The organism is Streptomyces azureus (assembly GCF_001270025.1).
Taxonomy (GTDB): domain Bacteria; phylum Actinomycetota; class Actinomycetes; order Streptomycetales; family Streptomycetaceae; genus Streptomyces; species Streptomyces azureus.
This window is the reverse complement of the sequence record NZ_DF968485.1, coordinates 1-49,875: the sequence shown is the minus strand read 5'-3', so window position 1 is coordinate 49,875 and position 49,875 is coordinate 1. Positions and strand designations below refer to the sequence as shown.

Annotated in this window: 39 protein-coding genes and 2 tRNA genes; 38 read left to right on the top strand and 3 right to left on the bottom strand. The window is 70.7% G+C overall.

What is annotated here, in order from left to right; translation table 11 throughout:
- From AOQ53_RS37090 to AOQ53_RS37045, 10 genes are all read left to right on the top strand, one after another.
- Positions 1-2,076, top strand: a 2,076-nt coding sequence (locus AOQ53_RS37090) for an ADP-ribosyltransferase (protein ID WP_148640433.1), incomplete at its 5' end; no start/stop codon positions are given.
- Between the two features lie 37 nt (positions 2,077-2,113).
- Entirely contained in the window at positions 2,114-2,518 is a 405-nt protein-coding gene (locus AOQ53_RS37085; protein ID WP_059424177.1) for a hypothetical protein, read from the top strand.
- Complete coding sequence (locus tag AOQ53_RS37080; RefSeq protein WP_059424176.1) at positions 2,511-2,786, top strand: hypothetical protein; 276 nt, start codon at positions 2,511-2,513, stop codon at positions 2,784-2,786. The genes AOQ53_RS37085 and AOQ53_RS37080 overlap by 8 nt, the downstream gene beginning before the upstream one ends.
- Complete coding sequence (locus AOQ53_RS43340) at positions 2,779-4,020, top strand: DUF6508 domain-containing protein (protein ID WP_059424174.1); 1,242 nt, start codon at positions 2,779-2,781, stop codon at positions 4,018-4,020. The genes AOQ53_RS37080 and AOQ53_RS43340 overlap by 8 nt, the downstream gene beginning before the upstream one ends.
- A gap of 84 nt (positions 4,021-4,104) precedes the next feature.
- Complete coding sequence (locus tag AOQ53_RS37070; RefSeq protein WP_059424173.1) at positions 4,105-4,560, top strand: HD domain-containing protein; 456 nt, start codon at positions 4,105-4,107, stop codon at positions 4,558-4,560.
- A gap of 30 nt (positions 4,561-4,590) precedes the next feature.
- Complete coding sequence (locus AOQ53_RS37065) at positions 4,591-4,902, top strand: hypothetical protein (protein WP_059424172.1); 312 nt, start codon at positions 4,591-4,593, stop codon at positions 4,900-4,902.
- Between the two features lie 94 nt (positions 4,903-4,996).
- The gene (eccD, locus tag AOQ53_RS37060; protein ID WP_059424171.1) at positions 4,997-6,334 is read left to right on the top strand and encodes a type VII secretion integral membrane protein EccD; all 1,338 of its coding nucleotides are present in this window, start codon (positions 4,997-4,999) and stop codon (positions 6,332-6,334) included.
- A gap of 76 nt (positions 6,335-6,410) precedes the next feature.
- Positions 6,411-8,036 carry a MinD/ParA family ATP-binding protein gene (locus AOQ53_RS37055; RefSeq protein ID WP_059424168.1) on the top strand — a complete coding sequence of 542 codons (1,626 nt, stop codon included), beginning with the start codon at positions 6,411-6,413 and terminating at the stop codon, positions 8,034-8,036.
- Between the two features lie 51 nt (positions 8,037-8,087).
- The gene (eccCa, locus tag AOQ53_RS37050; protein WP_059424166.1) at positions 8,088-12,062 is read left to right on the top strand and encodes a type VII secretion protein EccCa; all 3,975 of its coding nucleotides are present in this window, start codon (positions 8,088-8,090) and stop codon (positions 12,060-12,062) included.
- A gap of 4 nt (positions 12,063-12,066) precedes the next feature.
- Positions 12,067-13,488, top strand: a complete 1,422-nt coding sequence (locus AOQ53_RS37045; protein ID WP_059424164.1) for a DUF6177 family protein — start codon at positions 12,067-12,069, stop codon at positions 13,486-13,488.
- A 103-nt stretch (positions 13,489-13,591) separates the two neighbouring features.
- Here AOQ53_RS37045 and AOQ53_RS37040 read toward each other — a convergent pair whose 3' ends face one another.
- A complete protein-coding gene (locus AOQ53_RS37040; RefSeq protein ID WP_059424163.1) occupies positions 13,592-14,779 on the bottom strand; it encodes an acyltransferase family protein in 1,188 nt (395 codons plus the stop codon).
- Between the two features lie 623 nt (positions 14,780-15,402).
- Between AOQ53_RS37040 and AOQ53_RS37035 the strand changes: the two genes are divergently transcribed.
- Together AOQ53_RS37035 and AOQ53_RS47590 are read left to right on the top strand one after the other, a co-directional pair.
- Positions 15,403-15,597, top strand: coding sequence for a hypothetical protein (locus AOQ53_RS37035; protein ID WP_059424162.1), 195 nt, complete (start codon positions 15,403-15,405; stop codon positions 15,595-15,597).
- 742 nt (positions 15,598-16,339) lie between these two features.
- Positions 16,340-16,471: a hypothetical protein gene (locus AOQ53_RS47590; RefSeq protein ID WP_269085496.1), complete on the top strand. Its 132-nt coding sequence runs from the start codon at positions 16,340-16,342 to the stop codon at positions 16,469-16,471.
- A 281-nt stretch (positions 16,472-16,752) separates the two neighbouring features.
- On the opposite strand, the gene AOQ53_RS37030 is transcribed toward AOQ53_RS47590, so the two are convergent.
- Positions 16,753-16,823 (bottom strand) — tRNA-Gly (locus AOQ53_RS37030).
- A 162-nt stretch (positions 16,824-16,985) separates the two neighbouring features.
- Between AOQ53_RS37030 and AOQ53_RS37025 the strand changes: the two genes are divergently transcribed.
- From AOQ53_RS37025 to clpX, 5 genes are all read left to right on the top strand, one after another.
- Positions 16,986-17,062: transfer RNA gene (locus AOQ53_RS37025), tRNA-Pro, on the top strand.
- A gap of 194 nt (positions 17,063-17,256) precedes the next feature.
- On the top strand, positions 17,257-18,642 hold the full coding sequence (gene tig, locus AOQ53_RS37020; RefSeq protein WP_059424161.1) for a trigger factor: 1,386 nt from the start codon (positions 17,257-17,259) through the stop codon (positions 18,640-18,642).
- Between the two features lie 255 nt (positions 18,643-18,897).
- The gene (locus AOQ53_RS37015) at positions 18,898-19,503 is read left to right on the top strand and encodes an ATP-dependent Clp protease proteolytic subunit (RefSeq protein ID WP_010041894.1); all 606 of its coding nucleotides are present in this window, start codon (positions 18,898-18,900) and stop codon (positions 19,501-19,503) included.
- Between the two features lie 109 nt (positions 19,504-19,612).
- The gene (locus tag AOQ53_RS37010) at positions 19,613-20,320 is read left to right on the top strand and encodes an ATP-dependent Clp protease proteolytic subunit (protein WP_059424160.1); all 708 of its coding nucleotides are present in this window, start codon (positions 19,613-19,615) and stop codon (positions 20,318-20,320) included.
- A 181-nt stretch (positions 20,321-20,501) separates the two neighbouring features.
- Complete coding sequence (gene clpX / locus AOQ53_RS37005; protein ID WP_010041898.1) at positions 20,502-21,788, top strand: ATP-dependent Clp protease ATP-binding subunit ClpX; 1,287 nt, start codon at positions 20,502-20,504, stop codon at positions 21,786-21,788.
- Between the two features lie 60 nt (positions 21,789-21,848).
- Here clpX and AOQ53_RS37000 read toward each other — a convergent pair whose 3' ends face one another.
- The gene (locus AOQ53_RS37000; RefSeq protein ID WP_059424158.1) at positions 21,849-22,802 is read right to left on the bottom strand and encodes a hypothetical protein; all 954 of its coding nucleotides are present in this window, start codon (positions 22,800-22,802) and stop codon (positions 21,849-21,851) included.
- Between the two features lie 137 nt (positions 22,803-22,939).
- Between AOQ53_RS37000 and AOQ53_RS36995 the strand changes: the two genes are divergently transcribed.
- The 21 genes from AOQ53_RS36995 to AOQ53_RS36895 all read left to right on the top strand — a co-directional run.
- Positions 22,940-25,564: a valine--tRNA ligase gene (locus AOQ53_RS36995; protein ID WP_059424156.1), complete on the top strand. Its 2,625-nt coding sequence runs from the start codon at positions 22,940-22,942 to the stop codon at positions 25,562-25,564.
- Between the two features lie 150 nt (positions 25,565-25,714).
- Positions 25,715-27,238, top strand: a complete 1,524-nt coding sequence (gene folC / locus AOQ53_RS36990) for a bifunctional tetrahydrofolate synthase/dihydrofolate synthase (protein ID WP_059424154.1) — start codon at positions 25,715-25,717, stop codon at positions 27,236-27,238.
- Between the two features lie 6 nt (positions 27,239-27,244).
- On the top strand, positions 27,245-27,601 hold the full coding sequence (locus AOQ53_RS36985) for a DUF4233 domain-containing protein (protein ID WP_059424152.1): 357 nt from the start codon (positions 27,245-27,247) through the stop codon (positions 27,599-27,601).
- Positions 27,602-27,674: 73 nt separating this feature from the next.
- The gene (ndk, locus tag AOQ53_RS36980; RefSeq protein WP_059424150.1) at positions 27,675-28,088 is read left to right on the top strand and encodes a nucleoside-diphosphate kinase; all 414 of its coding nucleotides are present in this window, start codon (positions 27,675-27,677) and stop codon (positions 28,086-28,088) included.
- A gap of 275 nt (positions 28,089-28,363) precedes the next feature.
- Positions 28,364-29,383: a rod shape-determining protein gene (locus AOQ53_RS36975; protein ID WP_006133575.1), complete on the top strand. Its 1,020-nt coding sequence runs from the start codon at positions 28,364-28,366 to the stop codon at positions 29,381-29,383.
- Between the two features lie 144 nt (positions 29,384-29,527).
- A complete protein-coding gene (gene mreC / locus AOQ53_RS36970; RefSeq protein ID WP_059424148.1) occupies positions 29,528-30,475 on the top strand; it encodes a rod shape-determining protein MreC in 948 nt (315 codons plus the stop codon).
- A 13-nt stretch (positions 30,476-30,488) separates the two neighbouring features.
- Positions 30,489-31,160 carry a rod shape-determining protein MreD gene (gene mreD / locus AOQ53_RS36965; RefSeq protein ID WP_059424144.1) on the top strand — a complete coding sequence of 224 codons (672 nt, stop codon included), beginning with the start codon at positions 30,489-30,491 and terminating at the stop codon, positions 31,158-31,160.
- A gap of 148 nt (positions 31,161-31,308) precedes the next feature.
- Positions 31,309-33,555 (top strand): penicillin-binding protein 2, encoded by a 2,247-nt coding sequence (gene mrdA, locus AOQ53_RS36960; protein WP_059424142.1) that lies wholly within the window; start codon positions 31,309-31,311, stop codon positions 33,553-33,555.
- A complete protein-coding gene (rodA, locus tag AOQ53_RS36955) occupies positions 33,552-34,754 on the top strand; it encodes a rod shape-determining protein RodA (protein ID WP_059424140.1) in 1,203 nt (400 codons plus the stop codon). Before mrdA ends, rodA begins: the two co-directional genes overlap by 4 nt.
- Positions 34,755-34,809: 55 nt before the next feature.
- Complete coding sequence (locus tag AOQ53_RS36950; RefSeq protein WP_059424137.1) at positions 34,810-36,315, top strand: CYTH and CHAD domain-containing protein; 1,506 nt, start codon at positions 34,810-34,812, stop codon at positions 36,313-36,315.
- 87 nt (positions 36,316-36,402) lie between these two features.
- On the top strand, positions 36,403-38,367 hold the full coding sequence (locus tag AOQ53_RS36945) for a TIGR03960 family B12-binding radical SAM protein (protein ID WP_059424135.1): 1,965 nt from the start codon (positions 36,403-36,405) through the stop codon (positions 38,365-38,367).
- A 289-nt stretch (positions 38,368-38,656) separates the two neighbouring features.
- On the top strand, positions 38,657-39,154 hold the full coding sequence (locus AOQ53_RS36940) for a DUF2975 domain-containing protein (RefSeq protein ID WP_059424133.1): 498 nt from the start codon (positions 38,657-38,659) through the stop codon (positions 39,152-39,154).
- A complete protein-coding gene (locus AOQ53_RS36935) occupies positions 39,154-39,384 on the top strand; it encodes a helix-turn-helix domain-containing protein (RefSeq protein WP_059424131.1) in 231 nt (76 codons plus the stop codon). The genes AOQ53_RS36940 and AOQ53_RS36935 overlap by 1 nt, the downstream gene beginning before the upstream one ends.
- On the top strand, positions 39,384-39,869 hold the full coding sequence (locus AOQ53_RS36930; protein ID WP_059424129.1) for a GNAT family N-acetyltransferase: 486 nt from the start codon (positions 39,384-39,386) through the stop codon (positions 39,867-39,869). Before AOQ53_RS36935 ends, AOQ53_RS36930 begins: the two co-directional genes overlap by 1 nt.
- Before the next feature lie 98 nt (positions 39,870-39,967).
- Positions 39,968-41,155 carry a hypothetical protein gene (locus tag AOQ53_RS36925; protein WP_174523409.1) on the top strand — a complete coding sequence of 396 codons (1,188 nt, stop codon included), beginning with the start codon at positions 39,968-39,970 and terminating at the stop codon, positions 41,153-41,155.
- Between the two features lie 48 nt (positions 41,156-41,203).
- Positions 41,204-41,986: a TIGR03936 family radical SAM-associated protein gene (locus AOQ53_RS36920; RefSeq protein WP_059424128.1), complete on the top strand. Its 783-nt coding sequence runs from the start codon at positions 41,204-41,206 to the stop codon at positions 41,984-41,986.
- A gap of 259 nt (positions 41,987-42,245) precedes the next feature.
- A complete protein-coding gene (locus tag AOQ53_RS36915; RefSeq protein ID WP_059424126.1) occupies positions 42,246-46,382 on the top strand; it encodes an Rne/Rng family ribonuclease in 4,137 nt (1,378 codons plus the stop codon).
- Between the two features lie 269 nt (positions 46,383-46,651).
- Entirely contained in the window at positions 46,652-46,972 is a 321-nt protein-coding gene (gene rplU, locus AOQ53_RS36910; protein ID WP_004931419.1) for a 50S ribosomal protein L21, read from the top strand.
- A 14-nt stretch (positions 46,973-46,986) separates the two neighbouring features.
- Positions 46,987-47,241 carry a 50S ribosomal protein L27 gene (rpmA, locus tag AOQ53_RS36905; protein WP_059424124.1) on the top strand — a complete coding sequence of 85 codons (255 nt, stop codon included), beginning with the start codon at positions 46,987-46,989 and terminating at the stop codon, positions 47,239-47,241.
- Positions 47,242-47,367: 126 nt separating this feature from the next.
- Positions 47,368-48,804 (top strand): GTPase ObgE, encoded by a 1,437-nt coding sequence (gene obgE / locus AOQ53_RS36900; RefSeq protein WP_059424123.1) that lies wholly within the window; start codon positions 47,368-47,370, stop codon positions 48,802-48,804.
- A gap of 153 nt (positions 48,805-48,957) precedes the next feature.
- A partial coding sequence (locus AOQ53_RS36895; protein ID WP_236711944.1) for an FG-GAP-like repeat-containing protein occupies positions 48,958-49,875 on the top strand: 918 nt, incomplete at its 3' end.

The following is a 49,875-nucleotide window of genomic DNA, read 5'->3' as shown; positions in this document are numbered from 1 at the left end:
GTGAAGTCGTTCGTGTGGGACGGGCTGATCGTCGACGGTGTGTGGGGCACGATCAAGGGCCTGGGCACGCTGGTGGGTTTCGGCGGCTGGGACGCGATGGGCCAGGCGTGGAAGGGCCTGGCGCAGCTCGCGACCGGCCTGGTGATCACGGCCATCCCCGGGGCGAACGCCCAGTTCTGGACCCTGCCGGACGACAAGCTGCCCTCCTGGCTGCGTGATTCGCGCACGGCGATGAAGGAGACCGGCAAGGCCCTGGTGGCGTGGGACGAGTGGGGCAAGAACCCCGCCCGCGCGGCCGGTGCGGTCACCTTCAACGTGCTGACCACGGTCTTCACCGGCGGCGCGGGCGCTGCGGCGGCGGGTGCGGGCAAGGCCGGCGCGGTCGCCAAGGCGTTGTCGGTGGCGGGCAAGGCCGGCCGGGTCATCGACCCCATGACCTACATCGCCAAGGGCGCGGGCGCCGGCCTGTCGAAGATCGGCGACATCGCCAAGGGCCTGAAGGGCGCCGGCAACATCGACATCCCCACGCTCCCCGACGGCTCGGTCCACCTCCCCGACGGCCACCAGCTGGCCCCGAACAACAACCTCGTCGCGCCCAACGGCACGATCGACACGACACCGGTTCCCCACGGCACCAGCCCGACGGTCCCGCACGGCACCACTCCGACGCTTCCGGCCCACTGGACGACACAGGGCGCCCAGACACCGTCGTACGCGGGGGCGGCCCACGGGGGCGTGGACGGAGCCGCGCACACGGTGGACAACGCGGCCAACGCGGGGCACTACAACACGCCCCCCACGGCCCCGACCCACACCCCGGGCGGCGCCTTCGACCCAACACCGGCTCCGTCCACGTACGACCACACGCCGACCGGCTCGCCGTACGGCCAGGCACCGTCCGCGTCTCCGTACGGCCAGGCACCGTCCGCGTCTCCGTACGGCCACGCCCCTTCCGGCTCTCCGTACGGCCACGCGCCGTCGCCGGGCACCTACGATCATGCACCGGCCCCGTCGGCGTACGACCAGGCGCCTCCGCCCTCGTCGTACGACATGGCCCCGACCACCACACCGCACCTGGGCGGTCACCCCGGGGCGGGGACTCCCTGGTACAGCCAGACCACTGGCGCCAACCCGGTGCACGACGTCCCGCCGGCGCCGCACACGGGCGGCCATGACGTCCCCGGCCCCGGCGGCCACGGCTACGACGCCCCTGGCGCCGGTCACGCCGACGACGCCGCGCACAGTGCCGGACATGGGGACGACGCCGTCGGCCACGCGGACGACGCGGTGCACGCCGGTGACCACACGGACGTCGGCCACGGAGTGGCGGACGCCGCCGCACATCACGGCACCGACGCGCCGGTGGCTCCGGGACACCAGGGCACGGACGTACCGGGCCACGGCGGGGCAGGGGAGCCGTTCGAGTACAAGCCGATCATGTCGGCTGACGACTTCGACAACCTGGCCACTGACGCGGAGCGGCACGCGGTGGCCATGGCGGAGCTGGAACGGGGGACCAACCCCTACCCCAGCACCAGCAACAAGGCGGGCAAGGAATACGGGGACGCGTACTGGAACGACTTCCTGGACAACCTCGGCCCCAAGGCCAGGGGGGCGCTGGAGAGGTACAGCAGCTTCTACTACAAGCACATCAACGACCCGCTGCGGGCCGTTGACAAGCCCTTGGAGCCCCGAGTCCAGGACTTGGTCGACAATATGGACCGGGTCATGGGCGCCCGCCCCGTGCCCGAGAACCTCATGGTCGTCCGAGGCACCGACGTGGGCTACCTCAACCTGCGGTCGCCACTGGAAATGCAGGGCAACGTCTACGACGACCTCGGATTCATGTCCACGTCGCTCGGCAAGGACCCGGCGTTCGAGTACAAACCCGTACACCTGCACCTGCGAGTGCCGGAGGGCACCCCTGCTCTCTGGATCGACCACATCTCCTCGAACAAGGGGGAGCGGGAGCTGCTACTCGCCCGTGGTGTGGAATACAAGGTGACGCGCGTCTTCGAGGACGAGGCCGGAAAGTGGCAGGTGTACGGCGAGGTCCTGCCGAGGCCGAAACCGTAGCAGCGCCCAGGACAGACGACTCAAGGAGTATGGACTCATGAGCAGCGAGCAACCGGTGCCGTCGCGCTTCGAAGAAGACCTGCAGTTCAGGGAGAAGCCGGGCGGACCGGCGCGGTACCAGGACTGGACCGAGAACCCTGTGCAGTACTTCACCGTGGTGGACAAGGAGAACGGCTCGGTCCTCGGGTACCTCTGGGCCGGTGACGCGGACGACGCCGCAGCCTATGAACCGCGCAAGGCGGGCGGCCCCCGTGCGGTGAACGCAGGCATGCCCTGGATCATGCGCCTGCGGGAGGGAAAGGCGCGCGGCCTCCGCCCGACTCAGACCCTCGTGGAGCTGTACGGCGACCCCCAGGGGGGCGGCCGAGGCCGCCCCCTGCCCGGTTCCCTCACCGACGCCCCGAACGCCGCCGCCGTCGAGGCCCTGGCTCAGGGTGAGTAACGAAGAGCCGACCAACTCGCGCTTCGGGGAAGAGGACGACGCGGCCGGCTGGATCGTGCCGCCGGGGTTGTCGGCCAACGCCGTCAACGCCGGTGGCAGGTGGGGGCGGGCTCTGTGCGCCGGCAAGGCCCGACAGCTCGCCCCCACCGCCCTCCTCGCCGAACCGGCGCGCGGCGCGAACGACAGCGAGCGGAGCCACGCGGTTCCGGGCTCGCTCACCGAGGCACCGACGCTTGCCGCGCTGAAAGAGCAGCCCCCCGGTGGCTGAGCCCCGGCCGACCCACGAGAACAACAACATGACCGACCCCGTGCACTACATCTCCGTCACCGCCCCCGACGGCGAGGTGGTCGGATACGCCTGGGCCGAGCCCGGCGCCGACGACGTCGAGTGGATCAACCGGCGGGCGAGCAGCAGCAGTGCCTACCACGCGGGGACGGAGTGGTACCGCCGGATCTGTGAGGCCCGTGAGCGTGGGCTCACGCCTCTCGGCGTCCTCCACCTGCTCAGTCACGAACCCGGCGTAGGCCCCGTCACCGAGGCCGCCGACGCCTCCGCCGTCGAGGAACTCGCCCGTATCGTCACCCCGGCCGACGACCAGCGCCTCCTCTCCCAGCTCGACCGTGACGACGCCGAGGCGTGGCGGGAACTCGCCGACGCCTTCGACGCGCTCACGGACGAGGACCGGGACGTGCAGTGGGGCGGTGGGCAGAAGTCGCCGAGCGGTGCCATCCACGTGCCGTTCCCCAAATACAGCAAGGGGGTGGACCGGGCCGTCCACGCCCTCCACCGCGTCGGTGCCGTCACGCCCGAGCACCGCTGGATGGACAACCCCATGCCCACGCTCCGGCCGGAGGGCGGGCTGCGGCCCGCCGACGCCGTGCGGGCCGCAACCGCCGTGGTGCGCGGGGAGAAGTTCTGCGACGGGACCATCGACAAGGCCCTCAAGAGCGGCCTCCTGGACGCCGTCGCCGACTCCCTACGCGCCTGGTACGCCGACCCTCCCGCCGCGCAGCCCGCGCAGTCCTCTAGTCCGGCCGACGCCCCGCCCGACAGCGGCCGGGACCGCCGCCTCCCGCATCCGCACCTCCCCGAGCCCCCGGATCCGTCCCTCCCCATGTGCAGGTTCTGCGGAGGTTCTCCCGCCGCGGACGTCGCGTTCCGCGCCCACCGCGGTCTCGTCGTCCTCATGGGATTCCGGAAGACGGACGGTCCGATGTGCATGACCTGTGGGCTGGCCGTGTACCGCGCGCTGACCACCCACACGCTCGCCTGGGGCTGGTGGAGCCCCCTCTCCCTCTTCCTCTTCGCGCCGTTGACGCTGGTCCGCAACGTCCTGGCGGTGCGCAAGGTGAAGGAACTCCCCGCGCCGGGGCCGGGCACGCTCGGCCCGCGCTACGACCCCGGCGTACCCGTGCGGCGACGGCCCCGGGCGTACATCGCGCTCCTCCCCGCACTGTGGGTGCTCTTCATGATCGTGACGGGGCTGTCGGGCGGTGTGTGAAGACGCGTGGGGGAGAGCCGCACCCCGGTTGTTCGCGTGGCGCGTTCGTGTCTTATGTTGCGGAAGCGAAGCTAGGGGGATCGCATGCCGCAGGAGATGAGTCTCGCCGACGTCGAGGCCGTCGCTCGCGCCGCGCACGCCGGGCAGACGGACAAAGCCGGTCGGCCGTACGCCGAACATCTGTCGGCCGTCGCCGAAGGCGTGCGCGCCCGGGGAGGGAACGACGAGCTGGTGGCCGCCGCCTGGCTGCACGACGCGCTGGAGGACGGCGTCCTGAGCGAGGAGTGGCTCGACGCCGCCGCCCTCACGCAGCAGACCAAGGACGTCGTACGGGCCATGACCAGGCGGCCGGACGAGGAGCCGGAGGCGTACGCACACCGGATCCTGGCCACCCCGGGCGCCCGGCTGGTCAAGGCCGCCGACCTCGCGCACAACGCCGACCCCCACCGCCTTGCCGCACTCGACGAGCACACCGTCCGGCGGCTCACGCGGAAGTACGCCGTCATGCGGAAGCGCCTGGGCCTGGCCCTGGACGACTGACCACGCATCAACAAGGCACAGGACGACTGAATGGCACGGGACTACGACAGCCAGCTGCTGGAGTCGGTGGCGGTGCGCCGGCGCCGGATGCGCGACGCGCTGCTGTTCGGCGCGCAGCGCGCGCGACGGACGGCGGACGAGCGGTTCGGCAAGATGTTCGCGGGCATCGCGATCGCCGCCGTACTCTGCGCCGGCTGCATCGGCTGGTCCTTCCTCCAGGCCACGCTGGCGAAGCAGAAGGCCGAGGAGAACAAGCAGCAACAGCAGCAGGAACAGCTGTACAACCCGACGCCCAGCGCCTCCGCGAGCGGTGCCGGCGGCAAGGGTGCGGAGAAACAGTGAACGGGGCGTGCACGGCCGGCGCGAGCGGATCGGCGCGCGGCCGTGGCGGAAAAAACGCGATGATAGGTTCCGGTGAGTGGTGAGCGCAGCAACGATGTCTCGGACCCAGCTGAGCCGGGTCACCCTGATCGGCGAGCGACGGCGAGCCGACCTGGTCCTGCCGTCGGACACACCGATCGGCCAACTGCTCCCCGACATACTCCAGTTGCTGGACGACCGGGCCGCCACACGGCCGACTACCCGGCAGCTGATCACCGCCGACGGCTCGGCGCTGCCCCATGACGCGACGCTGGCGTCGGCCGAGGTGCCCGACGGCGCCGTACTCCGCCTCGTCCGGGCCCATGCCGCACCGCCGGCGCCGGTCGTGCACGACGTCACCGACCAGGTCGCGGACGACCTCGACCTGCGGACCTGGCGCTGGCGCCCGGCCGCCCGCCGCGTCAGCGCCGGTGTGGCCACCGTGGTGTTCGCCGTGGCCGCGGCCGTCCTGGCCCGGCAGGAGTTCTCCCTGGAGTCCGTCACCACGGGACTCGCGGTCGTCACCGCCCTGTTCCTGATCGCCGGCGCGGCCATCGCCCGGATCGGCCGGGGCAACCAGGGCCTGGCCACCGCGCTGCTGCTCGCCGCCGGCGGGCTCGGCCTGATGACCGCCTGGACCGCCGCCGACGCCTACGACTGGGGCGGGACGGCCCGGCTGGCCGGTGTCGCCGCCGCACTGGTGGTCACCCTCGTGCTGCTGGCCTACTGCTCGCCGCTCGGCAAGGGCGGGCTGATCGGGGCCGGGGCGATCGTCGTCGTCGCCCTGGTGTGGGAGACCGTCGCCCTCCTCCAGGACCGGGCGGACCGGATCGGCGCCGTGATGGCCGTGTTCTCCATCATCCTGCTCGGGCTGCTGCCCCGGTTCGCGCTGATGGCCTCGGGACTCACCGCCCTGGACGACAAGCGCTCCACGGGGACGTCCGTGAGCCGCCACCAGGTCGCCAACGCCCTCGCCGCCACCCACCGCGGGCTCGCCCTCGCCACCGTCGTCACCGCGGCGTCGGCCGCCCTCGGCGGCTGGATGCTGACCACCGCGAAGGAGCCGACCGTCTGGACGGTGGGCCTTGCCTCGCTCGTGGCCGTCGTCCTGCTGTCCAGGGCGCGGGCCTTCCCCCTGGTCGCCGAGGTCGTGGCGCTGTTCGCGGCGGCCGCGCTGCTCGTCGTACGCCTCGCCGTGCTGTGGCTGGACCACGCCGGGGGCGCCGGTGCGCTGGTGCTGCTGGGGGCCGCGGCACTGCTGCCGCTGCTGGCCCTGGGCATCGAGCCGCCCGACCACGTCCGGGTGCGGCTGCGCAGGTTCGCCGACCTGATCGAGTCCATCGGCGTGATCGGGCTCTTCCCGCTCGCCATCGGGGCGTTCGGTATCTACGGGCAGCTGCTCAACAAGTTCTGAGGCTTCGAAGACCAGACGCCCACCCTGTCGCTCCCGCGGAACGACACGGCGGGATGTGGCAGGAGAGAAGGGCGACATGCCGAGCGGGGACAACTGGCAGAACGACGTGCTGCGCGATCTGAGGGGCGGCACGCCCCAGCAGCCGCAGCAGACGTCCCAGCAGCGGGACCGGCAGCAGGCGGCGGCACAGCAGGCGGCGCCGCAGCAGGGACAGGGGCCGGAGGCGCAGCAGGCGCACGCCGCCCAGCAGGGCCCAGCCGGTCAGTACGCCCAGGGACAGGGACACGGGCAGGGAGGACAGGGGCCGGCACCGGCCTACGGCTACCCGCAGCAGTACCAGCAGCCCACGTCCGCCGAGCAGCAGCACGCGCAACAGCAGGCGTACGCCGAGCAGTACGCCGCCGCGCAACGGCAGGCCTATCCCGCGCAGGGACAGCAGCCCTACCCCGACCCGGCCTACGCCCAGCAGGCCTACGCCGAACAGCAGGCCTATGCCCGGCAGCAGGCCTACGCCGAGCAGCAGGCGTACGCCGAGCAGCACCAGCAGGCGCAGCATCAGCACGCGCAGCAGCAGGCGTACACCGAACAGCAGCAGCACCAGCACGCCCAGCAGCAGGCCTACGCTGAACAGCAGGCCTACGCCGGGCAACAGGCCTACGCCGAACAGCAGGCCCACGCCGAGCGGCACGCAGCCGAGCAGCAGCCGGCCCAGCAGGAGCAGCCCCAGCCGCAGCAGTACGCGCAGCAGGCCCCCGCGCCCCGCGCCCGTGCCTCCCGTTCCACCCCCGACAGCCACCCGGTCCTCGACCAGAAGCTCGCCGGCGCGGGCCGGGGACCCCGGCGGGGGGAGCCGTTCGCCGCGCGCGCCCTGAGGGCCGTACGCCGCACTGTTTCCTCCTCCGCGGCCCGTGAGGTCGCCGAGACCACCGCGACCGCCGAGATCCTCCAGCAGCCGGTCACCACCGGCCGCCAGATAGCGGTCACCTCGATCCGCGGCGGCTCGGGCAAGACGACGGTCGCCGCGCTGCTGACCGCCACCTACGCCCACTACCGCCAGGACCCCGTCCTGGCCGTCGAGGCCGACCCGGCGCTCGGCTCGCTGCCGCTCCGGCTCGGCGCGGAGAGCCTGCGCTGGACCACGGGCGATCTCGCCGACGTCGTCGAACCGCAGATGACGCTCCTCGACATCACCGGCTACCTGGTCCAACTGCCCGAGAACGCCTGGCTGCTGCCCGGCAGCCAGGGCCAGGTCGGGGCCATGCTCGACACCAAGGGCTACGAGCGGATCATGGTGGCGATGCGCCGCTACTTCGGCGTGACCGTCGCCGACTGCGAGACGCTGCCCGCCGAGGTCGCCCGCACCGCCCTGTCCGCCGCCCAGGCCCGGATCCTCACGGTCCCCGCGACGCTGGAGGGCATCGCCAGCACGCACGCGGTCCTGGAGTGGATGCGCGGGCTGCCCCGGGACATCACCACCTCCACCGTCGTCGTGCTCACCGAGACCGTGCCGCACACCGGCATCGACCTGGAGAAGGCGGCCGAGCAGCTGAAGGCGACGGGGGCGAGCGTGCGGGTCCTGCCCTACGACCGGCATCTGGCGGCCGGCGGCACGATCCGCACCGAGCTGCTCGCGCGGGACACCAGGGAGGCCGCCACCCGCCTGGCGGCGGAGGCCTTCCAGCTCTCCCACAAGCGCCGCTGACCCCTCCCGCAAACGAAGGGAACCCAGGACCGACAGGACAGGTCAACCACGATGAGCACCCGACTGATCCACCGGCCGGCCCGGACCACCAGGCCCCCGGCCGCCCCCGAACCGCGCACCATCGAGGCTCCGCCGAACCTGCCCGACGGCAAGACGGGCTCGATCGCGACCTCGCTGCTGCCCGTCGCAGGCGTGATGTCCTCCGTCGTGATGATGACGGTCGTGCGCAACAGCCAGTTCGCGGGGCTGGGCGCGATCATCCTCCTCGTCACCGTCATCGGCTCGCTCGTCATGCTCTTCACCCAGCGAGGCAAGGCCCAGCGCACCCGCCGCACCCAGCGCGAGGCCTACCTCTCCTACCTGGAGGACCTGCGGGAGGAGCTGTCGAAGGAGGAGCGGGAGCGGCGCGAGAGCACGCAGGTGCTCAACCCGCCGCCGGACGCGCTGTACGACATCGTGCGCGACCCGGCCCGGTTGTGGGAGCGGCGCCGGCTCGACGCCGACTTCCTGCGGGTCCGCGTCGGCACCGGTGAGATGCCGGTGCGCGACCTGAAGGTGGCCCCGCCGGGATCCTCCGTGCTCACCCCGCCCGACGAGTTCATGCTGAACGAGGCCTCCGCCCTGGTCGCGCGCTTCGCCAACGGCACCGAACTCCCGCTCACCGTCCCGCTCGACCGCGTCGGCAACATCACCGTCATCGGCCGGCGCGAGGACACCCTGCGTGTCGCCCGCGCACTGATCGCGCAGGCCGCCGCCACCCACGCCCCCGACGACGTGGCCATGGCGCTGGCCGCGCCCGGCGACCGGATCGCCGACTGGGAGTGGGCCAAGTGGCTGCCGCACCTGCTCGACTCCGAGCAGTTCGACGGCCCCGTCGCCGCCCGCCGCATCGCGCCCTCCCTGCCCCAGCTGGCCCGGCAGATCGGCGCCGAACTGCGCCGCCGCGCCTCCTACGCGGCCGAGGTCCGCCGCGGCCTGTCCGGCAAGGACGCCCTCGCCATGACCTCCCGGCTGCTCGTCGTCGCCGATGCGCACGGCGCCGACGCGGTCGACCTGCCGCGCCCCGACGACGCCGTGGGCCTGCGGGACATGAGCGTCACCGTGCTGCACCTGCTCGACCAGCGCGTGCAGGAGCCCGGCAGCGTGGGTGTGCGCGTCACCGTCGACGGTGAGCGCGTCGTCATCGAGGACCTGCGCGAGAAGGAGCCGATCAGCGCCCACGGCACCGTCGACGAGATCGGCGTCCCCTTCGCCGAGGGCCTCGCCCGGATGCTCGCCCCGCTGCGCCTGTCCGCGGAGTCGATGGTCGACGCCCCGCTCACCGGCCCGGTCGACTTCGCCCAGCTGCTCGGCCTCGACGACGTGGCCGAACTCGACCTCCACCGGCTGTGGGCGCCGCGCGGCGAGCGCGCCTTCCTGCGCGTGCCGATCGGCGTCAGCGACGCCAAGGAGCCCGTGCTCCTCGACCTGAAGGAGTCCTCCGAACTGGGCATGGGCCCGCACGGCCTGTGCGTCGGCGCCACCGGCTCCGGCAAGTCGGAGCTGCTGCGCACCCTCGTCCTCGCGCTGGTCGCCACGCACCCGCCGGAGGATCTGGCCATGGTCCTCGTCGACTACAAGGGCGGCGCCACATTCGCCCCGTTCGCGCACCTGCCGCACGTCGCCGGAGTCATCACCAACCTGGAGAACCAGGCCGGCCTGGTCGAGCGCGTGCACGCCTCCCTCGCCGGCGAGGTCAAGCGCCGCCAGCAGGTGCTCAAGGACGCGGGCAACGTCGCCGACATCGGCCACTACGCCGCGCTGCGCGCCGAGAAGCGCCCCGACCTGGAGCCGCTGCCGCACCTGTTCGTCGTGATCGACGAGTTCGGCGAACTCCTCACCGCCAAGCCGGACTTCATCGACCTGTTCCTGTCCATCGGCCGGATCGGCCGCTCCATCGGTGTGCACCTGCTGCTGTCCAGCCAGCGCATCGAGGCCGGCAAGCTCAAGGGCCTGGAGACCTACCTGTCGTACCGGCTCGGTCTGCGCACCTTCTCCCCGGACGAGTCCCGTACGGTCCTGGACACCACGGACGCCTTCCACCTGCCCCCGCTGCCCGGCTTCGGCTACCTCAAGGTCGACACCAGCCACTACGAGCGGTTCAAGGCCAGTTACGTCTCGGGCGCCTACCGCGGCCCCGTCCAGCACGAGCCGGAGGACACCGGGCCGCTCGCCCTGGAGTACCAGGCCTACAACACCCTCGGCCAGGGGGAGTCCGAGGGGCCCGAGGAGCCGCAGATGAGGCGCCGGGAGACCGGCCCCACCGAGATGGGCGTGATGATCGACCAGCTGGAGCGCTCCGGTGCCCGCTCGGTCCGCCAGATCTGGCTTCCCCCGCTGCCCGCCGCGGTCCCGCTCGACAAGGTCGCCGGACCGGTGCAGGTCGGTGCGCGCGGCATGCAGCTCGCGGGGCGCCGCGGCCCGCTCCAGGTGCCGCTGGGCACGCTCGACGACCCGACGAAGCAGTGGCAGGGCCAGTGGTACCTGGACCTGACACTCGCCGGCGGCCACGCCGCGATCATCGGCGGTCCCCAGTCCGGCAAGACCACCCTGCTGCGCACCCTCGCCCTCTCGCTGGCGCTGACCCACACCCCGCAGGAAGTGGGCATCTACGGCCTCGACCTGGTCGGCGGCGGCCTGCAGGCCCTGTCGGGGCTGCCGCACGTCGGCGGCATCGCCGGCCGGGCCGACCGCGAGCGCGCGGCCCGCACCATCGACTCGGTGCGCGCCATGCTCGACCAGCGCGAGGAACTGTTCCGGGTGCACGGCATCGACTCGCTGGAGCAGCTGCGCACCCTGCGGGCCGCGGGCCGGGTGCCCGAGCTGGCCAGCACCGAGATCGTGCTGCTCATCGACGGCTTCGGCGCGCTGCGCGACGACTTCGAGGAACTGGACGACCCGGTCGTCGACATCCTCAAGCGGGGCAGCGGCTACGGCATCCACGTCGTCGCCGGCATGCTGCGCTGGAACGACGTGCGCATCGCCACCCAGTCCCAGTTCGGCACCCGGGTCGAACTGCGCCTGAACGACCCGAGCGAGTCCAGCATCGACCGCAAGCTCGGCGAGACCCTCTCGCCCGAGGAGAAGGGCCGCGTCCTCACCGACCGCAAGCTCTTCGCCCAGGTCGCCCTGCCCCGCACCGACGGCCTCGCCGACACCGCCGACCTCGGCGCGGTCCTGGAGACCACCGCCCGGCAGATCCGCGCCACCTGGACCGGCGAGGTCGCCCAGCCGGTGCGCGTGCTGCCGCACGTGCTGGAGGCGCACCAGCTGCCCGGCCCGGCCACCGAACCGCGCCGCGTCCCGGTCGGTCTGGACCAGACACAGCTCGCCCCCGTCCTGCTCGACCTGTTCCACCACGACCAGCACCTGCTGGTCATGGGCGACAGCGAGTGCGGCAAGACCAACCTGCTCAAGGTGATCGCCCGCAGCCTGATCGAGCGCTACGGCGACAAGGAACTCGTCTTCGGCGTCTTCGACCCGCGCCGCGGCCTGCGCGGCGTCATCCCGGAGGAGTACCGGGGCGGCTACGCCTACAACACCAAGCTGTGCGCCGGCCTCGCCGCCGGCATCGCCTCCGAACTGGAGAAGCGGCTGCCCGACGAGAGCGCCGACGGCGCCGATCTGGAGCCGGGCAGCTTCTCCGGCCCGCGGATCGTGATCCTCGTCGACGACTACGATGTCCTCACCACGGCCGGTCAGCAGCCGCTCGCGCCCTTCGTGCCGTACATCCCGTCGGCCGTGGACATCGGACTGCACTTCGTCCTCACCCGCCGCGTCGCGGGCGCCTCCCGGGGCCTGTACGAGCCGCTGCTCCAGAGCCTGCGCGAGTCCGGCGCCTCGGCGCTGGTGATGGCCGGCGACCGCAGCGAGGGGCAGCTCTTCCCCGGCGTGTACGCCGGCCCGCAGCCGCCCGGCCGCGGCGTGCTGGTCCGCAGGGGCGAACCGAGCCGGCTCATCCAGACCGTCTACGAGGGGACGAGGTAAACGCGTGACGAAGGATGTCATCGCCCTCACCAAGAAGATGCCCGACCCGCTGAGCGTGCTCGCGGGCCTGCTCTCCGGCGGCCCGGACCTGCTGGCCGGCACCGAGGGCGAGGGGGCCGTGGTGCAACTCTGCGACCAGCAGGGCCGCCCGCTCGTCTCCGTCGAAGCGCCGCTGCTCGTGCAGGTCAGAGGAGAGGCCGAGCGGCTGCTCGGAGCCCAGGAGCCCGAGGTGCCGTACTGGTGGACCGAGGCCCGGGCCACCACCGGCGTCCAGGAGGCCGAGGAACTCGCCGGGACGTTCGCCGCCCGGATCGCCACGCTGGTCGGCGGGACGGCCTGGCCGCCGCAGGCCGCGTGGTCGATGGCCGTGGTCAAGACGGACGGGATGGCGGTGGCGCCGGCACCGGCCGCCGCCCAGCCCGCCGTGGACGTGCTCACCGACAAGGTCGCCGTCGTCATCCAGGACCGTCCCGTGGTAGCGATGACGGCCTGGCTGTCGGACGCCTTCCGCGCCGCCGCGAACGCCGGCCTGGGGCTCCAGATCGTCACCCCGGCGGGCACCCGCCTCTCCCCGGCGGTCCGGGGCAGCCTGCCGGGCTGGCCCTCGCGCTGGGTGGTGCAGGACGAGCGGGACGGCTACTACGACGGCTTGACCGGAGCGGTCCTCCAGTGGAGCAACGGCCTGTTCGTGACGGTCGAGTCTCCGGAGGCGACCCCGGAGGACCCGCGCACACCCGTCGCCGCCTCCTTCCGGGAGGGCATCCAGGACACCGGTGAACGCCAGCTCGCGATCTCCTTCCGCACCGTTCACCCAGCCGACGACCGGCTCGTCCTCGGCGGTGCCGTGGAAGCCGTCTGGCGGGAGATCACCGGCGAGCCACCGGCCGGCTGGGGCACCGAGGAGCCCGCCAACCTCCCCTGGTTACTGCGGCAGTTGACCGACGTGGCCCACGAGCGGGCACCCGAGCCGACCTGGCTGGTGGTCGTCGGCACGCCGGAGCGGCCGGGCCTCGCGACGGTGCGCGTCACCCGGACGAAGGGCGGCGTCGAGGAGGACGTGACGCTGGCCTTCGGCTACGGACCGGGCGAGCAGATCCCGACGGACGCCGTCGTCGCCGCCGCGGAGGCCCTCGCCACCCGGCACGACCTGCAGTCCATGCTGGTCCAGATCCGCCGGGCCCGCCGCGACCTGTCCGTCCCGGCCCGCTTCGAAGGCCCCGGTGTGCCCTACGCCTTCGTACTGGGCGCCGAGGAGGTCCGCGAGATGCCGGGCGACCGAGCCCGCCGCACGCCGCTCCCCGAAGCTCCGCGGGAGCTGGGCCCGAAGACCCGCCCGGCGCTGTACTACGCGTTTCGGGGCGACCCGTCCGACCTCTCGGGCTGGCAGGACTTCGAACGCTTGATGAGACACCTGAAGGGCAGCTAGTGCCCCGGCAGGCAACGTTCGCCCAGTCGACGCCGACACAACCAGACGGCCCGCACTCACCGAAGAGTGCGGGCCGTCTGGTTGTCGATAGCGGGTCGGCCGGTCAGGCCACGGTCGCCTTCTCGCGTTCGCGCTCGCGCCGCTCGGCGCTCTGGCGCTCACGGGCGAGCTCGGCCGCGTCCCGCTTGAAGGCCCACTCCATCTTCGGTTCCATCACGAACCGGAAGACCCGCTGCACCGGCTTGGTGCACAGCACCGTCACGACGGCGGCCGCGGCGACGGTCACGGAGATCTCACCGAGCGGCTGGTGCATCCACGTCGGCTCGAACCAGCCCTGGTAGTCACCGGCCTTCACCAGGAAGCCGTGCAGCAGGTAGCCGTAGAGCGTGCCGGCGCCGAGCGCGGTGAACCACATGTGGCGGCGCGGCACCCAGGCGAAGAAGCAGGCGGTCAGGACCAGGGAGCAGCCGAACATCGCGAGCACCATGACCGGGCCGGTCCACCACGGCGCGCCGAGCTCCTGCGCGGCGTCCCGGTGGTAGAACCACGCGGTGTTCATGCGCGGGACGGCCCACCAGCTGAAGGCCAGCGCGGCCGCGAACACGGGCACCGAGGCGATCCGCACGGAACGGCGGCGCACCATGTGGAAGTGCTCGGGCTTCATCACCAGGCCCAGCACGAAGAACGGCAGGAACTGGAGGACCCGCTGGAGGTCCAGGTCGTCACCGATCTCCGGGGAGACGGTCGCCAGCATCGCGAGGCCGAGCGCGAGCGGCAGCGGCCAGCGCGCCATCTTCCAGATGGGCGTGGTCATCCGCCAGACGAACAGCGCGCACAGGAACCAGGTCAGGTACCAGGGGTCGAGGAGGCTGATCTCCTGGTGCGGATCGTTGTCGATGAACCGCTTGAAGAGCGGGTAGGCCGTCTCGAAGACGATGTACGGCACGGCCACGCCGGTGATCAGGCGCTTGAGCCGGTCGGGCCGCATGTCGAAACTGCGCGAGAAGTAGCCGGAGATGATGATGAACGCCGGCATGTGGAAGGCGTAGACGACCTGGTACGCGGCCTCGAGTATCCGGCTGTCGCCCTTGAGCGGCTCCCAGGCGTGGCCCATGGCCACCAGCACGATCGCCAGGTACTTGGCGTTGTCGAAGAACGCGTCGCGCTGCTTGCCGCTCTGCTTCTTCTGCGGGCTCTGCGGCGAGCGCGGGCTCGGCACTCCGTCGGCCGGCGACTGTGCCGGGGGAAGTGGCGCCCTGCGGTCGCCGTTCGGTCGCAGCGAGTTCGTCACAGACCCTCCCACCAGGAACTCGGGGAGACGATCCGGGACCTCGCTGCGCTTGCGGGGGACGAGGCAGCGTGGAACATCTGAGGCACCCTAGCGTTCCCTGCGGCTATTCGTAAAACGCCGGATGTAAATCCTGGCTATTCGCTGTCGGTACCCCGGATTTCAGGAAGTTGACGCCACTGTCGGAGTGATGCCCAACACATCGTCCGGCGGCGGATTGTGTTCATCACACTTGCCCTGCTTGTCGGGATACTTCCGGACTAAGCGGCGCATAAGACCAGCAGGCGACTCTGGCGGAATGTCCGCTTCCGCGCCCCTTCGAAGTGTGCCCGCAAGGTTGTTGAGGAGGCTGCGGGGGCAATTCGAATTAGCTGCGAACGCGTTGTGTGGACACGGAAACGATTCGGTTGAATTACCTGTGCGGGTGGTGCATCGAATTGCCGTACGAGGCCCGGCCGTTCGGCCCCTGGCCCCCGGCGGCGCACACCGGTTCCGGCACGCGTGAGCTGGTCAATGCGTCACGGTCCGCATAGCCGGGCCGGGTTGGTGGCACGATGGTTCTGGCGGGGTGCGCGTGGTCGCGTCCCCGGGCCGGGAGAGCGGACCGACCGAGGGTGTGATCAGTTGTGGCCATTTCACTGTCTGTGGTGCTGCTGTTGGCGATCATCCTTGTGGTGTTGCTGAGAGGGGGATCCATCAAGGCAGGCCCAGCGATCGTGGCGATCCTCTTCGGCTTCTTCCTCGCCTCGACCGGCATGGCCCCGCCCATCAACCGGTTCCTCAACTCGATAGCGGAGACCATCAACTCCATCAGCTTCTGACCGGCCGGTACCGCCGGCCGAGGAGCATGCGGCTCCGTGACCGCCTCGGTCCCGGCGGCATGGGTGTGGTCTGCCTGGCCCGCTCGGCCAGTACCCCGCCGATGCCGGGTTCGCCCTCCCCCCCCCACTCTCGGCTTCGCTCGAACGGGGGCCCATCGCCGCGAGGGGGCCGTCGCCCGCCAGGTCAGCGGCGCCTTCACGGCCCCCGTCGTGGACGCGGCCGCGACGCGCAACGCCACCTGCCTGGCGAGGCGCGGCGTCATCGGTCCGACGGGGTGGACGCCGGGTGGGGCGAAGAGCGGCAGCCGCACCGGTCCGCCAGGGTCCGGACGGAGCGGCACGAACGGCCGCGCGATCCGGCCGGGACGCCGACATCCGAGGCCGCGCGTCCCCACGGCCGCCGCAGAGCCGCCTGCTGCTCGTCTCCGCCGCCCTGACCGCCGTACTCGCCGCGGTCGTCGCCACCGCCGTCTCCCGCACCCGCGGCGGCGACCCCACCCCCTCGTCCACCGCGGCGCGCCGGCCGACCTCCCCGACGGCTGGAAGCCGGCACGTCTCTGATCTGCGCCGGTGCCCAGGCCATGGCGGCCCGCCTCGACTCGCCGAGAGCCGCAACACCTGGTCCCGGTCCGTCGACCGCACCGCACCGCACCGAACGGCTTGTCCGCGGACGAGGGCGCGGTGATCGTGATCAGGCCAAATCGCTCGACCGGTCGAAGCCCGGCGAGGCAGAACGAGCCCCATGAGCTGGGTTGCCAACGTGATGATCTCGGCCGGTGACGCCGATCGGGCAAACGTCGAGGCGCTGAGCGCCTGGCTGGCGACGAGGCTCCGCACCGCCGGCAGCCGGACGCCTTCGGCGTCGGCGACCTGAACCTCCTCACGGACCAGGGCCCCGGGTGGGGCGGCTGGAAGTGGCCCGAGTGCAGGGTGTGGGCGGGTGCCCTCAGCCACTGCGACCTCGACGCGCTCAGAAAGCGGGTCGCCGAGACGCCCTGGCGGAAGCCGCCGTCCGAAGAGGACGCCGGCTTCTACCCGACCGGACACACGAACCGACCGGACACACGAACCGACCGGACACACGAACCGACCGGACACACGAACGCCGAAGGCCCGGGGAGAGGAGAACCTCTCGTCCGGGCCTTCGACCTGAAGAGCGGGCGACGGGAATCGAACCCGCGTAGCTAGTTTGGAAGACTAGGGCTCTACCATTGAGCTACGCCCGCACAATGCGCCGCAGGTCGGGCGACCGCGGCACTGAAGGCATCGTAGCGGGTCGGGCCCGTCCGTCGCACACCGCATTCCCGCCGTGGCCGACGCGGCGCGGGCCCTGTGGAAATGCGTCGGCCACACCGCCTGGCGGCATGTACCCTACGTGTCGCACCAGACGGGGTGTGGCGCAGCTTGGTAGCGCGTCCGCTTTGGGAGCGGAAGGCCGTGGGTTCAAATCCCGCCACCCCGACCAGCCGACCGGTCACCTCGCGTGATCGTCTCCTGCATCACTCGAGTGATCGCCTTTTGGGCGGTGTAGTCGCTGCCGTTACTATGCAAGCTGCACGCCCGTGTGTCTCATCGTCTGAAGTCCTCCGGGCGGCGAAATCCGCCGGGCCGCTCTGGCACCGGCAGAACCCAAGAAGTCAGCCACAAGGAGACCGAACCGTGAAGAGCGCCGTGGAGACCCTGAACCCGACTCGGGTTCGGCTCACTGTCGAGGTGCCCTTCGAGGAGCTCAAGGACAGCCTCGACGCGGCGTACAAGAAGATCAACCAGCAGGTCACGGTGAAGGGCTTCCGCAAGGGCAAGGTCCCGGCCCGGGTCATCGACCAGCGGTTCGGCCGCGGTGCGGTGCTGGAGGAGGCCGTCAACGACGCGCTGCCGAAGTTCTACACCGACGCGGTCAACGAGGCCGAGCTGAGCCCCCTGGGCCAGCCCGAGGTCGACATCACGGAGCTGAAGGACGGCGAGACGCTGAACTTCACCGCCGAGGTCGACATCCGCCCCGCGATCGAGATCCCGGACTACTCCGGCATCGAGGTCGAGGTCGACGCCGTCGAGGTCACCGACGAGGACGTCGACAAGGCGGTAGAGGAGCTCCGCGAGCGCTTCGCCTCCACCGCCCCGGTCGAGCGTGCCGCCGAGGACGGCGACGTCGTGACGATCGACCTGGAGGCCAAGGTCGACGGCGAGGTCCTCGAGGACGGCGTCGCCGACGGCGTTTCCTACACCATCGGCTCCGGTGAGCTGCTGGACGGCATCGACGACGCCGTGAAGGGCCTGGAGGCCGGTGGCGAGGCCACCTTCACCTCCGAGCTCAAGGGCGGCTCGGCGGCCGGCAAGGAGGCCGAGGTCACCGTCAAGGTCACCCAGGTCGCCAAGCGTGAACTGCCCGAGCTGGACGACGAGTTCGCGCAGCTCGCCTCCGAGTTCGACACCATCGAGGAGCTGCGCGCCGACAGCCGCAAGCGCCTCGAGAACATGAAGCAGTACGACCAGGCCACGCAGGCCCAGGAGCGCGTCCTGGAGAAGCTGCTCGAGCTGGTCGAGGTCCCGGTCCCCGAGAAGCTGCTCGAGGACGAGGTCAACACGCGCAAGCACAACCTCGAGCACCACCAGCTCGGCCAGATGGGTCTCGACCTCGCGAAGTACCTGGAGATCCAGGGCAAGAGCGAGGAGGAGTTCGAGACCGAGACCCGCGAGGCCGCGGTCAAGGGCATCAAGACCCAGTTCGTGCTCGACGAGCTCGTCAAGCAGGAGAAGCTCAACGTCAACCAGGAGGAGCTCACCGAGCACCTCATGCGGCGTGCCGCTTCCTCCGGCATGTCCCCCGACCAGTTCGCCCAGGCGGTCGTCGAGGGCGGCCAGGTTCCGCTCCTGGTCGGCGAGGTCGCCCGCGGCAAGGCCCTGGCCGCCGTGGTCGAGAAGGCCACGGTCAAGGACACCAACGGCGAGATCATCGACCTCGACGACGAAGAGGACGAGGACACCACCGAGGCCTCCGCCGAGGAGACCCCGGCCGAGACCGCCGAGGAGAAGACCGAGGGCTGAGCCCCGGACACTTCGTAACGCCGTAAGGACGGGCCCCGAGACACAGTGCTTCTCGGGGCCCGTCGCGTTACCGGCCCCCAGTCGCTACGCCCCCGGCGAACACTCCCATCTCCGGGATTCCCCGAAGGGACCCGCGCGTTAGGGTCCATGAGTACCAGGGCAGTGGAGTCTCCGATACGGCTCCCGCCCCGCAGGGAACACGTGAGACGGCCCGGCGCCGTCGTAAGACGAGCAGGTGGATACGTGACGAATCTGATGCCTTCAGCCGCCGGCGAGCCTTCCATCGGTGGTGGCCTCGGCGACCAGGTCTACAACCGGCTGCTCAACGAGCGGATCATCTTCCTCGGCCAGCCGGTCGACGACGACATCGCGAACAAGATCACCGCACAGCTGCTGCTCCTTGCCGCCGAACCGGACAAGGACATCTACCTGTACATCAACAGCCCCGGCGGTTCGATCACGGCCGGCATGGCGATCTACGACACCATGCAGTACATCAAGAACGACGTGGTGACGATCGCCATGGGCCTCGCGGCCTCGATGGGACAGTTCCTGCTCAGCGCGGGCACCCCCGGCAAGCGCTTCGCGCTGCCGAACGCCGAGATCCTCATCCACCAGCCCTCTGCCGGCCTGGCGGGCTCCGCCTCAGACATCAAGATCCACGCTGAGCGGCTGCTGCACACCAAGAAGCGCATGGCCGAGCTCACCGCCCAGCACACCGGCCAGACGGTCGAGCAGATCACCCGCGACTCGGACCGCGACCGCTGGTTCGACGCCTTCGAGGCCAAGGAGTACGGCCTCATCGACGACGTCATGCCTACGGCCGCCGGCATGCCGGGCGGCGGCGGCACCGGGGCCTGAGAGGTCCCCACGGGGCCTGTGGAGCCCCGTGAGGCCCACGGAGCCCTCCCGGGCCCCCGCGACCCCAGACAGCCCCAGCCGACCGCCTCAGCCCTTTTCAGGAGACACCGTGAACCAGTTCCCCGGCAGCGGGATCTACGACCGTATGAACGCCGTGCAGGACATGCGCGCCGCTCAGGGCGAGTACACCGGCCCGCAGGCCGAGTCCCGCTACATCATCCCGCGCTTCGTCGAGCGCACCTCCCAGGGCATTCGCGAGTACGACCCGTACGCGAAGCTCTTCGAGGAGCGCGTGATCTTCCTCGGCGTCCAGATCGACGACGCCTCCGCCAACGACGTCATGGCGCAGCTGCTGTGCCTGGAGTCGATGGACCCCGACCGTGACATCTCGGTCTACATCAACAGCCCCGGCGGTTCCTTCACGGCGCTCACCGCGATCTACGACACGATGCAGTACGTGAAGCCGGACATCCAGACGGTCTGCATGGGCCAGGCGGCCTCCGCCGCCGCCGTCCTGCTGGCCGCCGGCACCCCGGGCAAGCGCATGGCCCTGCCGAACGCGCGCGTGCTGATCCACCAGCCGTACAGCGAGACCGGCCGCGGGCAGGTGTCCGACCTGGAGATCGCCGCCAACGAGATCCTCCGGATGCGTACGCAGCTGGAGGAGATGCTGGCCAAGCACTCGACCCAGACGATCGAGAAGATCCGCGAGGACATCGAGCGCGACAAGATCCTCACGGCCGAGGACGCGCTGAACTACGGCCTGATCGATCAGGTCATCTCCACCCGGAAGATGGACAACTCGAGCCTGCGCTGAGGCGAGAGGCTGTATCGTCTGCCGCCCCTTGGCACGGTTTGGGACGGTCCACGTCAAAGCGAACCGCGCCAAGGGGGGCCCGAACGAGGGGCCCGGCAAGGTACCGTCGGACATAAGGCAGCACCAGGAGTCCGCTGGACGTCGGCGTCCAGGAGTCTCCCAGGCGAAGGGGAAGCACACCGTGGCACGCATCGGTGACGGCGGCGATCTGCTCAAGTGCTCGTTCTGCGGCAAGAGCCAGAAGCAGGTCAAGAAGCTCATCGCAGGGCCCGGTGTGTACATCTGCGACGAGTGCATCGACCTCTGCAACGAGATCATCGAGGAAGAGCTGGCGGAGACCAGCGAGGTCCGCTGGGAGGAGCTCCCGAAGCCCCGCGAGATCTACGAGTTCCTCGAGGGGTACGTGGTCGGCCAGGAGGCCGCCAAGAAGGCCCTCTCCGTAGCGGTGTACAACCACTACAAACGAGTCCAGGCCGGCGAGAACGGCGGGGCGAACGGCCGCGACGACGCCATCGAGTTGGCGAAGTCCAACATCCTCCTCCTCGGCCCCACGGGCTCCGGCAAGACCCTCCTGGCGCAGACCCTCGCGCGGATGCTGAACGTCCCCTTCGCGATCGCCGACGCCACGGCCCTCACGGAGGCCGGCTACGTCGGCGAGGACGTCGAGAACATCCTGCTCAAGCTGATCCAGGCCGCCGACTACGACGTCAAGAAGGCCGAGACCGGGATCATCTACATCGACGAGATCGACAAGGTCGCGAGGAAGAGTGAGAACCCCTCCATCACGCGCGACGTGTCGGGTGAGGGCGTCCAGCAGGCCCTGCTGAAGATCCTGGAGGGCACCACGGCCTCCGTCCCGCCGCAGGGCGGCCGCAAGCACCCGCACCAGGAGTTCATCCAGATCGACACGACGAACGTGCTGTTCATCGTGGGTGGTGCCTTCGCGGGCCTGGAGAAGATCATCGAGTCCCGGGCCGGCGCCAAGGGCATCGGCTTCGGCGCGCAGATCCGCTCCAAGCGTGAGATGGAGTCCAAGGACCAGTTCCAGGAGGTCATGCCGGAGGACCTGGTCAAGTTCGGCATGATCCCCGAGTTCATCGGCCGCCTCCCCGTCATCACCTCGGTCCACAACCTCGACCGCGAGGCCCTGCTCCAGATCCTCGTCGAGCCGCGCAACGCGCTCGTCAAGCAGTACCAGCGGCTCTTCGAACTCGACGGTGTGGAGCTGGACTTCGAGCGCGAGGCCCTCGAAGCCATCGCCGACCAGGCCATCCTCCGCCAGACCGGCGCGCGAGGCCTGCGCGCCATCATGGAGGAAGTCCTCCAGGGCGTGATGTACGAGGTCCCGTCCCGCAAGGACGTGGCCCGGGTCGTCATCACGGCGGACGTCGTCCAGTCGAACGTGAACCCGACGCTGATTCCGCGGGATGCGCGCGGACGCGGTCCGGGGGAGCAGAAGACGGCCTAGTCACCCATTGCACGCGAAGGCGCCCAGCACAGTTGCCGGGCGCCTTCGTCGTTGCCGGTGTCAGACCTTGACGCGGACTTCCCCGCGGACCTTGGTGGTGAGGTCGATCGCCACGTCCTTGGTCACGCCCTGCGCCGCGTCACCCGGCGACACGATGGCGATCGTGCTGTAGTCGGCCCACGCGCAGAACCAGTTGGTCTTCTCTTTCCCGGTCTTCCGGTCCGGCCCCTTGGCCGACTGGCACTTCATGACCGCGCCGTCGAGGTCCGCCGCCTCGGGCTCGCCGACCAGCTCGGGCTTGCCGGACCCGGTGGAGGACTCCTTCTCGGCCGACTTCTTGAAGTTGGCGAAGAACAGGTCCAGAGTCGCCTCCGGGTCGGAGATCTCACCATAGGCACCGGCCACCGAAAGGGTCTTGGCCGTCGCCATCTTCGCCTCGGACGACGGATCGTCGGGGTCGTAGTCGCTCAGGTCCACCGTGGTGTAGAGGCCCGCCGCGGTCTTGGCGTTCTTGACGCCGCTCTTCTCCAGCTCCGACGTCGAGCCGGCGCCGATGGTCGACCCGTCCTTCGTGGTGCGCTTGTAGTCGCTGAGCACCGTCGCCGGCGTCGTGAGCTTGTGCGGCCCGTCGTCCTCCAGGCCGCCACCGCCTGCGCCGATCACGAAGTACGCCCCCACTGCGATCGCGGCGACCACCGCGACCGCGCCGATGATGATGCCCGTCTTCTTCTTGCCGCCGCCCGGGGCCGGGGGCTGAGGCGCGCCGTACGGGGCCTGGCCGTAGGGCGGCTGCTGGCCGTACGGGGGCTGCTGGCCGTAGGGGTTCGGCTGGGGCGGGACGCCCTGCGGGGGCTGCTGCGGGTAGCCATAGCCCGGCTGGGGCGGAGGGGCCTGCTGGGGGTAGCCGTAGCCGGGCTGGGGGGCCTGCGGCGGCTGGCCGTACGGTCCCGGCTGGCCGTACGGCCCGGGCTGCTGGGGCTGCCCGCCGTACGGGCCCGGCTGGTTGTAGCTCATGGTCTGGGTTCCCCTCCAGATGCTTATGTGTTCCGGACATCCTGGCGCAGACCCGCCGTGTGCATGGCATCGGGGCCCCACCGTTACAGAGCAAACGCGTTTCGGGACGGGGTAGTGACACCCCTAAACTGACCCCCGTGACCGAGAACGCTCAGCAGCAGCCACCAGCGCCCAGCACCGACCTGCCGACCCAGTACGCGCCGGCCGACGTAGAGGGGCCGCTGTACGAGCGCTGGGTAGAGCGGGGTTACTTCGAGGCGGACGAGAAGAGCGACAAGCCGCCGTACACGATCGTCATCCCGCCACCGAACGTCACGGGCAGCCTGCACCTCGGGCACGCCTTCGAGCACACGCTCATCGACGCCCTGACCCGCCGTAAGCGGATGCAGGGCTACGAGACGCTGTGGCAGCCCGGCATGGACCACGCCGGTATCGCCACGCAGAACGTCGTCGAGCGGGAGCTCGCCAAGGAGAACAAGTCCCGGCACGACCTGGGCCGTGAGGCCTTCGTCGAGCGGGTCTGGCAGTGGAAGGCCGAGTCCGGCGGGCAGATCAGCGGACAGATGCGGCGCCTGGGAGATGGCGTCGCCTGGTCGCGCGAGCGCTTCACCATGGACGAGGGCCTCTCCCAGGCCGTCCAGACCATCTTCAAGCGGCTCTACGACGACGAGCTGATCTACCGCGCCGAGCGCATCATCAACTGGTGCCCCCGGTGCCTGACCGCCATCTCGGACATCGAGGTCGAGTACCAGGACGACGACGGCGAGCTCGTCTCCATGAAGTACGGCGACGGGGACGACACCATCGTCGTCGCCACCACCCGCGCCGAGACCATGCTCGGAGACACGGCCGTCGCCGTTCACCCCGAGGACGAGCGGTACCAGCACCTCATCGGCAAGCTGGTCAAGCTGCCGCTGACCGACCGCTCCATCCCGGTCGTCGCCGACGAGCACGTCGACCCGGAGTTCGGCACGGGTGCCGTCAAGGTCACCCCGGCCCACGACCCGAACGACTTCGAGATCGGCCAGCGCCACGACCTCCCGGCCCTGACGATCATGGACGAGCACGCGGTCATCACGGCCCACGGTCCCTTCCAGGGCCTGGACCGCCTGGAGGCCCGCTCCGCCATCGTCGCCGCGCTGCGCGCCGAGGGCCGGATCGTCGCCGAGAAGCGGCCGTACGTCCACTCGGTCGGCCACTGCTCGCGCTGCAAGACCACCATCGAGCCCCGGCTCTCCATGCAGTGGTGGGTCAAGGTCGGCCCGCTGGCGAAGGCCGCCGGCGACGCCGTCCGTGACGGGCGCGTCAAGATCCACCCGCAGGAGATGGAGAAGCGCTACTTCGACTGGGTCGACAACCTCCACGACTGGTGCATCTCGCGGCAGTTGTGGTGGGGCCACCGCATCCCGGTCTGGTACGGCCCGAACGGCGAGGTCGTCTGCGTCGGCCCCGACGAGGAGCCGCCGAGCGGCGAGGGCTGGCGTCAGGACACCGACGTCCTCGACACCTGGTTCTCCTCCGGCCTGTGGCCGTTCTCCACGCTCGGCTGGCCCGAACAGACCGAGTCGCTCGCGAAGTTCTACCCGAACTCCGTCCTGGTCACCGGCTACGACATCCTCTTCTTCTGGGTCGCCCGGATGATGATGTTCGGCCTGTACGCGATGGACGGCACCCCGCCGTTCCACACCATCGCCCTGCACGGCATGGTCCGCGACCAGTTCGGCAAGAAGATGTCGAAGTCCTTCGGCAACGCGGTCAACCCGCTGGACTGGATGGACAAGTACGGCTCGGACGCGCTCAGGTTCACTCTTGCCCGTGGCGCGAACCCGGGTGTCGACGTCCCGATCGGCGAGGACTGGGTCCAGGGCTCGCGCAATTTCGCCAACAAGATCTGGAACGCGACGCGCTTCGCGCTGATGAACGGCGCGACGGTGGACGGCCCGCTGCCGGACCCGTCGAAGATGTCCTCGACCGATCGGTGGATCCTCTCCCGGCTCAACACGGTCGTCGCGGAAGTCGACGCGTTCTACGACGACTACCAGTTCGCGAAGCTGTCCGACTCCCTGTTCCACTTCGCGTGGGACGAGGTCTTCGACTGGTACGTCGAGCTGTCCAAGACGACGTTCCAGGCGGGCGGCGAGGCGGCCGAGGTCAGCAAGCGTGTCCTCGGTGAGGTCCTCGACGTCACGCTGAAGCTGCTGCACCCGGTGGTCCCCTTCGTCACCGAGACCCTGTGGACCACCCTCACCGGCGGCGAGTCGGTCGTCATCGCCGACTGGCCGAAGGACAGCGGCTTCCGGGACGCCGACGCCGAGCGCGAGATCGAGAGCCTCCAGTCGGTCATCACCGAGGTCCGCCGCTTCCGCGCCGACCAGGGCCTCCAGCCCGGCCAGCGGGTCCCGGCCCGGCTGACCCTGGACGGCACGCCGTTCGCGGCGCACGAGACCGCCATCCGCCAGCTGCTCCGGCTCCAGCCGGAGGGCGACGCCTTCACGGCCACGGCGACCCTGCCGGTCGCCGGCGCCGAGGTCGCCCTCGACCTCTCCGGCACGATCGACGTGGCGGCGGAGCGCAAGCGCCTCGCGAAGGACCTCGCGGCGGCGGAGAAGGAGAAGGCGCAGGCGAACGCCAAGCTCGGCAACGAGGCGTTCCTGGCGAAGGCCCCTGACCACGTGGTGGAGAAGATCCGCACCCGCCTGTCCAAGGCGGAGGAGGACATCGCCCGGATTCAGGCGCAGCTGGAGAGGCTGCCGCAGGCGTAGCGGGCAGTACGGTCGTCAAGGCCCCGGTGCTGGTCAGCGCCGGGGCCTTGACGCAGTTCAGGGGCGCGGGGAACTGCGCGACGGACCCGCAGTCGCCCACGGACACAAGCCACCGCAAGCAATGTCAGCCGGTCTCCGTAGACTGGCCCCGTGAGCGAGCTCCCTCCAGACCACAACGACGACGACCAGCCCGACCCCCTCAACACCTTCGACGAGATCATCGCGGAGGAGACCACCCGCGACCCCGACCTCGCCGTCATCGAAGCCGGCAGCCGGACCCTGCGCACCCAGAGCGGCCCGCCCGACGCCGACATCCCGACCCGGCCCGCCGACCCCGAGGTCGACAAGGCCCTGCGCGAGGTCGAGGCGGAGCTCGCCACACGCTGGGGCGAGACCAAGCTGGAGCCCTCCGTCAGCCGGATCGCCGCGCTGATGGACGTGCTGGGAGAGCCGCAGCGGTCGTACCCGTCGATCCACATCACGGGCACGAACGGCAAGACCTCCACGGCCCGCATGATCGAGGCCCTGCTCGGCGCCTTCGAGCTGCGGACCGGCCGCTACACCTCACCGCACGTGCAGTCGATCACCGAGCGCATCAGCCTGGACGGCGCCCCCATCTCGCCCGAGCGGTTCATCGAGACGTACCAGGACATCAAGCCGTACATCGAGATGATCGACGGGCAGCAGGAGTACCGACTGTCCTTCTTCGAGGTGCTCACCGGCATGGCGTACGCGGCGTTCGCCGACGCGCCCGCCGACGTCGCCGTCGTCGAGGTCGGCATGGGCGGCTCCTGGGACGCCACGAACGTGATCGACGGTGACGTCGCCGTCGTCACGCCCATCGACCTCGACCACACCGACCGGCTCGGCACCACGCACGCGGAGATCGCGGCGGAGAAGGCCGGCATCGTCAAGCAGGGCGCGACCGTCATCCTGGCGCAGCAGCCGGTCGACGCGGCGCAGGTGCTGCTGAAGAAGGCCGTCGAGGTGGACGCGACCGTGGCCCGGGAGGGGCTGGAGTTCGGTGTCGTCGAGCGGCAGGTGGCCGTCGGCGGGCAGCTGGTGACGCTGCGCGGGCTCGGCGGCGAGTACCCGGAGATGTACCTGCCGCTGCACGGCGCGCACCAGGCGCACAACGCGGCCGTCGCGCTGGCCGCCGTGGAGGCGTTCTTCGGCGTCGGCGCGCAGCGGGCCGAGCAGTTGGACCTGGACACGGTCCGCAAGGCGTTCGCGGCCGTTGCCTCGCCGGGACGGCTGGAGGTCGTGCGGCGCTCCCCGACCGTCGTGCTCGACGCCGCCCACAACCCGGCGGGCGCCCGGGCGGCGGCCGAGGCCATCGGTGAGGCCTTCCAGTTCAGCCGGCTCATCGGTGTCGTCGGCGCGAGCGGCGACAAGAACGTGCGAGGGCTGCTGGAAGCCTTCGAGCCGGTGTTCGCCGAGATCGTGGTCACGCAGAACTCCAGCCACCGCGCGATGGACGCCGACGAGCTGGCCGGTATCGCCGTCGAGGTGTTCGGCGAGGAGCGCGTCCAGGTCGAGCCGCGGCTGCCCGACGCGCTGGAGGCCGCGATCACGCTGGCCGAGGAGGAGGGCGAGTTCGCGGGCGGCGGTGTGCTCGTCACCGGTTCCGTCATCACCGTCGGCGAGGCCCGACTGCTCCTGGGGAGGGGCTGAGATCCCGTGCGTACGCTCTGTTCTTCGACGCTGATCGGAGAGTTCTTCATCATCGGCTTCGCCGGACTGGTCGCCATGAAGGACCCCGATCTGTCCATGACGACCGTGTGGACGGTCAGCGGTGTCGCGATGTTCCTTTGCCTGGTGCTGTGCGGCCTGGTGACTCGCCCGGGCGGGGTCGCGCTCGGCTGGGCGTTGCAGATCGCGCTCATCGCGTCGGGCTTCGCCGTGCCGATGATGTTCTTCCTGGGCGTGGTCTTCGCAGCCCTGTGGTGGGCGTCGGTGCACTACGGGCGGAAGGTGGACGAGGCGAAGGCGAGATTCGCCGCCCAGGCGGGCTCCTCCACATCTGACGCTGCGTAACAGGCGCCCCGACACGCCGGGTAATCTCGTCCCACCGCACAACCGCACAGCCTTGACGCATAAGGAGCCCGTCGTGACCCAGCGCACCCTCGTCCTCCTCAAGCCCGACGCCGTCCGTCGTGGCCTGACCGGCGAGATCATCAGCCGCATCGAGCGCAAGGCGGGCTGGGCGATCACCGCGCTGGAGCTGCGCACCCTGGACCAGGACACGCTCGAGCAGCACTACGGCGAGCACAAGGGCAAGCCCTTCTACGAGCCGCTGGTGGAGTTCATGACCTCCGGCCCGGTCGTGGCGATGATCGTCGAGGGTGAGCGGGTCATCGAAGGGGTGCGTCAGCTGGCCGGCCCGACCGACCCGATCGCCGCGGCCCCCGGTTCCATCCGCGGCGACTACGGCGTGATCGTCCGGGAGAACCTGATCCACGCCTCCGACTCCGAGGAGTCCGCCGAGCGCGAGGTGAAGATTTTCTTCCCCGGCCGCGCGTAGCGTCCGCACCCCACCAGCACATACGCCAGGTCTGGGGGCCGAGGCCCCCGGACTTTGCGGCATATGCGTGGCGTACGAGGGAACGATGGTCCCCAAACGCCCGTCTCCAGAAGCGAACCCGTGCGGCATCTGCTGACAATGGCGGAGACCCTCCCGCAGTGTTCGCGAAGGCGCGTCTACGATGGAAGCCTTCACGTCACAGCACCCACCTTTGCCTACCTGAAAAGCCCTCAAAAGCTAGTGGGAAGGCCAGACGAATCCTGATGGGGAACTCAATGTCGTTCATCGGCCGTGACATGGCTGTCGACCTCGGGACCGCCAACACGCTGGTGTACGTCAGGGGTCGCGGGATCGTACTCAACGAGCCGTCCGTCGTCGCGATCAACACCAATACCGGTGGCATCCTCGCGGTCGGTGCCGAAGCGAAGAAGATGATCGGGCGCACGCCCGGCAACATCGTTGCCGTTCGTCCGCTGAAGGACGGCGTGATCGCCGACTTCGAGATCACCGAGCGGATGCTCCGCTACTTCATCCTGAAGATCCACAAGCGGCGGTATCTGGCTCGTCCGCGGGTCGTCGTCTGCGTGCCCTCGGGCATCACGGGCGTCGAGCGCCGCGCCGTCATCGAGGCGTCGTCCCAGGCCGGCGCCCGCCAGGTGCACATCATCGAGGAGCCCATGGCCGCGGCCATCGGCTCCGGCCTGCCGGTCCACGAGGCCACGGGCAACATGGTGGTCGACATCGGCGGCGGCACCACGGAGGTCGCGGTCATCTCCCTCGGCGGCATCGTCACCGCCCAGTCCATCCGTGTCGCGGGCGACGAACTGGACAACGCGATCATCCAGCACATCAAGAAGGAGTACTCGCTCCTGCTGGGTGAGCGGACGGCCGAGCAGATCAAGATCACGATCGGTTCGGCGTACGACCTGGACACCGACGAGCACACCGAAATCCGCGGGCGGGACCTGGTCTCCGGGCTGCCGAAGACCGTCGTCATCTCCGCGGCCGAAGTCCGCAAGGCGATCGAGGAGCCGGTCAACGCGATCGTCGACGCCGTCAAGACGACCCTCGACAAGTGTCCGCCGGAGCTGTCCGGCGACATCATGGACCGAGGAATCGTATTGACCGGCGGCGGAGCGCTGCTGCGGGGCCTGGACGAGCGGCTGCGCCGGGAGACCGGTATGCCGATCCACATCGCCGAGGATCCTCTGGACAGCGTGGCGCTCGGTTCCGGAAAGTGCGTCGAGGAGTTCGAGGCGCTCCAGCAGGTGCTGGACGCCCAGCCGCGCAGATGACGTAACTCCTCGATTCCGCCGTACGGGACGATCTCCTCTCGTACGGCGGATCGTTGATATAGATGCATAAGCTCCCACAATGCCGCCCCTCGGGTTTCCCTGGGGCTTCCCGAATTCCTATGAGGAAGGGCACGGCCGCCGCACGTGAGGGACACACGAGAGAGCCGGCTGCTCCTGGTGCTGCTGATCGCCATCGCGTTCGCATTGATCACGGTGGATATTCGCGGTGGGGAGGATTCCCCGGTCGACGGTGCCCGGCAGGCCGCGGCGACGGTCTTCGGCCCGATCGAGAGCGGTGTGTCGGCCGCGGTCAACCCGGTCGGCAACGCGGTCTCCGCCATCCGGGACTCCGGCGAGCGGCACGACCGGCTCGCCGTACTGGAGGAGGAGAACGCGGCCCTGAAGGCGCGGCTCGGCAGCGACGACCGCAGCCGCAGCCGCCTCAAGCAGCTCGACAAGATGCTGAAGATCTCCGGCCAGGGCCAGTACGGCATCAAGGGCGCCCAGGTCATCGCCATCGGAGCCGCGCAGGGCTTCTCCTGGACCATCACCATCGACGTCGGCGCCCACGACGGCATCAAGCGCGACATGACCGTCCTGAACGGGGACGGGCTCGTCGGCCGGGTCACCACCGTCGGGCCCGACACCGCCACGGTCCTGCTCGCCAGCGACCCCGACTTCACGGTCGGCACCCGCATGGAGGCCAGCGACGAACTCGGCTTCGCCTCCGGACAGGGCGACCGCCCGCTGCGCGTGGAACTCCTCAACGGCAAGGCGGAGGTGAAGAAGGGCGACCGCCTGGTCACCTTCGGCTCGCAGGCCGACCGGCCGTTCGTGCCCGGCGTTCCCGTCGGCGTGGTCTCCCGCGTCGACCCGTCCGGCGGCGGACTGACCCGCACGCTCTACGTCACGCCGTACGCCGCCTTCAGCAAGCTCGACATCGTCGGTGTCGTCGTCGAGGCCCCGAAGAAGGACCCGCGCGACACGGTGCTCCCGCCCAAGCCGAAGCCGACCCCCAGGCCGACGGTGACGGTGACCGTGACGCCGTCCGCCGAGGCCCCCGCGGACGGCCAGAACCAGCAAGAGCAGTAGGAGCTGTCACCTCATGCGCGTCAACCGGATCCTGCTCTCCTCCGCCCTGGTCGTCGTCGCCCTGGTGATCCAGGTGAGCGTCCTCGCCCGCCTCCATCTGCCGGGCGCCGTGCCCGACCTGATGCTTCTCACCGTCCTCGGCCTGGCGCTGGTGTACGGACATGTGGGCGGCGCCCTCATCGGTTTCGGCGCGGGCCTGCTCGCCGATCTGGCCCCGCCCGCCGACCACGCCGCCGGGCGCTACGCCCTCGTACTGTGCCTCGTCGGCTACCTCGCGGGCCTGGTGAAACCGGAGACGGGCCGGCTGAAGTCCGCCACCGGCCCCATGGTCGTGGTGGTCGCCGCCGCGATCGGCTCCACCCTGCTGTACGCGGGGGTCGGTGCCCTCGTCGGTGACACCGCGGCCCGCCATGTCGGCCTGGGCGGCCTGCTGTTCACGGCCGTCCTGTACGACCTGCTGCTCGCCCCGTTCGTCGTGCCCGGCATCATGGCCCTGGCCAGACGCGCCGAGAACGATCCGCTCGCCGAGACCGGCTCCGCCGCCAAGTCCACGGACATCTCCTCCGGCTGGCTCTCCGGCGGCACCGGCCTGCGGATCGGCGGCCAGCGCAACGGGATGCGGGTGAAGGCGGCCCGGGCACGGATGGCGCGGGCGGGGCGCATCAAGGGGGTCAAGCGGCTGTGATGGCAGGGAAGTTCACCCGAACGGTCCGGTCCGGTAGGAACGCCGGCTCGTGGGCCGGTCGTTCCTCACTCGTATCCGCACACGCGTGCCCGGACACACCGTCGTATCCGCACATCCGTACGCGCACTGAGAGGGGGAAGCGGCCGCAGTGACCAACATTCCCGAGACCGGCCGGAACTCACGGGTCCAGATCCGGCTCGTCGTCATCCAGGTCCTCGTCCTCTCCCTCCTGCTCACCCTCGGCGGACGCCTGTGGTACCTCCAGATCCGTGAGGGCGCGGCGTACGCCAAGGAGGCGTCGGGGAACCACGTCCAGCAGGTCGTCCAGCCGGCCGTCCGCGGCTCCATCCTGGACGCGCGCGGCGTGGCCCTCGCCGACAACGAGACACGACTGGTCGTCTCCGCCTCCCGCACCGACCTGCTGAAGATGCCGGACGACGGCAAGGAAGTCCTCACCAAGCTCGCCTCAGTCCTGGGCATGACGCCCAAGGAGGTCCAGGAGAAGGTCCGGCTGTGCGACGCCAAGACGCCGCAGCCCTGCTGGAACGGCTCGCCGTACCAGCCCATCCCCATCACCGACGAGGCCACCCCCAAGCAGGCCCTCCAGATCCGCGAGCGCGCCGAGGACTTCCCCGGCATCACCGCCGAGCCCCAGGCCGTGCGCCGCTACCCGAGCCCGGGCAAGGCCAACACCGCCCAGGTCCTCGGATACCTCTCGCCGGTCACCGACGAGGAGATCAAGAAGGCGCAGAACACCAACTCGCCGTATCTGCGCTCCGACCAGGTCGGCCGCTCCGGCCTGGAGCGCCAGTACGACAAGGAGCTGCGCGGCAAGGCCGGCGTCACGCGCTACGAGGTCGACAACCTCGGCCGCGTCATCGGCCAGGCCGAGGCCGACCCGGCCCACCCCGGCGACAACCTCGTCACCAGCATCGACTCCCGCGTCCAGCGGATCGCCGAGTACGAGCTGAACGAGGCCATGAAGCAGGCCCGCAAGGAGCACGACCGCAACACGGGCACGAACTACAAGGCCGACTCCGGCGCCGTCGTCGTGATGGAGGCCAAGACCGGCCGCGTCGTCGCCATGGCCTCCAACCCGACGTACGACCCGAACGCCTGGGTGGGCGGCATCTCCGCCAAGGACTACACGCGGCTCACCGGCAAGACCTCCAACTACCCGCTGCTCAACCGCGCGATCCAGGGCCAGTCGGCGCCCGGCTCCATCTTCAAGGTGATCCCGACGGCCGCCGCGGTCAACGCGGGCTACTCCTTCAACGGCCCCTACCAGTGCTCCAGCTCGTACTCGATCGGCGGCCAGGTCTTCAAGAACTTCGAGTCCAAGGGATACGGCCCGATCAGCCTCGGCCGCGCCCTGGAGGTCTCCTGCGACACGGTCTTCTACCGGCTCTCCCACGAGGAGTGGAAGAAGGACGGCGGCACCAAGCCGAAGAAGAACGCCAACGACTGGTTCTACAAGACCGCCCACCAGTTCGGCCTCGGCAAGGAGACCGGCATCGACCTGCCCAACGAGGTCACCGGCCGTGTCCCCGACCGCCAGTGGAAGCTGGACTACTGGAAGGCCAACAAGGACGCCTGGTGCCGCACCGGCAAGAAGAACGGCAGCTACGCCGAGAAGATCGCCTACGAGAACTGCCTCGAAGGCAACCGCATGCGCGCCGGTGACTCCGTCAACTACTCCATCGGCCAGGGCGACACCCTCGTCACCCCCATCCAGATGGCCACCATCTACTCGGCCATCTCCAACGGCGGCACCATGTACACCCCCTCCGTCGGCAAGGCCGTCATCAGCGCCGACGGCAGGACCGTCACGCCGATCAAGCCGAAGTCGCACGGCAAGCTGCCGATGACGCAGAAGACGCGCAGCGAGATAAGCGATGCCCTCGCGGGAGTCGCCACCCGCGGTACGGCCGCCTGGCGGTTCGGCGGTTGGCCGCAGGACAAGATCCCGATGCACGCCAAGACGGGTACGGCGGAGGTCTACGGCAAGCAGACCACCTCCTGGTTCGCCACGTACACCAAGGACTACTCGATCGTCATGACGATCTCCCAGGGTGGTACGGGCTCCGGCGCCTCCGGCCCCGCCGTCCGCAACATCTACAACGCGCTGTACGGCGTCTCCCCGGACGGCGACATCGACCGGAAGAAGGCCCTGCTGCCCACCCCGGAGAAGGCCCTGCCGAAGGTCAAGACGGACGGCACCATCGCCTCCCCGAAGGTCCCCAAGGACCCGGCCAAGGACCAGCAGGCGAACAAGAAGGACCCGAACGCCCCGGCCGACCCGCTCCAGCCGGCGACGGCGGCCCCGCCGACGCCGGAGAACCGTGACACCCGAAGGCGCCGGCGCCGGCGGGGAAGCCGGAGGTTGCCGACATGACCGGCGGTGTGAACAGCTTCCAGGTCTCCGGCTACGGCCCCGAGCGCTCCGGCTGGACCAGGCTCCTCGCCCGCGACTCGGTGGCGCGGCGCCTCGACTGGCCGATCCTGCTGTCGGCGACGGCCCTGTCGCTGCTCGGCACGCTCCTCGTCTACTCGGCGACCCGCAACCGCACGGAGCTCAACCAGGGCGACCCGTACTACTTCCTCGTCCGGCACCTGCTGAACACCGGCATCGGCCTCGCCCTGATGGCCGGGACGATCTGGCTCGGCCACCGCGGCCTGCGCACGGCCGTGCCGTTCCTGTACGGCCTCTCGCTCCTGCTGATCCTGCTGGTGCTCACCCCACTGGGCTCCACCATCAACGGCGCCCACTCCTGGATCAAGCTCCCCGGCGGCTTCTCCCTCCAGCCCTCGGAGTTCGTGAAGGTCACGATCATCCTGGGCATGGCGATGCTGCTGGCCGCCAGAGTCGACGCGGGCGACAGGCAGTACCCCGACCACCGCACGGTCGTGCAGGCACTGGGCCTGGCCGCCGTGCCCATGGTGATCGTGATGCTCATGCCCGACCTCGGGTCGGTCATGGTCATGGTCATCATCGTGCTCGGCGTGCTGCTCGCCTCCGGCGCCACCAACCGGTGGGTGTTCGGGCTGCTCGGCGCGGGTTCGCTCGGCGCGATCACCGTCTGGCAGCTCGGAGTGCTCGACGACTACCAGATCGCCCGCTTCGCCGCCTTCGCCAACCCGGAGCTCGACCCGGCCGGCGTCGGCTACAACACCAACCAGGCCCGCATCGCCATCGGCTCCGGCGGCCTGACCGGCTCCGGCCTCTTCCACGGCTCCCAGACCACCGGCCAGTTCGTGCCCGAGCAGCAGACGGACTTCGTCTTCACCGTGGCCGGCGAAGAGCTGGGTTTCCTCGGCGGCGGCCTGATCATCCTGCTGCTCGGCATCGTCCTGTGGCGGGCCTGCCGAATCGCCCGGGAGACCACCGACCTGTACGGCACGATCGTGGCCGCCGGCATCGTCGCCTGGTTCGCCTTCCAGACGTTCGAGAACATCGGCATGACGCTCGGCATCATGCCGGTCACCGGCCTGCCGCTGCCGTTCGTGTCGTACGGCGGCTCGTCGATGTTCGCCGTGTGGATAGCGGTCGGTCTGTTGCAGTCCATCCGGGTCCAGCGCCCGATGTCGGCATGAACACCGGCGGGGCGGCCCTCTGCCGCTCCGCCCTCGTGCCGACTAGATTCGGCCCATGGCGGACACCAAGCGCGAGATCGAGCGGAAATACGAGTCCGAGGACAGCGGCCTTCCCGACCTGACCGGTGTCGCCGGGGTCGCGGCCGTGCTCGACAAGGGCATCGCCCACCTCGACGCCACCTACTACGACACGGCCGACGAACGCCTCGCCGCGTCGTCCGTCACCCTGCGCCGCCGCACCGGCGGCTCGGACGCGGGCTGGCATCTGAAGTTCCCCGTCGCCCCCGGCGTCCGCGACGAGATCCACGCCCCGCTCTCCGAGACCCTCCCGGACGACCTCGCCGGGCTCGTCCGCTCCCGCGTCCGCGGCCGCGAACTGCTGCCCGTCGTCCGGCTGCGCTCCGACCGCGACGTACGCCACCTCGTCGACGCCGACGGCCGGCTGCTCGCCGAGGTCAGCGTCGACGCCGTACGGGCCGACCGGCTCACGGCCGGAGGCGGCGCAGCGCAGTGGACGGAGATCGAGGTGGAGCTTGCCGACGGGGGAGACCCGGCCTTTCTCGACAAGGTGGAGAAGCGGCTGCGCAAGGCGGGCATACGGCCGTCGGCCTCGGCGTCGAAGCTGGCGCGGGCCCTGGCGGAGACGGCGCCGCACAAACAGCGTGCCTCCGCCCCCGCCGGGGAACCGGTGACCGCCGGAGACCTCGTCCTGGCGTACGTGCGCACCCAGCGGGACGCCATCGTCGAACTCGACCCGGCCGTGCGGCGGGACGCCGAGGACTCCGTGCACAGAATGCGCGTGGCCACCCGCAGGCTGCGCAGCACCTTCAAGTCCTACGGCGAGATCCTCGACCGGACCGTCACAGACCCCATCGGCGACGAGCTGAAATGGCTGGCCGCTGAGCTGGGCCTGGACCGGGACCGCGAGGTGCTGAGCGAACGGCTCACGGCGGCCCTCGACGAGGTGCCGACCACGCTCGTCCGCGGCCCGGTCGCAGAGCGGCTGCACACCTGGGCGAGAACCGAGCACGGCGGGGCCCGAGGCCGGCTCATAGGCGTCCTGGACTCCCGCCGTTACCTCGCCCTGCTCGACGCCCTGGACGCGCTGATCGCCGACCCGCCCCTGCGGAAGGCGGTCGGCAAGAAGCCCCGCAAAGTGATCGCCAAGGCCGTGAAGAAGGACTTCCGCAAGGTCGCCGGTCTGGTCGAGCGGGCCGTGGAACTGGAACCCGGCACCGACCGCGATGTCGCGATCCACGAGGCCCGCAAGAAGACCAAGCGCGCCCGCTACGCGGCGGAGGCCGCCCGACCGGCCCTCGGCAAGCCCGCCAAGGCCATGGTCAAGTCGATGAAATCGCTCCAGAACCTGCTCGGCGAACACCAGGACAGCGTGATGGCCCGGCAGACACTGCGCGAGCTGTCGGCGGTCGCCCACGCGGCCGGGGAGAGCGCCTTCACCTACGGCCTGCTCCATGAGCGCGAGGAGCAGCGGGCGGTGCGCGTGGAGACCGAGCTGCCCGGATTCTGGGAGCGGACCAAGGGCCGGGCGGCAGGCCTCTGATCTTCCGCGCGTACGGAGGTGCGTCCCGATCGCGTTAGTCTGGATGGTCACCCTGTCCGTTCAGTCCAGCCCACGAAGGTGCGCGACATGCCTGCCGAAGTCGCTGCGTCGGTGTTCCCGCAGCTCGAAGCTCTGCTCCCGCACGTGCAGAAGCCGATCCAGTACGTCGGCGGAGAACTCAACTCCACGGTCAAGGACTGGGACTCCTGTGACGTCCGCTGGGCGCTCATGTACCCGGACGCCTACGAGGTCGGCCTGCCCAACCAGGGCGTCCAGATCCTCTACGAGGTGCTCAACGAGCAGCAGGGCGTCCTCGCCGAGCGCACCTACAGCGTGTGGCCGGACCTTGAGGAGCTGATGCGGGAGCACGGCGTCCCGCAGTTCACGGTGGACAGCCACCGGCCCGTGAAGGCTTTCGACGTGCTGGGCCTGTCCTTCTCCACGGAGCTGGGCTACACCAACATGCTGGCGGCCCTGGACCTCTCCGGGATCCCCCTGGAATCCAAGGACCGCGGCCTGGACGACCCGATCGTCATGGCCGGCGGCCACGCCGCGTTCAACCCCGAGCCGATCGCGGACTTCATCGACTGCGCGGTGATCGGCGACGGCGAGCAGGCCGTCCTGGAAGTCACCGCGATCATCCGCGCCTGGAAGGCGGAGGGCCGCCCCGGCGGCCGCGAGGAGCTCCTCTTCCGCCTGGCGAAGACGGGCGGGGTGTACGTGCCCGGCTTCTACGACGTCGAGTACCTGCCGGACGGCCGTATCGCCCGAGTCGTACCGAAGCGCAGCGGTGTCCCGTGGCGCGTCTCCAAGCACACGGTGATGGACCTCGACGAGTGGCCGTACCCCAAGCAGCCCCTGGTCCCGCTCGCGGAGACGGTCCACGAGCGCATGTCGGTGGAGATCTTCCGCGGCTGCACCCGCGGCTGCCGCTTCTGCCAGGCCGGCATGATCACCCGCCCGGTCCGCGAACGCTCCATCACGGGCATCGGCGACATGGTCGAGCAGGGCCTGAAGGCGACGGGCTTCGAGGAGGTGGGCCTGCTGTCCCTCTCCTCGGCGGACCACTCGGAGATCGGCGACATCGCCAAGGGCCTCGCGGACCGCTACGAGGAAGACAAGATCGGTCTCTCCCTCCCGTCCACCCGCGTGGACGCCTTCAACATCGACCTGGCGAACGAACTCACGCGCAACGGCCGCCGCTCCGGCCTCACCTTCGCGCCTGAGGGCGGCTCCGAGCGCATCCGCAAGGTCATCAACAAGATGGTCTCGGAAGAGGACCTGATCAGGACTGTCGCGACGGCGTACGGCAACGGCTGGCGTCAGGTGAAGCTGTACTTCATGTGCGGCCTGCCGACGGAGACCGACGACGACGTCCTCCAGATCGCCGACATGGCGACGAAGGTCATCGCCAAGGGCCGCGAGGTCTCGAAGTCCAACGACATCCGCTGCACGGTCTCGATCGGCGGCTTCGTCCCCAAGCCCCACACCCCCTTCCAGTGGGCCCCGCAGCTGTCGGCGGAGGAGACGGACGCCCGCCTGGAGAAGCTGCGGAACAAGATCCGCGGCGACAAGAAGTACGGCCGCTCCATCGGATTCCGCTACCACGACGGCAAGCCCGGCATCGTCGAGGGCCTGCTGTCCCGCGGCGACCGCCGGATCGGCGCCGTCATCCGCGCGGTCTACGACGACGGCGGCCGCTTCGACGGCTGGCGCGAGCACTTCTCGTACGACCGCTGGATGCGGTGCGCCGAAAAGGCGCTGGCCCCCTTCGGCGTCGACGTCGACTGGTACACGACCCGGGAGCGCACGTACGAGGAGGTCCTCCCCTGGGACCACCTGGACTCCGGCCTCGACAAGGACTGGCTCTGGGAGGACTGGCAGGACGCCCTCGACGAGACGGAGGTCGAGGACTGCCGCTGGACGCCGTGCTTCGACTGCGGGGTCTGCCCACAGATGGACACCCAGATCCAGATCGGCCCGACGGGCAAGAAGCTTCTGCCCCTGACGGTCAAGAACGCGGCCCCGGCGCCGAGCGGTCACGCGCACTGACGGTTGTCCGAGGCGTCACCGAATCCGTTGCGTCGCACCGGGAGCCCCCTCCGACTCGGAGGGGGCTCTTTCTGTTGAGGGGGCCGGGCCGGGAGGTGAGAGGCCGGCTGTTCGGGGGACCCGCTGGGCAGGCGGGGTCGGTGGCGTTCCCCTGGGGGGCCGGCCCGGCTCAGGTTCCCCCGGTTCAGCCATGTGCTGGGGGAGCCGTGTACGTCGAAGGCCGATGCCCCATTGCCTTGCATATCGATTTTCGATAGATTTCCATCGTGACTCGATCGGAGGAGTGGCGATGGGGAAGCTGGCCGTGGCGGCGTTGCGTGTGGTGCTCGTGGTGTTGCTCGCCGGGTCGTTGTTCGTGCAAGGGGTGATCGTCCCGCTGCTGGCCATCGACATGAACGGGCTCAAGCCCGAATACGCGTACCTGCGTACACCGATCATCGTGATCACGATCCTGGGTGTCGTGACCGCCCAGGTCGTCGTGGTCTGTGTGTGGCGGCTGGTGACGATGGTGCGTCGCGGGACGGTGTTCTCCACGGCCGCCTTCCGGTACGTGCACATCGTGATCGGCGCGTTTGTGGTGGCCGCCCTGCTGGTCTTCGCGCTCGCGGCCGTCCTCGCGCCGGGCGAGGCCGTCGCTCCCGGGGTGGTGCTGCTGCTGTGCGGGGTCGTCGTGGCCGTGCTGGGTGTCGCGCTGGTCGTGCTCGTACTTCGGATGCTGCTCGCGCAGGCCGTTGCACGGGACGTCGAGGCGGCCCGGATGCGGGCCGAGTTGGAAGAGGTCATCTGATGCCGATCGCCGTCGACATCGACGTGATGCTGGCCAAGCGGAAGATGTCCGTGGGCGAACTCGCGGAACGCGTCGGCATCACACCCGCCAACCTCGCGGTCCTCAAGAACGGCCGCGCCAAGGCGGTCCGCTTCTCGACCCTCGCCGCCCTCTGCGAGGTTCTCGAGTGCCAGCCTGGGGACCTGCTGCGCTGGGAGGCGGACGAGGCCACCGACCGGACAATGTCCTGATGCAGAACATCAGCATCCGCCCCGCTCGGTCCGGCGAACTGGCGGCCGTGGCGGCACTTCGCTGGGAGTGGCTCGTCGAGAACGGCGGCGAGGCCCTCGGTGAACGCGAGGAATTCGTACGGCACTTCGTCGACTGGGCCCGGGACAACGCCGGTTCGCATCGGTGCATGGTGGTCGTGCGTGACGATGGCGTCGTCATCGGTATGGCCTGGCTGGCGGTGGTGCAGCGGGTGCCCACACCGCGGGTGCCCACACCGCGGGCGCCGCGGCGGGCCTCCGGCGATCTCCAGTGTGTGTACGTCGTACCGGAGGCGCGCGACGGCGGGCTGGGCGGGCGGCTCGTCCGGGCGGTTCTGGACGAGGCCCGGGAGCTCGGGCTGGAGCGGGTGACCGTGCACTCGACCGTGCGCGCGATCCCCGCGTACGCGCGGTGCGGTTTCCAGGAGTCGCCCCGGCTGCTGCACGCTCGGGTCGCGGGCGCGTGAACCGTATGATCATGACGCCAGGTGGAGGATCTGCGGAAGAACGGGGCGGGGCTGTGCGGTGCTGGATCCGGACGGGGCGTTGAGGCGTCTACGACGGTATGGATCTGGAGAAGCCGGCCCGAGAGGGCTCCGAGACGCGAGTCGATCTGCGGAAACGGGTGCCCGAACCGTCCGCGCCACCGGTGCGTGAGGCGGCGCCCGAGGGGTGTCTCGCCGTCGCGGTCCGGATTCCCGTGCGGATCGTCGTGCTCGTGCTGGTCGTCCCCGTGCGGATGGTGTGGGACGCGCTCGTCGTGGCCGGGCGGTTCCTGAACGACGTGCTGTTCCGGCCGCTGGGCAGGGCGCTGCTGTGGCTCGGGCGGGCGGTGTTCGTCTGGCCGTTCGTGGGGCTGTGGCGGTATGTGGTCGTGCCGGTGGCCAAGGCGCTCGCGTGGCTCGGGAACGTGCTCCTCGTCGTGCCTCTGGTGTGGCTCTACCGGTACGTGCTGACGCCGGTGGGACACGCGGTCGTGTGGGTTGCCACATGGGTCGCCAGGGGCGTAGGCGCCGCGCTCGGCTGGGTGTACGCGTACCTGCTCACGCCGGCCGGGCGTGCCGTCATGTGGGTGCTGAAGGGGCTCGGCGCCGTGCTCGCCGCGGTCGGGGTCGGCGTGTACACCGTCGTGGCGTGGCTCGCCCGGTATCTGGTCGTCGTGCCCGCCGTGTGGCTGTACACGTGGGTGCTCGCGCCTGTCGGGCGGGCGATCGCCTGGTGCGGCAAGGGACTGGTGTGGCTGGTGAGTACGGTCGTCACCGGCATCGGGACGGCTCTCCACTGGATCGCCCGGATCCTCCTCGTCCTGCCCGCGCTCGCCCTGTGGCGCTGGGTCCTCGCCCCGGTCGGGCGCGTCCTCGCCGTCATCGGACGTGAGGTCCGGGACGCCCTCGGGCACGCCTGGCGCGTCGCCGGGTACATCTCGCTCGCCGTCGGGCGGTTCCTCGCGACGCTCTTCCGGTGGATCTTCGTCGAGCCGGTGCGGTGGGTGTACCGGAGCGTGCTGACGCCCGTCGGGCACGTCGTGCGCGACGCCGTCCTGCGGCCCGCCGCCGAGGCCGCCCGCAGTGTGGGACGGGCCACGCGGCAGGCGCTGGCCTCCGCCCGGGAGTCCGTACGTCAGGCGCGCGCCGACTTCCGGCGGATGCTCTTCGGCGAGCCGGCGCAGCCGCAGCCGGTCGACCTCGGGGAACCTTCGGGCCGCGAGGCACGTACTCTTGGTAGAAGTACGACCGCTCTCACGAAGGACTGAACGACACTGGGCAAGCGACAGCCCGAAGGCCCGCCGCCCGCACCCGCGGTGCAGCGCATCCGACTGCGCTACACCAAGCGCGGCCGCCTCCGGTTCACCAGCCACCGTGACTTCCAGCGCGCCTTCGAGCGTGCGTTGCGCCGTGCCGAGGTGCCGATGGCCTACTCGGCGGGCTTCACACCGCACCCGAAGGTGTCGTACGCCAATGCCGCACCCACCGGCACGGGCAGTGAGGCGGAGTACCTGGAGATCGCGCTCACCGCGCCCCGCGACCCGGAGCGGCTCAGGGCCCTTCTCGACGAGTCGATGCCCGCCGGGCTCGACATCGTCGAGGCGGTCGAGGCCCGTACCTCGGGCCTCGCCGACCGGCTGACGGCTTCCGTGTGGGAGCTGCGACTGGACGGTGTGTCGCAGGAGGACGCCCGCCGAGCGGTGGACGCCTTCAACGCGGCCGAGACCGTCGAGGTCCAGCGCCTCATGAAGAACGGCGTCCGTACCTTCGACGCCCGCTCCGCCGTCGTGAACCTGGAGATCCGCGACCTCACAGAAACGCAGAGTTCCCAGGCTGATAGGCCGACCGACCAGCCCTGTGCGATACTGCGGCTGGTTGTTCGGCACGTGACGCCTGCCGTACGACCCGACGACGTCCTGTCCGGTCTCCGCGCCGTGGCCGACCTGGCGCCGCCGGTCCCCGCAGCGGTGACCAGGCTGGCGCAGGGGCTGTTCGATGAAGAGACCGGCACGGTGACCGACCCGCTCGCGCCCGACCGCGAGGCAGCGGAGGCCCACTCAACGGCCGAACCGACTGCCGCCGCGACGGCGTCGGCGTAAGGAAGGTTCCGCGTAGGGACGGACGTCGTAGCGCCGCCCTCGGACTCGGGAGCCACCTGGGTCGGGCAGCGTACCGACCAGAAGACTTTCGCCAGGCCGTACGCATTCGGCGTACGGAACCGGCGAGACAGGACACAGAGAGCTCCCGTGCGGCGCCCGCGCCCCGGACGGCGGCGACGCGCACAGCGCGAGCCGCGGACGTCACCGGCACAGCCGGACCAGGCGCGGCGCCCGGGAGCCTGACGGGAGATAAGCCCGCATGCTCGAACCGACCGAACCCACAGAGTCCGCCACGGACTCCGAACAGAACACTCCCAGCGACACCCTGCCGCCTCGCCGGCGGCGCCGTGCCGCGTCCCGGCCGGCGGGTCCGCCCGTCGGCACCTCCTCCGACGCTCCGGTGGAGACCGTCACGCCGGCCATACCGGCCGCGGAGCCCGAAGACCTCGCCGCTGACGTCGTAGAGGCCGGCGAGGCCGAGGACGCCGCCGCCGAGGAGACGGCCGTGGCGGCGCAGGAGACTTCCGAGGCTGCGGAGAGCGCCGAGGAGGCCGCGCCTGCCGCTCCCAAGCGGCGCCGTGTGGTCCGCCGTGCTGCCGCGCCCGCCGGGGCTCCGGCGTCCGCTGAGGCCGCCGAGACCGTGGTGCCGGTGACCGCTGCCGCTCCGGCCGGCTCTGAGGCGCCGGAGCAGGCCGAGGCCTCCGTCCCCGCCGAGGTGTCCGAGGACGCCGCTCCCCGGCGCACCCGGCGTCGTGCGACGCGCACGGTGACCTCCCCTGCTGCGACCCCGGCGGAGACGGCGTCGGCTGCCGCCGCACAGGCCGAGCCGAGTGCCCCTGAGGCCGCCGCGGGCGCTGACGGCGCCGAGACCGCGGAGAAGGCCGCCGAGGAAGCTGCTCCGCGCCGGGCTCGGCGGCGTGCCACACGACGCGTGACCGCGCCCACCGCAGCGCCTGCCGCCGCGGATGCGGCCGAAGGAACCGCCGACGCGGGCCGGTCCGGCTCCGTCGCCACCACCGACGTGCCCGCCGAGGCCGTCGCTGCCGCGTCTGGTGGGCCCGTCGAGGCCCCCTCCGGCTCGCCCGCCGAGGAGGCGAAGGCACCTGTGACCGATTCTCCTGCCGCTGAGTCCGACGGAGCCTCCGAGGCCGCCGCCCAGGCTTCCGAGCCCGCCGAGGATGCCGCTCCGCGGCGCCGCCGCCGGGCCGTCCGCCGGGCCGCCAGTGGTTTCGCCGAGCCCGCGCAGTCCTCGCGGGGCTCCCGGTCCTCGAAGTCCGCGCAGGCCGCCGCCGGTGAGAACGAGACGTCGGCGCGGCCCGCGCGGCCCGCTGTCGCCGTGTTCCAGGCGCCCGTGTTCACCGAGCCCCAGTTCCAGACGCCGGAGCGGGCCGCCGCCGCAGCCGCCGCCGAGGCGGCCGGGGCCGAGGAGCCCGAGGAGGCGGAGGAGTCCGCGCCGGCGGAGGTGCGCGAGGAGCAGTCCGGCGGACCGCGTCGCCGGCGTCGTCGCCGGGGTTCCGCTGACGAGCCCGAGGCGCAGGCCACCGAGGCTCCCGCTGCCGAGAGCGCCGCCGTCGACGAGGTGGAGGAGCCCGAGGACTCCGCCGAGGGCGAGGACCAGGACGACTCCGAGGGGGCCGGCTCGCGCCGCCGCCGTCGCCGGGGTGGCCGCCGCCGTCGGCGCGGTGAGTCCGCCGAGAGCGACGCCGAGGGCGGCGAGGGCACGGACGCCGAGGCCGAGCAGGTCGCCGCCGTGCAGGCCGCGCAGGACGCCGAGGACAGCGCGGAGCAGGCCGAGGAGGACCAGGACGAGTCCGACGAGGCCGCCGACCGTGACGAGTCGGGCGGTGGCTCCAGCAGCAGCCGCCGTCGCCGTCGCCGCCGCCGCCGCGCCGGTGAGACCGCGGCCGACGCCGCCGAGCCCTCGGACGACGACCCGGAGCGCACGGTCGTCAAGGTCCGTGAGCCCCGCCCCAAGGCCGAACCGTCCGACGAGGTGCAGTCCATCAAGGGCTCGACCCGTCTGGAGGCCAAGAAGCAGCGCCGCCGGGAGGGCCGCGAGCAGGGCCGCCGGCGGGTTCCGATCATCACCGAGGCGGAGTTCCTGGCCCGGCGCGAGGCCGTCGATCGCGTGATGGTCGTCCGGCAGCACGGCGACCGTACGCAGATCGGCGTCCTGGAGGACGGCGTGCTCGTCGAGCACTACGTCAACAAGGAGCAGTCGACCTCGTACGTCGGCAACGTCTACCTCGGCAAGGTGCAGAACGTGCTGCCGTCGATGGAGGCCGCCTTCATCGACATCGGCAAGGGCCGCAACGCCGTGCTGTACGCCGGCGAGGTCAACTTCGAGGCGCTCGGCATGGCCAACGGGCCGCGGCGCATCGAGTCCGCCCTGAAGTCCGGGCAGTCCGTGCTCGTCCAGGTGACCAAGGACCCCATCGGGCACAAGGGCGCCCGTCTGACCAGCCAGGTGTCCCTCCCCGGGCGCTACCTCGTGTACGTGCCCGAGGGCTCCATGACCGGCATCAGCCGCAAGCTGCCCGACACCGAGCGGGCGCGGCTGAAGACGATCCTCAAGAAGATCGTCCCCGAGGACGCGGGCGTCATCGTGCGCACCGCCGCCGAGGGCGCGAGCGAGGACGAGCTGCGCCGGGACGTCGAGCGGCTCCAGGGGCAGTGGGAGGACATCCAGAAGAAGGCCAAGAACGGCAACGCCCCGACGCTGCTGTACGGCGAGCCGGACATGACCGTCCGGGTCGTGCGCGACATCTTCAACGAGGACTTCTCCAAGGTCGTCGTCAGCGGCGACGAGGCGTGGTCGACCATCCACGGGTACGTCTCGCACGTCGCGCCGGACCTCGCCGAGCGGCTCCAGAAGTGGACCTCCGAGGTCGACGTCTTCGCCACGTACCGGATCGACGAGCAGCTCGCCAAGGCGCTGGACCGCAAGGTGTGGCTGCCCAGCGGCGGTTCGCTGGTGATCGACCGGACCGAGGCGATGGTCGTCGTCGACGTCAACACCGGCAAGTTCACCGGCCAGGGCGGCAACCTCGAGGAGACCGTCACCAGGAACAACCTGGAGGCGGCCGAGGAGATCGTGCGCCAGCTGCGGCTGCGCGACCTCGGCGGCATCATCGTCATCGACTTCATCGACATGGTGCTGGAGTCCAACCGGGACCTGGTGCTGCGGCGCCTGCTCGAATGCCTGGGCCGGGACCGTACGAAGCACCAGGTGGCCGAGGTGACCTCGCTGGGCCTCGTGCAGATGACCCGCAAGCGGGTCGGGCAGGGGCTCCTGGAGTCCTTCTCCGAGACCTGCGTCCACTGCAACGGGCGCGGTGTCATCGTGCACATGGAGCAGCCGACCTCCGTCGGAGGCGGCGGCAAGCGCAAGAAGCGTGCGCGTGCCGGTGCCGCCGAGCCGCACGTGCACGAGGCGGCCGTCGAGACCGTCGAAGAGGAGGCGGAGACCGAGGCCGAGGTCGGTGCCGAGCTCGCCGAGCCGGTCGCGCTGCCCGAGCCGGTCTTCGAGCCCGACGAGGACCTGTACAGCAGCGCCGCCGAGGCGGAGGCCGCGGCCACACGCGGGCGGACGCGACGCCGGGCGAGCCGGCGGGCGTCGGCTCCGGCGGGCGCGCCGCGCGGTGACACGGCGGAGCCCAAGGCCCGGCAGGACAGGAAGGCCGAGCAGGCCGAGCCCGAGGTGCCGACGGCTCAGGACGTGACCGCCGCCGAGGAGGTCGCCCGTCCGGTGCAGCCGGAGCCGGCCGCCGAGGCGCACGCCGAGCCGATGGCCGTCGAGGACCCGGTCGTCGAGGCCCCGGCTGCCGAGGAGGCCGCGCCCAAGGGCCGTGGCCGTCGGCGGGCGACGCGCAAGGTGTCCGCGCCGGCCGGTTCTCCGGCGGGAGCGGAGGCAGCCGTGGTGACGGTTTCCGAGGCCGCGCCCGCCGCGTCCGAGGCCACGGAGACGCCCGAGCTGGCCGAACAGCCCGCGGCGACTGCCGAGGCGGCCGTTGAGGCACCCGCCGAGAGCGTCGCCCCGGCCCGTCCGCGGCGCCGCGCGGTGCGCAAGCCCACCGTGTCCACCGCGTCCGAGGAGGCGGCCGTCGTGGTCGTCCCGTCGGCCGCGCCCGAGGAGGCCCCCGAGGCTGCCGCGTCCGAAGACGCCGTCACGGAGGAGGCCGCCGAGGAGTCGGTCCCGGCCAAGAAGACGGCCCGCAAGACGGCCAAGAAGGCCACGGTGAAGAAGGCCGCCACCAAGAAGACCGCGGCGAAGAAGACGACGGCGAAGAAGGCGGCGAAGACCACCAAGACCGCCGCCAAGAAGACCACGTCGAAGAAGACCGTCGCGGCGGAGCAGTCCCGCTCCTCCGTCTCGGCCTCCACCGACGAGGACTGACCGGGAACGACGCCCGCCGGGGCGTGCGCGAACCGCGCGTACGCCCCGGCGGACGCGACCGGCGTGACCGGTCGCACAGGGGGCGGACCCGGCTCGGTTTGACCCCTTCGGCCGCAGCCCCGTAACCTTGACCGTCGGCGTGTCGAATGACGCGTCACATCCCCGTAAACCTCATCCTCCGGGCGCCGGGCGCTCAGGAGAGGCCGCTTGTTGTGTCGGGCGGCTGGCCTGCGGGGGTGCCGTTTCCCCGAGCGAGAGAGTGAGTCCGCGTGTACGCCATCGTGCGCAGCGGTGGTCGCCAGCACAAGGTTGCTGTCGGCGACATCGTTGAGGTTGACAAGATTTCCACTGCCAAGGTTGGCGACACGGTCGAGCTCTCGACCCTGCTCGTTGTCGACGGCGACGCCGTGACCAGCGACCCGTGGGTCCTGGCCGGCATCAAGGTCCAGGCCGAGGTCGTGGACCACCACAAGGGCCAGAAGATCGACATTCTGCGCTACAAGAACAAGACCGGTTACCGCCGTCGTCAGGGCCACCGCCAGCAGTACACGGCGATCAAGGTCACTGAGATCCCCGCGGCTGCGAAGTAAGGGACTGAGGAGAGATGGCACACAAGAAGGGCGCATCGTCCACCCGTAACGGTCGTGACTCCAACGCTCAGCGCCTCGGCGTGAAGCGCTTCGGCGGTCAGGTCGTCAACGCGGGCGAGATCCTGGTCCGTCAGCGCGGCACCCACTTCCACCCCGGCGCCGGTGTCGGCCGTGGCGGCGACGACACGCTGTTCGCCCTCCAGCCCGGTTCGGTGCAGTTCGGCACCCACCGTGGCCGCAAGGTCGTGAACATCGTTCCGGTCGCCTGACCGGAAGCTTTCGCGAGGCGGACCTCACTTCCCTCACGGGAAGCGGGTCCGCCTTTCGCGTGTTACGCAGAGAACAACCCCGTACAACCCGTACGCAACGGCCGTACATCACTGGAGGCACCCACCATGACCACCTTCGTGGACCGCGTCGAGCTCCATGTCGCCGCGGGTAACGGAGGTCACGGCTGTGCCTCCGTCCACCGTGAGAAGTTCAAGCCGCTGGGCGGGCCCGACGGCGGCAACGGCGGGCGCGGCGGAGACGTGATCCTCACCGTCGACCAGTCCGTGACCACGCTCCTCGACTACCACCACTCCCCGCACCGCAAGGCCACCAACGGCAAGCCCGGCGAGGGCGGCAACCGCTCCGGCAAGGACGGGCAGGACCTCGTCCTGCCGGTGCCGGACGGCACGGTGGTGCTCGACAAGGCGGGCAACGTCCTCGCCGACCTGGTCGGGCACGGCACGTCGTACGTCGCCGCGCAGGGCGGCCGGGGCGGGCTCGGCAACGCGGCGCTGGCGTCCGCGCGGCGCAAGGCGCCCGGGTTCGCGCTGCTCGGTGAGCCGGGCGACGTGCGGGAAGTCGTCCTGGAGCTGAAGACGGTCGCCGACGTGGCGCTCGTCGGGTATCCGAGCGCCGGCAAGTCGTCGTTGATCTCGGTGCTGAGCGCCGCCAAGCCGAAGATCGCCGACTACCCGTTCACCACGCTCGTGCCGAACCTCGGTGTCGTCACGGCCGGCTCGGCGGTGTACACGATCGCCGACGTGCCCGGGCTGATCCCGGGAGCCAGCCAGGGCAAGGGCCTGGGCCTGGAGTTCCTGCGGCACGTGGAGCGGTGCAGTGTGCTCGTGCACGTCCTGGACACCGCCACGCTGGAGTCGGACCGCGACCCGGCCTCCGACCTCGACCTCATCGAGCAGGAGCTGCGGCAGTACGGCGGGCTGGACAACCGTCCGAGGATCGTCGTCCTGAACAAGATCGACGTACCGGACGGCAAGGAGCTGGCCGAGTTGGTGCGGCCCGACCTGGAGGCGCGCGGGTACCGCGTGTTCGAGGTGTCCGCCGTGGCGCACATGGGGCTGAAGGAGCTGTCGTTCGCGCTCGGGGATCTCGTGGCGCAGGCGAGGGCTGCGAAGCCGAAGGAAGAGGCCACGCGGATCGTGATCCGGCCCAAGGCCGTGGACGACACCGGCTTCACGGTGACGCGCGAGGCGGACGGGCTGTTCCGGGTACGCGGGGAGAAGCCCGAGCGCTGGGTGCGGCAGACCGACTTCACCAACGACGAGGCGGTCGGCTACCTGGCGGACCGGCTCAACCGGCTCGGGGTCGAAGAGGAGCTGATGAAGGCGGGCGCCCGGGGCGGCGACGGTGTCGCCATCGGTCCCGAGGAGAACGCGGTCGTCTTCGACTGGGAGCCGTCCGTGATGGCCGGGGCCGAAATGCTCGGCCGACGCGGTGAGGACCACCGGTTGGAGGAGGCGCGACCGGCCGCGCAGCGCCGCAGGGACCGGCAGGCCGAGCGGGACGAGGCGCAGCAGGAGTTCGACGACTTCGAGCCGTTCTGAGTGTCCTGAGTTAACGAGAAGTAAATTCGCAACGGACTTCAAGGCAACCAAGCCGTTCTTCGGTGAGTCGTACTGGGCAGCGCGGATGAGGATCTTGCTCCTCGCCGTGCCCCAACTGGCCAGCGGATCACCGGAGTTCACGTGCCCCAGTCCATGAGCAAGCGCAGGATCGGCCGAGGAGCAGGAGTGGCGGCGGCCGTCGCGGTCGTCGCGGCCGTCACCGCCCCGGTGGCCGCACAGGCCGCCGACGCGGCCCCCACGACCCCGGCCGGCGCGGCGAAGCTCCACGACGATTTCAACGGCGACGGCTACGCCGACCTCGCCGTGGCCGCCCCGACCGCGACCGTCGGCGGCAAGAAGGGCGCCGGATACGTCGCCGTGGTCTACGGCACGAAGAACGGGCTGGACGCGACCAAGCGGCAGGTGTTCAGCCAGAGCACGGCCGGCGTGCCCGGCAGCCCTGAGATAGACGACGCGTTCGGCAGCGCGCTCACCACCGCCGACCTCGACCGCGACGGGTACGCGGACCTGGTGGTCGGCGTGGGAAGCGAGGGCACGGCCGACGGCGGTGAGGAGTCCGGGCTGGTCGAGGTCCTGTGGGGCGGTGCGAAGGGCCTGGCCGGCGGGGCCGTCCTGGCCACCGGGAAGACCTACGACTGGCTCGGCCGCCAGGGGCGCCTGACCGTCGGGGACATCGACGGTGACGGCGCCGAGGACCTGGTGACCGTGGAGAACCAGTTCAACCTGCGTGTGCTGAAAGGCCCGTTCGCCCGGGACGGCTCCACGGCCCACGGCGAGCAGCTCGTGACGGACGAGTTCGACACCCGCTACCTCGACCTGGCCACCGGCGACGTCAACGGCGACGGTGTCACGGACGTGGCCGCCACCCAGAACGACGGCGACGAGTTCGACGCCCGCCGGGTCGTGTACTGGCTGGGCACCAAGCAGGGACTCAAGCCGTACACCACCGTGCAGGGCAGCGACGGCTACCGGCTCCAGGGCGGCGAGAACCTCGACATCGGGGACGTCGACCGGGACGGCTACGACGACATCGTGGTCGGCCGGGCCGTC

Coding starts and splice junctions, on each gene's coding strand:
- rpmA (WP_059424124.1), top strand. CDS start 46,987: ATGGCACACAAGAAGGGCGCATCGTCCACCCGTAACGGTCGTGACTCC.
- mreD (WP_059424144.1), top strand. CDS start 30,489: ATGCGCGTCAACCGGATCCTGCTCTCCTCCGCCCTGGTCGTCGTCGCC.
- obgE (WP_059424123.1), top strand. CDS start 47,368: ATGACCACCTTCGTGGACCGCGTCGAGCTCCATGTCGCCGCGGGTAAC.
- AOQ53_RS37065 (WP_059424172.1), top strand. CDS start 4,591: ATGGCACGGGACTACGACAGCCAGCTGCTGGAGTCGGTGGCGGTGCGC.
- eccD (WP_059424171.1), top strand. CDS start 4,997: ATGTCTCGGACCCAGCTGAGCCGGGTCACCCTGATCGGCGAGCGACGG.
- rodA (WP_059424140.1), top strand. CDS start 33,552: ATGACCGGCGGTGTGAACAGCTTCCAGGTCTCCGGCTACGGCCCCGAG.
- AOQ53_RS36950 (WP_059424137.1), top strand. CDS start 34,810: ATGGCGGACACCAAGCGCGAGATCGAGCGGAAATACGAGTCCGAGGAC.
- AOQ53_RS36925 (WP_174523409.1), top strand. CDS start 39,968: ATGGATCTGGAGAAGCCGGCCCGAGAGGGCTCCGAGACGCGAGTCGAT.
- AOQ53_RS36935 (WP_059424131.1), top strand. CDS start 39,154: ATGCCGATCGCCGTCGACATCGACGTGATGCTGGCCAAGCGGAAGATG.
- AOQ53_RS36915 (WP_059424126.1), top strand. CDS start 42,246: ATGCTCGAACCGACCGAACCCACAGAGTCCGCCACGGACTCCGAACAG.
- AOQ53_RS36940 (WP_059424133.1), top strand. CDS start 38,657: ATGGGGAAGCTGGCCGTGGCGGCGTTGCGTGTGGTGCTCGTGGTGTTG.
- AOQ53_RS37070 (WP_059424173.1), top strand. CDS start 4,105: ATGCCGCAGGAGATGAGTCTCGCCGACGTCGAGGCCGTCGCTCGCGCC.
- AOQ53_RS36930 (WP_059424129.1), top strand. CDS start 39,384: ATGCAGAACATCAGCATCCGCCCCGCTCGGTCCGGCGAACTGGCGGCC.
- AOQ53_RS37085 (WP_059424177.1), top strand. CDS start 2,114: ATGAGCAGCGAGCAACCGGTGCCGTCGCGCTTCGAAGAAGACCTGCAG.
- AOQ53_RS37055 (WP_059424168.1), top strand. CDS start 6,411: ATGCCGAGCGGGGACAACTGGCAGAACGACGTGCTGCGCGATCTGAGG.
- AOQ53_RS36975 (WP_006133575.1), top strand. CDS start 28,364: ATGTCGTTCATCGGCCGTGACATGGCTGTCGACCTCGGGACCGCCAAC.
- AOQ53_RS36945 (WP_059424135.1), top strand. CDS start 36,403: ATGCCTGCCGAAGTCGCTGCGTCGGTGTTCCCGCAGCTCGAAGCTCTG.
- AOQ53_RS37015 (WP_010041894.1), top strand. CDS start 18,898: ATGCCTTCAGCCGCCGGCGAGCCTTCCATCGGTGGTGGCCTCGGCGAC.
- AOQ53_RS37000 (WP_059424158.1), bottom strand. CDS start 22,802: ATGAGCTACAACCAGCCGGGCCCGTACGGCGGGCAGCCCCAGCAGCCC.
- AOQ53_RS47590 (WP_269085496.1), top strand. CDS start 16,340: ATGAGCTGGGTTGCCAACGTGATGATCTCGGCCGGTGACGCCGATCGG.
- eccCa (WP_059424166.1), top strand. CDS start 8,088: ATGAGCACCCGACTGATCCACCGGCCGGCCCGGACCACCAGGCCCCCG.